We start from the raw sequence: 44795 nt of genomic DNA on the forward strand, positions 1-44795 counted from the left end.
CCTTTCCCATAGAGCACCTCCTGCTCACAGAGAATCAAACCGAACATCAAATGGGAACCCGTCGATTCAAATTATTCGCCGGATGCTCTAGCCGTGGAGCAGCAGGACGCGGGCGGCCAAGGACCGGCGGATATGCTCGCGCGCGACCTGTTCGGCCGTATCCGCGTCGCGCACCGCGACCGCTTCCACGATCGCCGTGTGCTCCCGGCAAGCCTCGGCGTGGCGGCCTGGAACGGAGTAGGTCGTGGGGCCAAGCAAGGCGATGGCGTCCTGCATCTCCTGCAGCGCCGCATCGAGATAATGGTTACGGGCGGAGGCGTAGAGCGTATCGTGGAAGCGATGGTTGAGGTCGGCGGCCAGGTCGCTCGCTTCGGGGGCGACAGCGGCGAACCGCTGCCCGATGTCGGCCAGCACCTGGTGCTCGGCCGGTGCGCCATGCTGCGCCGACAGACGCGCGGCGGCGCCCTCGAGAATTTCCCGCATGGCGTAGAGTTCGAACACCTCCGCCGATCCGAGACGGCGCACGACCAGCCCTCGGCCGCTCGCAGGCTCGACCAGGCGCTTGGCCAAGAGGCGGCTGAACGCTTCCCTGACGGGCGTTCGGCTGACCTTGAGCCGATGCGCCACTTCCTCCTCGCGTAGCCGATCTCCGGGACGGTATTGGCCGGCACGGAGAGCGTCCCGCAAGGCGTCGAAGACATATTGCGACAGGCCCTGCCGATTGCCTTCGCGCGCGCCGGAACTTGGTGACGCTGCTCCTGTAACCATGACTACGCCTCTCTGAATGCGCCGCCGATGGTGCTGTGAATAGCACGCGGCTGTTGACCAGTGTAGCAACTTGTGTTTTTTCGTATACAAATAAATACGAAGCCAACTTTAACGGACTAGGGCAGCCATGGCGGACTGGGACAAGCGCTGGGACGTGCTCGTGGCGGGCGGCGGTAACGCCGCCCTCTGCGCGGCGATCGCCGCCCGGCGGGAGGGGCGTTCGGTGCTGGTGGTGGAGGCAGCGCCGAAATTCTACCGCGGCGGCAACACCCGGCACACCCGCAACATGCGCTGCGCCCACGATGCCGCGACCGAGACGTTGTCGGGTCCCTATGGCGAGGCGGAATTCTTCGACGATCTGATGCTGGTGACGGCGGGCAACACCGACGAGACGTTGGCGCGCCTGATGATCCGCGAGTCGAAGGCGATGCTGGACTGGATCCAGGAACAGGGAGTGCGGTTTCAACCCTCCCTGGGCGGCACGCTGAGCCTGGGGCGGACCAATTCGTTCTTTCTCGGTGGCGGTCGTTCGATGCTGAATTCGCTCTACCGGACGGCGGAACGGCTGGGCGTCGTGGTCGCCTACGATGCGGAGGTGACGGGGCTGGAAATCGAGGACGGCGCCTTCCGATCCGCGACTGTCACGACGCCGAAGGGAGCGCATCGCGTCGTCGCGGCGAATTTCGTTGCCGCCTCCGGCGGTTTCGAAGCCAATCTCGAATGGCTGAAGGAAGGCTGGGGCGACAAGGCGGACAACTTTCTCATCCGCGGCACGCCCTACAACAAGGGAACGATCATCCGCATGCTGCTTGAAGCGGGCGTCGAACAGATCGGCGATCCGACCCAGTGCCACGCCGTGGCGATCGACGCGCGGGCGCCAAAATTCGACGGCGGCATCATCACGCGGCTCGACTGCGTCGTCTTCGGCATCGTCGTCAACCGGGATGGCGCCCGCTTCTACGACGAGGGCGAGGATATCTGGCCGAAGCGCTATGCGATCTGGGGACGACTGGTCGCGGCGCAGCCCGATCAGATCGCCTACATCATCTTCGACGCCCCATCGCTGGAAAAGTTCATGCCGTCGCTGTATCCGCCGGTCACGGCCGGATCGGTCGGCGAACTGGCGGACAAGCTCGGCCTCGATCGGGAGGCGCTGCAAGACACCGTCACCAGGTTCAATGCGGCGGTCGAGGGCGGCCGTCCCTTCGACCATACGACGCTCGACGGCAACCGGACGCGCGGCCTTGAAATCGACAAGACCAATTGGGCCCAGCGCATTGAGACTGCGCCTTTCTATGCCTATCCGGTGCGGCCCGGCATCACCTTCACCTATCTGGGCGTGCGCGTGAACGAACAGGCGCGGATGATGATGGCCGACGGCCGGACGGCGCCGAACATGTTCGCGGCGGGAGAGATCATGGCGGGCAACGTCCTCCGACAAGGCTACGCGGCCGGTATCGGCATGACCATCGGCAGCGTCTTCGGGCGGATCGCCGGACAGGAGGCTGCCCGCAATGCATAGGACCGATGCCCTTGCCGAGGCCGACCGGCTGATGACGGTTTGCAACTCCTGCCGCTACTGCGAAGGCCTGTGCGCGGTATTCCCGGCGATGGAGATGCGGCGCGACTTCCAGGACGGCGATCTCAACTATCTGGCCAATCTCTGCCATTCCTGCGGCGCCTGCTATTACGATTGCCAGTTTTCTCCGCCGCATGAATTCGCGGTCAACGTGCCCAAGGTCCTCGCCGAAGTCCGCAACCAGTCCTACGAGCAATATGCTTGGCCACAGGCGTTTCGCGGGGTCTTTGCCCGCCATGGCCTGGTCGCGGCATTGCTGGTGGCGCTATCGGTCGCACTCTTCCTGATTGGATTCGTAGCCTGGAACGCGCCGGCAGCCCTGTTCACGGCGCATCTCACGGACGAGAATTTCTACGCGCTGATGCCGCACAACGCCATGGCGCTGCTCTTCGGCACGGTCTTCCTCTTCGCAATCTTTGCCCTGGGCATGGGCGCGCGCAACTTCTGGCGTGACATCGGCGAGCCGGCCGCGACGCTTGCCCAGCCGGCCGCGCTCGCTCGCGCGGCCCATGACGCCGGCACCTTGCGTTATCTCGACGGGGGCGGCGAGGGCTGCATGAACGAGGACGAGGCGCCAACCGATCGCCGCCGAATCTACCACCACCTGACCTTCTACGGGTTCATGCTCTGCTTCGCCGCAACATCGGTCGCGACGCTTTATCATTACGTCTTCGGGCGCGTGGCCCCTTATCCCTGGTGGGACGTGCCGGTCATCCTCGGCACGCTGGGCGGAATCGGGTTGTTGATCGGCCCCGCAGGTCTTCTCGCAGCGAAACTGCGCCGCGACGAGGCGCTGCAGGATGGTAGCCGGTTCGGCATGGATACGGCGTTCCTCGCCATGCTGTTCCTCACCGGCCTGACGGGGCTCATGCTGCTGTTCCTGCGCGCGACCCCGGCCATGGGGGTGCTCCTGGCTGTGCACCTCGGCTTTGTGCTGGCCCTGTTCCTGACCCTGCCCTATGGCAAGTTTGTGCACGGCATCTACCGGTATCTGGCGCTGGTTCGCTATGCCAAGGAGAGCAAGACAATCGAACAGGAAGCCGCCGGTGCCGGGGCATAAAAGCCCCACGCGGCTGCGCAAACAGTTGATCACGCTGATCATCGCCGCTGTTGGCGTCGTGCTGTTCTGGCTGGCGGATATGCCCCTGCCGTTCCTTCTGGGTCCGCTGTTTGCCTGTCTCGCTGCGGCGATGGTTGGGGCAACGCTGGCCGACTCCGGTCAGGTCGGCGTCATGATGCGCACGGTGCTCGGCGTGGCCGTCGGCTCGTCCATTACGCCGGATCTTCTGACCCGCCTCCCCGGCATGGCCTATTCCGTCGCCCTCGTGCCGCTGTTCGTCCTGATCATCGGACTGATCGGGTATCCGTTCTTCCGCCGCGTCTGCGGATTCGACGGGCCGACATCCTACTACGCCGCCATGCCCGGCGGATTTCAGGACATGGTGATCTTTGGCCAAGAGGCCGGCGCGGACATTCGGGCCCTGTCGCTCATCCACGCCACACGGGTTCTGCTGATCGTCACGCTCGTCCCGTTCCTGATGACGTCGATCTACGGTCAACCGCTCACCAACGCGCCGGGTGCTGCGCTGGCGGAAATTCCGGCACGAGAACTGCTCCTGATGGCGGTTGCCGCCCTGGTCGGCTGGAAGGGTGGCGAACGCATCGGATTGTTCGGCGCCTCGATCATCGGGCCGTTGGTCGTCACGGCCGTTTTCAGTCTGCTCGGCCTCATCGAACATCGCCCGCCGGCGCTGGCGATTCTCGCAGCGCAGTTCTTCATCGGTGCCTCGATCGGCGCGAAATACACCGGCGTCAGCTGGCGCGAATTGCGGGTCGACGTCCTGGCGGGCGCGGCTTTCTGCGTACTACTCGGCGTCGTTGCGACGATTTTCGCCGAAGCCGTGGCGCTGGCGGGCTTTGCTCCGGCCGTCGAGGCGCTCTTGTCCTTCGCGCCGGGCGGTCAGGCCGAAATGGCGATGCTGACGATCATCGCCGGCGCGGATCTCGCCTTCGTCGTCACCCACCACATCGCCCGCATCGTGGTGGTGATCGCCGGCGCGCCGATCGTGGCGCATTTCCTGAAATGGAAGGATCGTGAATGAGAATCGCCATTCTCGACGACTGGTCCGGCTCGGCGCTCGACTATGCCGACTGGGCCAGCCTCGGCGCCAGCATCGAGGTGTTTTCCGAGCCCTTTGCGTCCACCGAGGCGCTGGTCGCCGCTCTCCGTCCGTTCGACGTGCTCTGTCTGATGCGCGAGCGCACCCCCTTCCCTGCCCCTGTGATCAAAGCGTTGCCGGCGCTGACGCTGATCGTGACTACCGGCGCGCGCAACAATGCGATCGATCTCGAGGCGGCGCGGGCAGCCGGGATCACGGTCTGCGGCACCCGGGCGCGCAAGACCACGACGGCCGAACTGACGCTGCTTCTGATCCTGGCGCTGTCGCGCAACCTTTTCGGCGAAGCCGGGCGGCTACGCGAGGGCGGCTGGCAGGGGCCGCCGGGGCGCGACCTCGATGGCCTCCGGCTCGGCCTGATCGGCCTGGGGACCGTCGGCGCACAGGTCGCCCGGTTGGCACAGGGTCTGGGAATGCGCGTCAGCGCCTGGTCGCAAAACCTGACAGACGCGCGCTGCGCCGAATGCGGAGTGCCTCATGCGCCATCGCTTGCGGCTCTGATGGGCGAAAGCGACGTGGTTTCGGTCCACCTCGTGCATTCGCCGCGGACCGATCGCCTGATCGGATCGGACGCTTTCGCCGCGATGCGAGACGGCGCCGTCTTCGTCAACACATCCCGCGCCGGAATCGTCGATACGCCGGCGCTCCTTGCCGCAATGCGCGCCGGGCGACCGGCCAAGGCCGGGCTTGATGTCTTCGACGCCGAGCCACTTCCGCAGGACGATCCGCTTCGCGCGGCCTTCGCCGAGTTCGGCGACCGCCTGCTCGCCACGCCGCATCTTGGCTATGTCACCGACGAAACCTGGCGGCTGTTCTACGGTGACACCGTCGAGGCCGTCGCCGCCTGGCGCGACGGCACGCCGATCCGAGAGCTATAGCCACTTCGTCGGCTCAGCGGCTCCAGACCGCGCCGGGCACCATCAGTTGCCCCTTTGCCAATAGGCGCGCCGTACGCAGCAGCCCCGCCGAGCGCAGATCGAAACCGTCGGACCCATGGGTGAAATCGGCCGCGACCTCGATGTTTCCCGAGGCGTGCTCGATCGTGACCACGGCGGGTCCTTCGACCGGACGCTCGGCCAGGCCGTCGGCGACGGTCCCGGGGACCAAGGCGCACGAGGCGAGGCATTGGGCGCCGGTGACGGCCATCGACGGATGACAATTCCAGGGCATGAAGTAGCGGGCCGAGATCGTTCCACCGGAACGGGCGCTACTGAGCAGGCCGAATTTCGGCATCACCGATTTCGACACGTCGCCGAGCCCCATCCGGCGTCCGGCCTCCTGCCGGATCGGCTCCATACGGGCAAAGAAGTCGCGATTGGCGTCGAGTTCCTCGGCGCTCTCCTCGCCGGTCAGGCCGAACGCGTCGGCGCGCGCGATGACGATGGGCATCGCCACGTCCATGCAGGTGACCTCGACCCCGTCGATCACGTCGCGCAGATTGCCGGTCGGCAGCAGCGCCCCACAGGTCGACCCGACCACGTCCATGAAATTGAGCGTCACCGGCGCCGCCGTCCCCGGCACGCCGTCGATGCGCGCATCGCCATCATATTCGACGAATCCGTCCGGCGTCTGCACGATCGCTTCGATCCGCGCTTCGGTATTGACGGCCCGGATGCGCACCGGTGTCTGCGGACCCTTGATACCGACCAGCCCCATCTCGATCGCGGCGGGGCCGACACCGGAGAGGATGTTGCCGCAGGTCGGCTTGAAGTCGACCAGGCCGTCGAGCACCGAAACCTGGGCGAAGAAGTAATCTACCTCGGCCCAGTCGTCTTCGGACCGAGACAGCATGGCGACCTTGGTGGTCACCGCCGCGCCGCCCCCGATTCCGTCGATGTTGAGCTTGTGGCCGGAGCCCACGGCCGCGACCAGCACCCGCGCCAGTGACTCGCGGTCCTCGGGAAGATCCTGCCTCGCGATATAAGGGCCGCGAGAGGTCCCGCCGCGCATGAACAGGAAAGGGATTTCGGTCTGCCGCATTGATGCTACCTCAAAGGCCAAGGGAGATCGACGGCCGATTGCAGCCATCCGCTCGGGAAATTAAGCGACAGGGCGTTGGCCAGGAAGGTGAAGAAGACCATCGCCACCGCCGTCAGGAGCAGTGTGCGCGTCCAGCCGGCTTGCGCCCGCACCCGCAGAAACACCAGGAAGAAGACCAGCGCGCCCAACCAGAATCCGATCAGGGCGGTGATGGCGACCAACGCCGCGATCCAGAGCGCTCCGGCCCAAGGACTGCGAATATCGTCCGCGCCGACATGATCGCCGTGGACCTCGTGATCGAAGATCGCCGGATTGGCATTCTCGCCGAGCACGAGCACCCCGAGCAGCAGCAACGCGAACAGACCGGCGACAGCCGCGCTGCCCATCGGGAAGACCGCCCCGAGGAAGGATTGCCCGGCCGCATCCCAGATCGCATAGGCAAAGATCGCGACGACGAGGGCGGCAAACGCGATCTGCGGCCCGCGGTCGGCCAACGGCGCGCGCCCCGAAACCGAGACGGCGGTCTCGGAGGCACCTGCCGGAGCCGGGGCGCCGGTGTCGTCGACGCGGTTGCGCACGCCGAACCAGATCGACAGCGCCGTCAGCGCGCCGATGATCAAGACGCCGGGACGGCTCAGGAACTCCCAGCCGTAGAACTGCACTGCCTGGTAGAGGTAGGTCTCGGCCTGCGGCGCCAGCACGAAGCCGATCAGCATCGCCGGACGCGGCCAGCCGAACCGCTTCATCAGGACGCCAAGCACGCCGAGCACCAGTAGCGCCACCAGATCGGCCAGGTCGCGCGTCGCCTGAAAGGCGGCGAAGGAAATCACCGCGATCATGAACGGGGCGAGCAGCGGAAACGGAATCGTCGTCAGCCGCGAGATCGGCTGCGCCAGTGCGATACACAGCCCCGCGCCGATGACATTGGCAAGGGCAAGCGACCAGATAATCGAATAGGTGATGTTCAGATCGGAGGTGACCATCGAGGGGCCAGGCTCGATGCCGATCAGCACCATGCCGCCGAGAAACACCGCCATCGACCCGGATCCGGGAATACCGAAAAGCAGCGTAGGCAGCAGCGCACCGCCCTCCTTGGCGTTGTTGGCGCTTTCCGGAGCGATCACGCCGCGAATATCGCCGTGGCCAAATCGCGAGGTGTCCTTGGTCGTCTGCACCGCATGACCGTAGGCGATCCAGTCCACCACCGATCCGCCGAGGCCGGGGATCGCGCCGATGATGCAGCCGATGCCGGCGCAACGCAGGCTAAGGAACCAGTGGCGCATCCAATCGCGGACGCCCTCGAACCATCCAGCGCCGAGAGCGACCCCACCGGTGATCGATTGATTGCGGCGCAGCAATTCGGCGATCTCTGGAAAGGCGAAGAGCCCAAGGCCGACCACGACCAGCGGCACGCCGTCGTAGAGATAGTCGAAGTCCAGGATCATCCGGAATTCGCCGGTGGCGGGCGCGCCACCGACGGAGCCGAGCACCAGCCCGATCCCGCAGGCCGCCAGCCCCTTGGCAAGACTGCGGCCGGCGAGCACGCCGACCATGGAAAGGCCGAACAACGACAGCATGAACAGCTCGGCGGAGCCGAATGCGAGGATGATCGGCCGTGCGATCAAGACGAATCCGGTCAGGACGACAGCCCCGAACAGGCCGCCGAAGAGCGAGGAGACGAAGGCGGCCGAGAGCGCCCGTGCGGCCTGGCCCTGCTTGGCCAGCGGAAAGCCGTCGAGCACGGTGGCCTGGCTGGCGCTGGATCCGGGAATGCCCATGAGGACCGACGCGAAGGTGTCCGAGGTCGGGATGACCGCGATCAGGCCGATCAGCATGGCCAACGCGGTGACCGAGTCCATACCGTAGAGAAACGGGATCAGCAGCGACAACCCGGCGATGCCGCCGAGGCCGGGGAAGACGCCGATCGACAGGCCGAGCAACACCCCGAGCACCATGTAGAACATATGCTGCCACGTCAGGAGTTCGGCGAGTGCCGAAACGAAGACGTCGAACATGGCGGTGACCTCCCAGCGCCGCGTTAGAGCGCCGTGCGTCCATTCGAACGCACAAAGGACGCTCTAACACTTTGATTGAGCATCGAAATTATCCAAAAACCGGATTCCACTTTTTGGTCCGATGCTCCAGACTCGTAGCGGGCGGCCCCTGCGAGCCGCCCACCACATCACATCAGGGGGTCAGTCGTCGCTCAGCTTGACGTTGTATTCCGTGCCCAGCATGTCGACGACCNTCCGATGCTCCAGACTCGTAGCGGGCGGCCCCTGCGAGCCGCCCACCACATCACATCAGGGGGTCAGTCGTCGCTCAGCTTGACGTTGTATTCCGTGCCCAGCATGTCGACGACCTGGCTGCGCAACTCGGGCGAGATCGTCGTACCTTTGTCGTACAATGCCTGCGCCGGCTTGCCGGTGACCTGCTCGTAGGTGCCCAGGACCGGCTCCTTGGCCGACTGGTATTCGGGATCGGCCTTCATCTGGGTCACGGCGTCCTGATAGGCGGCGACGATGTCCTGCGGCGTATCCTTGGGCAGGAATACCATCTTCTGAGCCGGAAAACCGGCGGTGAAGAAGGCGAAATAGGCATCGAACTCCGGACCCGAAGGCGCTTTTCCGGTCAGCATTTCGTAGGCTTCACCGAAATGCGGCAGGTCGGGAAAGGTCGGATCGCGGACGAGATTGCCGTCCTCGTCCAGCGCGCCCCAGGAGAACAGCGGAACCGCCTTTCCCTCGTCGACCAGCGGCTGCACGTTCTTCAGATAGGCCGAGGACGTCTGGTAATCGATGTTGACCTCGCCGCGCTCGAAGGCGAGGCGTCCGTCGCCACGGCCCTTGAAGCCGAAGACATGCTGGACGTCGAGGCCCATCATCTTGAAACCGAGCAGCGGAACCAGATCGAGCGAGGTGGCGCCCTGGCTCGCATAAACCAGCTTCTGGTCCTTCAGATTGCCGATGTCATCCGCTGTCGGAACCAGTTCGGGAGAGGCATAGACGACGCCCCCGGTCGGCGCGGCCATGACGATCTTCCACTCCTTGTATTCATAGCGGACGCGCGGATCGCCCAGAAGATACGGGAACTGGGTCGAGCCCGACGTGCCGAGGATGGTCAGGCCGTCCGGCTTTGCGCGGCTGGCGAAGAGGTTGGTGCCCTTGGTCGAACCACCGCCCGGCTCGTTGACCACGACAACCGTGGGGTTGCCGGGCAGATATTTGGAGAAGAACGGCGCGTTGAACCGCGCCCAGGTGTCCGAACCGCCACCCGGCGAGAACGGGATGATCCATTCGATGGTCTTGCCCTCGAACGAAACCTCAGCCGAAGCCGGCCCCGCAACGGTGAGCGCGGCGAGTGAAGCCGCGATCGCCAGCGTCGCGCGGCGCGTGAAACTGTTAAGTGTCATTGGGTCCTCCCAGACCGTTGCATTGATCGTCGAGAGCAGATGACGGTATCCCGCGCTCCGCGTCTCCTCTCCCATAGATCTGCCGGCGTCGTCGAAATCGCGGGGCCAGCTTGATCCGGGCCTGTTTATCCGCGCAACCTGTCTGAACCCTGTCAAGGGCCGGAGGACCATGCGAATTGTATTGATCGAAGACAATGAGAGCCTGGCGCGCGGAATCGCCACGGCGCTGCGCGATCTCGGACATGCCGTGGACTGCCTTTTGGACGGCAGCGATGGTGCCACTTATCTCGCCACCCAAGGCGCCGACGTCGCGATCGTCGATGTCAACCTGCCGGGGCTGAGCGGCTTCGATCTGGTCCGGGCATTGCGGCAACGCGGGGATTCCACGCCGGTGCTGATGCTGACGGCGCGGGGCGAGACAAGCGATCGGATCACCGGGCTGGACGCCGGCGCCGACGACTATCTGGTCAAGCCATTCGACATGGCCGAGCTAATCGCCAGACTGCGTGCGCTTGCACGGCGGCTACCGGGCTTGCGGCCCGTCGAGGAAACGCTCGGCCGGCTCCGGTTCGACCACGGGGCGCGGCAGCTGTTCGGGCCGCAGAGCCCGATCGACCTCGCGCGGCGCGAACTCGCGCTGTTCGAGTATCTGCTGCAAAATCTGGGGCGTGTGATCGCGAAAGAGCAAATCGGCGAGGCGTTGTATGGCGTCGGTTCCGAGATCGAACCGAACGCGGTGGAACTGGCGGTGTCGCGGCTCCGACGCAAGCTGCGCGAGACCGGCGTCGAAATCCGCACGGCTCGCGGGGTGGGCTACATGCTTGATGCCGGCAATGACGGGCAGCAATGAACCGCTCGCTGCGCTCTCGGCTGTTCCTGCTGATCGTCTTGCCACTGGTCGTCGTCGCCGGCTTCGCCGCCGTGGCTCGCTATGTGATGGCCGAGCGGACGTCGCAGACCCTCTACGACAATACTCTCCTCGCCGTCGCATTGGCGATTTCCCGCGACGTCGTCCTCAGCGAAGGCGATCTCCTGTCCGAGCAACTGTTGGAATCGCTGACCCAAACGCTTGGCGACGCCATCTATTACGAAGTCACCGGCCCCGGCGGACGCTTCGTCACGGGATATACCAACTCGCCGCCGCAACCGGGAACCGAAGAAATCGCAAGCGGCGTTCCCGCCTTCTTCGACGCGGAATATTTCGACGCGCCCGTTCGGGCGGTCATTCTCCGCGAATTCATCTCCGAACCGCAATTCGGCGGTTGGGTGACGGTCAAGGTCTGGCAGACCGTCCGCCAGCGCGACGCGCTGAGCTTGCAACTGGCTATGGAGGCGTCGACCCTCATGGCAGTGGTAATCGTCGCTGCGGGCGCCTTCGTCTGGTTTGGCATCAATTTCGGCTTGCGGCCGTTGCTGCAATTGCGCGAAGCCGTCGAGCGCCGTTCGCAGGACGATCTGAGCCCGATCCGGCGAACTGTGCCGCGCGAGGTCAAGAGCCTCGTGCGGGCCATGAATGCGCTCTTCCGGCAGCTCTCCGACGCCTTCGCGGCGCGGGACGCCTTCATTTCCAACGCGGCGCACCAGCTGCGGAACCCAATTGCGGCGATCCTCGCCCAAGCCGAGGCGGCCGAGGCGGCACCGCCGGACGCGGATTTGCGCGGACGCGTCTCGGAGGTCGCCGAAGCGGCCCGGCGTACCGCACGCCTGACCCAGCAACTGCTATCCTTGGAACGGGCGCGCGGCCTCCCGCCCGGATCGAGCGAGGGAAAAATCGAACTCGCGAAACTGGCCGCCGACATATTGCGCGGACGAGCGGCTGCCGCATTGCTGCGTGGAATCGACGTGTCGCTGGACGTGGCGGGGGAACCGGTCCTGATACGAGGCGATCCGGTGTTGCTCGGCGAGGCCCTCGAGAACCTTCTCGATAACGCCATCCGATACGGATGCCGGGACGGCGGTGCTGTCCGGGTCGCGGTCCGATTCGAGCCGGGAATTGTTCGTCTGGCCGTCGAAGATGACGGGCCGGGCGTCCCAGCGGACCAACGAGACCGCGTCTTCGAGCGGTTCCAGCGCGGTGTCGACGACGGGGTGGAAGGCTGCGGACTCGGCCTCGCCATCGTGCGCGAAATCGTCGAGCGGCACGGCGGACACGTCTGGTTGGCCGACGCGCCAGGTGGCGCGCGGTTCGTCATCGAATTGCCTGTCGCGAGGGCCGCTGGGTAACGCATGGGTTCGACCCGACCGGTTTGGACCAACAACGGCGACGCGGCTACCTTGCGGCTACCCTTTCGCCACGGGCGCCGCCGTGCGCCGCGATGATGCGGTCGGCATCGCGACCGTAAACCTCCTCATAGTGGTCGAAGGCGCTTTCGAACCAGCCGATGCCCTGGGTCGCTGATCGGAGCGCCTGCCCCAGTTCCTCCAACGCGACGGCGGGAAGTCGCGTACGCAGCAGATCCCAGCCGCGTGCGTCCGGATTCGGTTCGAAGCCCAGCACGCGCCCCTTCAGCGACGAGATCATCGCGACGAGCGCGCCGGTATAAAGGGCGGGCGCGTGGATAGCGGCCTCATGGATCGGCTGCAGCAACATCGGGACCGCCTCCGTCAGCGCCTCGGCGACCGCCGCTCGCCCCGCCGCGCGAAAGGCGAAGTCCGAGCTGTCCACCGCATGGTATTGCCCATCGGTCAGCGTCACGGCGATGTCGACCACGGGAAAGCCGAGCGGCCCTGACGCCAGCGCGTCCCGTGCTCCCGCCTCGATCGAAGGGATGTAGTTTCGCGGCACGGCACCGCCCTTCACCGTTTCGTCGAAGCTGAAGCCGCCTCCCCGCCGGTTTGGCCGCACGGTCAATTTGACGTCGGCGAACTGCCCCGCGCCGCCGGTCTGCTTGCGATGGCGATGGTGGATGCTGGCCGGTCGGCTGATCGTTTCGCGCCAGACGCCGTCGGGCGCGTGGTCCGAGGCCTTCACGCCGAACTCCTCTGCCAGCATGCCGAGGACGCGGCGAAGGTGCATCGGCCCCTGGAGATGCACGACAAGCGCGCCCGTCGCCCCCTCCTGGCCCACCGCCAAGCCCGGATCGTCCTCGGCGATGCGGGTAAGGGCCAAGGAAAGCTTGGCCTGGTCGCGATCGTTCTCTGGCGCGAGGCTGCGCACGAACATCGGTTCCGGTGAGCAGGCCCAGCCGGGCGGATCGCCGCTCCGGTCGGCGAAGAGCAGCCGGCTAGCGGCAAGGTGATCCGACTTGAGCGCCAAGGCGATACCACCGACCGGCAGCGGCGACGGCGCCGGTTTGCCTATCCCCACCTGCATGAGCGCGCCCAGATTTCCGCCGGCGAGCGAGGCCCCGGCGCTCATCCCGTCGACAAGCGCCCGAAGAATTTTCTCCTTGCCGAGATGCTTTCGGTACTGGGCGTGAAACGTGACCGCCATCGGCCCCGCCTCCCCCGCTTCCGATCCGCCGACCAGCCGCTGCCGCAGTGCATCGACGGAAGGGGCCTCATGGCGCAGCAACTTCATCAGCCGAACGACACCTGCACCATGCAGCGCGGAGCCGATCAGCGCCGGGTTCGCGCGGCTCTCGGCCAGAGCCCGGCAGCAGATCGCATAGAGGGCGCCTGTCGCCGGTTCGCGGTCCTCAACGATCTCCTCGAGCAACCAATCGTCGAATTCGGATAGGTTCTCCAGCAGCTCCGCCCGCGCCTCATGCTCACGCGCCACGGCACTCTCGGGAACCTCGACCAGAGCGGACGGTCCTCCCTCCTGGTAGCGCCAGGCGCGCTCGGAGACGAGATCGACCGCGCCGACGACCTTCTCGCCGTCGCGGATCGGGATCTGGCGAAGCACGATCGGGTGGCTGCAATAATCCTGCAGCCCGGCCACGATGTCGCGCAGTCGGGCGCGAGTTTCATCGATCCGGTTGACGAAGACGAGACAGGGCGTGCCCGATGCCTCCACTGCCCGGAAGAACGGCGCCGTGAGCACGGCGGCCTCGGGATCGGGCGAAACGACGATCACCGCCGCATCGCTGGCCAGCAAGGCTGCGCGCGCTTGCGGCAGGGTCTCGATGTCCCCCGGGCAGTCGATGGCGCACCACGGCTCGTCCATGAAGGCGAAGGAAACGATGCCGAGACCGTCACGGGTCTCGAAGCGCTCGCCCACAGCTTGGGGCCCGGCGAGCCGATTGACGAGTGTGGTTTTCCCGGCACCTGCCGGACCGAGAACCGTGAAGCAGCGCATGATCGGCTCCTTTACGCGTCGCACTCGCGGCATTCGGGCGCCCCGCGCTAGGACGACCGCGACGAGTTCCAGGCAGAATGTCGCAAAACGGGCCCGCCGTCGATCTTGTCGGTGAAAAGGGCGCCCAAGGGCGTTCTTTCCCAAGACCTTCATTGATGCGAGATTGCAGGCGCCGACCGGATGGAATTCGACGCCGAACCAGGGAGCAACCCGTGGAAGCCACCGCCCCCTTCGATCTCGCGCGCTTCGTAAGGGCTCAGGCGCCGGTCTTCGACACTGTCGTCGACGAGCTGAGCGCGGGACAAAAGTGCGGCCACTGGATGTGGTTCATCTTCCCGCAATTGCGCGGCCTGGGGCGTTCGTCGATGGCTGAATTCTACGGCATCGGCTCGCTCGACGAGGCACGCGCCTATCTGGCCGATCCTATCCTCGGACCGCGGCTCATCCTTTGCACGCAAACGGTACTGGGAGTGCGGGACCGCACCCTCCGCGCCATCTTCGGCTCGCCCGACGACATGAAATTCCGCTCCTCCATGACCCTGTTCGCACAGGCCGTCGAAGCGGAGGGAAGTCCGTTCGCTCTGGCGCTCCAACACTATTGCAGTGGCAATATGGATGAAGCGACGCTGGCGCGGTTGGCTGCCGCCGGGACATAGATCGCGACGGCAGCCCACCAGTTCGGTGTATGCTTCACCGCTCCGCAAGGACTCACGGCCTCGCGGAGCGGTCCGGCATCCAACTTAGTCGTAGAGAACCGCGGCGATCTCCGGATCGTCGATGGTCGCCTTGTCATAGTAGAAGAAGCCGGTGTCGATATTCTTCTCGACGGTCTCGCCCTTGGCGGCTGCGACGGCCGCCTTCACCGTCTCGTAGCCGATGCCGACCGGATTCTGGGTAATAGCACCCGCCATCGATCCATCGCGCACGGCCTCTTTCTGAGCCGCGCCGGAATCGTACCCGATCACCACGACCTCGTCCCGGCCCATCTCGCGCTTGCCGTTGAGAACCCCGATGGCCGATCCCTCATTGGCGCCGAAGATACCGGCGAGGTCGGGGTTGGCCTGCAGGATCGACTTGGTGATCTCGGTCGACTCGAGCTGATCGCCACCACCGTATTGTACCGAGACGATCTCGATGTCGGGATGCGCCTCCTTGATCCGGTTGCTGAAGCCCTCGACGCGGTCGATGCCGGTGCGGCTGGTCTGGTCATGCGCGACGACCGCGACCTTGCCCTTGTCACCGATCAATTCCGCCATTTTGTCGGCCGCGAGCGCCGCGGCGGCGACGTTGTCGGTCGAAGCGGTCGCCATCGGAATATCGCTGTCGACGCCGGAGTCGAAGGCGATAACCGGGATACCAGCATCCTTCGCCTGTTGCAGAAGCGGAATCGCCGCCTGGCTATCGAGCGCCGCGAAGCCGATCGCGTCCGGCTTCTTCGCCAGCGCGGCCGACAGCATGTCGATCTGGCGGTCGACCATGGTTTCGTTGTCCGGACCCTCGAAGCTGACCTCGACGCCAAGCTCTTCGGCCGCCTTGACCGCCTGCCAGAACTGATGCTGGAAGCCCTTCGAGATCAGCGGTACATACATCTTTTCCTGCGCCGTGGCTGCTCCGCCTGCGGCCAAGAGGGCTGCGGCGCTGATCACGCCGAGAATGACTCGTCTGGTGAACATGATTTTTCCTCCGGGTTGCGTTTGCTTGCTGGGTGATGTCGTCGGGGCGCGGTTCGCCCTCTTGGTTGTTGTCGGCTTCGCTATATCCGGCGGCGACGCATCATGTCGGCATAGACCGCCAGGATGATGATCGCGCCGGTGACCACCGTCTGCCATTCCTGCGCCACCGACAGAATGCGCAGGCCGTTGGTGAGCACGGCCATGATCAGCGCGCCGATCAGCGTGCCGAGGATGGTGCCGCGCCCGCCCGACAGCGACGTGCCGCCGATCACGACGGCGGCGATCGCCTCCAGTTCGTAGCCGAGGCCGAGCGCCGGCTGGGCCGAGTTGAGACGCGAAGCGATGAGCAGTCCGGCGATGCCGCAGATCCCCCCGGACAGAGCATAGATCGCCATCTTCCAGGCGTCGGTGTTGACGCCCGACAGCCGGACCGACTCCTCGTTGGAGCCGAGCGCGAAGGTGTATCGGCCGAGAACCGTCCGCTCCAGAATGTAGCTGACGGAGAAGGCGGTCAGGAACAGGATCAGCACGCCGTTCGGGATCGGCAGAGCGGGAATAAGGTCGCCGATCAGCGAACCGCGGGAGATCTCGGTGAAGCCCGGCGTGTCGTTGAAATAGATCGGCCGCGTTCCCGAGATCACCAGGGAAAGCCCCTTCAACATCAGCATCATGCCGAGCGTGGCGATGAAGGGAGGAATCTTCATCTTGGCGACAAAGGTGCCGGAGAGGAGTCCGCTCAGCGCGCCGGCGCCGATTGCGGCGATGATGCCCAGCGGCAGCGGCAGCCCCCAATAGGTCAGCACCACGCCGGCGATGACTGCGCAAAACGTCATCAGCGTTCCGACCGAAAGGTCGATGCCGCCGGTGATGATGACCAGCGTGACACCGACCGCCAGCACGCCGTTGACCGAGGTCGCCTGCAGGATGGCGATGATATTGGTCATCTGCATGAAATTCGGCGAGGCGAGCGAAAAGCCGATGAGGAGAAGAACCAGACTGGCGAAGGCCAGCAGCTTTTGATGCGCGCCGGTATTCAGAAGGCGGGCGGCAAGGCCCGGCCGCGCAGCGTCGACCGTGGTCATGCATGTTCTCCCACTGGTTCCATCGCGCTCTCGCGCATCGTCGCGAGGCGCATGATGTCCTCCTGGCTGGTGCCGGAACCGCCGGGCAGAATGCCGGTCAGCCGCCCCTCGCACATCACCGCGATCCGGTGGCTAAGTCGCAGAATTTCCGGCAATTCGGACGAGATCACGATGATCGCGCGCCCTTGTTCGGCAAGGCTGTTCAGGAGCTTGTAGATCTCGCTCTTGGCGCCGACATCGATGCCGCGTGTCGGCTCGTCAAAAATCAGGATGTCGCAATCGCGCAGCAGCCATTTGGCGATGACCACCTTCTGCTGGTTGCCGCCGGACAGAAGCCGCACCTCCTGCCGGTCGGAGGGCGTGCGGATGCCGAGCCGGTCGATATAGCGGCGCGCGGCCTCCCCCATTCCGTTCTCGTCGAGCATTCCGGCGCGGCTGGTGAAACGATCGAGGCTCGCGATGGCGATATTGGCGCGCACGTCCATGGACACCGCCAGCCCGAAATGCTTGCGGTCCTCGGAGAGGTAACCGATCCCCGCCTTGACGGCGTCGGCCGGACTGCGAATGGAGCACGTCCGCCCATGCACCAGGATGTCGCCGCAATCGCGCGGATCGGCGCCGAAGATCGCCCGCGCCACCTCGGTGCGGCCGGCGCCCATCAGTCCGGCAAAACCGAGAATTTCCCCCTTCTTCACGGCAAAGCTGACGTCGCGAATCTCCCGGCCGCGGCTAAGCCCGCGCACTTCCAGCGCGATCTTGGCGGCGGACAAATCCGGCTGTGCCGCCGCCTCGTCGCTGAGGGCGCGGCCGACCATCATCGCGATGATACGGCTGACCGGTGTGTCGGCTGCGGAGACGGTTCCGACCGTCTCGCCGTCGCGCATCACCGTTACCCGGTCGGCGATCCGCTTCAACTCATCCATCTTGTGCGAGATGTAGACGATGCCGACCCCTTCGGCCTTCAACCGCCGGATGATGATGAACAGCTCCTCGATCTCGACATCGTTAAGCGCTGCCGTCGGCTCGTCCATGATCAGGATGCGCGAGCGAAACGACAGTGCCTTGGCGATTTCGACCATCTGCTGCTTGGCGATGGTGAGACGCTCGACCTTGGTGCGCGGGTCGAGCTTGAGGTTCATCCCGGCGAAGATGTCGGCGGCCTGCCGGTTCAGCGCTGCCTCGTCGAGTCGGCCGAAGCGGCGGCGCGGCTCGCGCCCGATGAAGATGTTCTGCGCGATCGTCAGATCGTTCATCAGGCTGAGTTCCTGATGGATGATGCCGATGCCGAGATCCTGCGCCGCGCGCGGACCGTCGATCTCGACCGCATTGCCCTCGACCTCGATCTCGCCGCCGTCCCTCGGGTAGATCCCGGAGAGGATCTTCATCAGCGTCGACTTGCCGGCGCCATTCTCGCCCATCACGGCGTGAACCTCGCCCGGCAGAATTTCGAGATGCACATCCTTCAGGGCATGCACGCCGGGGAAGCGCTTTTCGATTCCGGTCATCTGGACAAGCGCGGTCATGCGGCGGCCTCGCCCAGTCCGTAGAAGGTCACGGCGTTATCACCGAGAATGGCGGCCCGCTCGTCGGAAGAAAGCGGCTCCAGCAGCGCGTCAGTGATCCGAACCCATCCTTCGTGCGGTGCGGCCAAGGTCAGCACCGGCCAGTCAGAGCCCCAGATCAGGCGCTGGGGGCCAAACCAGCCAAGCAGCTTGTCGAGGACCGGGCGCAGAACGGCGAGCGCGACCGCTTCGCTTTCCCGCTGATCGGGGCGCATTTCGGTGAGCAGGCCCGACAGCTTGCAGACCGCGTCCGTCTCGCGCGCCATTCTTTCCATCCCCTCCTCCCAAAGCGCATGCCTTGGGTCGTCCGCAGCCGCGCCAAGGGCCGGTTTGGCCGCATGATCGATGATGATCGGCAAGTCGGGGCGGCGTTCGGCGAACCGCAGAAGCCGGTCGAGATGCACCGGCAGCACCAGAGCGTCAAAGCGAAGGCCGAGCCGGTCGAGCGCATCCAGAGCCCCGGTATCGGGCGCCGTCAGCAACCAGTCCGGATCGGCGATGTCCTGAAGCATCGGCCGGATGGATTTCAGCGTCGGGTTTTGCGCCAGCGTTTCGAGCCGCTTGGCGGCCTCGGGCGAAGCGAGATCGGCCCAGCCGACCACGCCCGCGATCTCGGCGTTGTCTGTGGCGAGCGCCAGCATGAAATCGGTCTCGGCGTCGCTCGGCGCGGCCTGCACCAGGACGACGCGTTCGATCCCCGCCGCCGTTGATAGCGGGCGCAGATCGGCGGGCGCGAAGTCGCGGCGGATCGAAGCGAGAGCCGGATCGCCCGACTGCAGCCAGCCATAGTCGCCGCGCGACAGGCGCCAGAAATGGCAATGGGCGTCGATGCGGGCGCTCATGCCGACATCCTCAAGCCGTCTTGTCGGGCGGCGATATCACACCCTTGCGGATGATGAAGTTGCCATAGAGCCGCCGCTCGGCGGTCTGGACGATGGCATAGGCCCGCTTGGCCTCGTCATAAAAGTCGAAGCGCGGGACGCCGGTGATGTCGGCGCCCTCGGCCGCGAAAAACACGGCGGCCTCCGCGATCACCTCGGGCACCGCCTGAGGATCGCCGACCACCTCCATACAGCGCACCGCCCCCGGCTCGAAATTATCGATCGGCAACAGGCTCAGCACCGCCTCGACCGCTCGCGGCACGGCGCAGTCGACACGGATCGCCAGCCCGTGAACGGTCTCGCGCGCCACCGATTCTGCCGGGAAATTGGCGTCCACCAAAACGATCTCGTCGCCATGCCCCATCGCCGCGAGCACCTGGAGAAGCTCCGGATTCAAGAACGGGTCGATCCCCTTCAGCATGATTTCATTCCCCCTCCGATGGCCTCTTCCCTTGGCGGTTTGAACTCCGTCGTCCCGTCAAGTCCCCTTCATCGCTGTTCATGTTCTCCCAGCCTCATGAGATTTGCGCGCCACATCGGGTCGTGTCCACTGCATAAATCGCACTGGTCGCGCAAATGAACAGCCGCGACCGACCCGGACCGCCGAAGGTCAGATTGGCGACGACCTCCGGCACCAGAATCCGGCCGAGCCGCGCGCCGGACGGCGTCAGACAATGGATTCCGTCGGCGGCCGAGACCCACAACAGCCCCTCTGTGTCGACGCGCAGCCCGTCGGGCACACGGTCGATGTCGGCGACAACGCGGCTGGCGCCAAGCCGGCATCCGTCGACGACCTCCAGCGCGCGCACATGATGCGGGCGTCTGTCGTCGGAACCGAAGCCATGCCCCATCGCCCGTCCGGAATCGGCGATATAAAGCGTCGTCTCGTCGGGCGAGAAGGCGAGGCCGTTGGGCCGGTCGAAATCGTCGGCGACACGCTCGACCGCGCCGCGCGCCGGGTCGATCCGGTAGACATGGTTGCCGCCGATCTCGCTCTCGGCGCGGATGCCCTCATGGTCGGAGACGATGCCGTAGGGCGGATCGGTGAACCAGATCGAGCCGTCGGATTTGACCACGACGTCGTTGGGCGAGTTCAGGCGTTTGCCCCGCCAATGGGTGGCCAGCACCTCATAGCCGCCATCCATCGTCGTGCGGCTGATGCAACGCCCGCCATGTTCGCAGGAAATCATCGCCCCGGTGCGATCGCGAGTATGACCGTTGGTCCACTGCGCCGGCTGGCGGAAGACCCGCAGCCCGGCCTGCTCGGACCACGCCATCATCCGGTTGTTGGGAATGTCCGAGAACCGCAGCTCCGCGATCTCGTCGAACCACACTGGGCCTTCGGCCCAGATGAAGCCCTCCGCAATCCGCTCCAGTGTCGCGCCCGCCAGAAAGAACGACGCAAAGCGCGCATCGTCTGAGGAAAGAAATGCCTGTTCCGTCGCCATTCCTTGTTCTTCCCCACACCGTCTTTGTTCGGTCCGGCCCCGTCTCCACCAAGTGCCATCGGGGCAACCGATTCCACGGCCGTTGACCCAATCCTGGCCCAGCGATAGCGTATCATCGCTGCACACGTGTGCAATGGCTTGGGTCGCATGCGCGGTCGCAAGACTTCGACCGACCCTCAACGATAACAAGTTGGGCGCACATGCTGGGAGGCAGGTGCGAGCCTGAGAGGGAGGACATCATGAAACTGTTTTGGTCGAAATCGCTGCTGGCGGGCGCCGTCGCGGCGTCGCTGCTAGGCGCCTTCGGGGCGGCGCACGCGCAGGAAAAGGTGACGATCGCCTCGTCGATGCCGGCGCTCGAATTTCCGTTCTTCGTGCATATGCAGGACGCCCTCACCAAGAAGGCCGCCGAGATCGGCGGCATCGAACTGATCGCGACCGACGGGCAGAACAAGACCACCAAGCAGACCGGCGACGTGGAAGCGGCGATCATTCGCGGGGTCGGCGGCATCATCATCAGCCCGCTCGACTCGGTGGCGATGGCTCCTGCGTTGCAGCAGGCCGTCGACGCCGGCATTCCGGTCGTCACCATCGACCGCCGGGTCGAGGGCGTGCCGGGCATTCTGGCTCATGTCGGCGCCGACAACGTCATCGGCGGCGAAGCCCAGGGCAAGCTGATCATGGAGCTGTTTCCGGACGGCGCCCGGATCGTGAACCTCCAGGGCCAGCCCGGATCAAGTCCCGCGATCGATCGCAACAAGGGTCTGCACAACGTGCTCGACCCGGTGTCCGATAAGTATGAATTCGTCGCCGAGCAGACCGCCAATTTTGCCCGCGAAGAGGGCGCGTCTGTCACCGAGGCGATCCTCGCCGGTCTCGACAGTCCGCCGGATGCGATCGTCGCGGCCAATGACGACATGGCGCTCGGGGCGCTTCAGGTGACCCAGGAACGGGGTTTGAGCGTCCCGATCCTCGGCTTCGACGCGCTGCCGGAAGCGCTGGCCTCGATCCGCGACGGGGGCCTTGCCGCCACGGTAGAGCAATTTCCGGGCGGACAGAGCAGCACGGCGCTTCAGGCGATGGTCGACTATATTCGGGACGACAAGAAACCGGAGAGCCTGATTCTGCTGCAGCCGATCGCGATCACCAAGGACAATCTCGACAAGGCCGAACGCCTCGGCGAGATCCAGTAGTCCTCACGGGTCGAGAGGGCCGGGCCCCTGCCCGGCCCTCTCGCCGCTTTCCGGGATGTGATCATGAGCAACGCGACTTCGCCTGCGGTCTCGAAACCGCCGGAGCGTCAGTTCGATGCGGTCGAATTCATAGCCACCTATGCCGCGCCCCTGTTCCTTCTGCTGTTGATCGCTGTTTTCGCGATCCTCGAGCCGCGTTTCCTGCATCCGCTGAACATCTTCAACGTGCTCAGGCAGGTTTCGATCTCCGGCCTCATCGCTGTCGGCATGACCTTCGTCATTCTCACGGCAGGGATCGACCTGTCGGTGGGCTCGCTCATGGCCCTGGCCGGCCTCGTCGGCGCCTATGTTTCGAAGGGCGGCCTTGAAGACCGGTTCGCTGTCGCCGCTGCCGACGCGGCGGGCAACCCGCTGATCTTCGCGGTCGCCGCGGCGCTGGCGGTCGGGATCGCCGGCGGCGCGCTCCAGGGGCTGGTCATAACGCGGCTCAAGGTGCCACCCTTCGTCGTCACCCTCGGCGGGCTCACCGCCTTTCGCGGCGCCGCGCTGCTGTTTTCCGGCGGCGGGCCGATCTCCGGCTTTTCACCGGCGTTCACCTGGTGGGGACAGGGGCGCATCGGCATGGTTCCCATCCCGGTGATCATCTTCCTCGTTGCCGCGATCCTGGCGCATCTGGTGCTGCGCTACACCGCCTTCGGCAAGCATGTGTACGCCACCGGCGGCAACGCCCGCGCGGCCGCACTCAACGGCGTTCCGACCAAGCGGATCGTCCTGTCGGTCTATGTCATCAGCGGGTTCTTCTGCGCCCTCGCGGCCTTCCTGCTCTCGGCGCGCCTCAACTCCGCCGAAGCCGTCGCCGGGCTCGGCCTCGAACTCACTGTCATCGCCGCGGTGGTGATCGGCGGCACCAGTCTGTTCGGCGGCGTCGGCGGCATTTTCGGCACCGTCGTCGGCGCGCTGTTGATCGGCGTCCTGACCAACGGGCTGGTGCTGCTCAATGTCTCGTCCTTTGTCCAGCAGATCGTCATCGGCGTCATCCTCGTCGCCGCCGTGGCGCTCGACCAGTATGCCGCCGGCCGGAGGCTGGCCCAGTGAACGCGCCCCTCTTCGAACTCGTAAACGTCTCCAAGCGGTTCGGCGCGATTCATGCGCTGGAGAATATCGATCTGTCGCTGGGCCGCGGCGAGGTCGTGGGGCTGATGGGGGACAATGGTGCCGGCAAGTCGACGCTGGTGCGGATCATCGCGGGCAACTTCCAGCCCTCGGAAGGCGAAATCCGGATGAATGGCGAGACCGTGCGGTTCGCCGACAGTGCCGCTGCCCGCGATCGAGGCATCGAAGTGGTCCATCAGGATCTCGCCCTTTGCGACAATCTGACGGCGGCCGACAACGTGTTTCTCGGCCGCGAACTCAAGCGGCGCATCGGCCCGTTCACGATCCTCGATTATCGCGCCATGGCCCGGCGTTCGGCCGAGATCTTCGCCGAATTGCAGTCGGAGACCCGGCCAGCCGATAAGGTGCGCATGATGTCGGGTGGTCAGCGCCAGGCGGTGGCCATCGCCCGGACACGGCTGTCGGACTCCCGCATCGTCATGATGGACGAACCCACCGCCGCGATCAGCGTGCGGCAGGTCGCGCAGGTGCTCGACCTGATCAAACGCCTCAGGGACAGCGGCGTGACCGTGGTGCTGATCAGCCACCGCATGCCCGACGTCTTCGCCGTGGCCGACCGTCTGGTGGTGCTGCGGCGCGGCCGCAAGGTCGCCGACAAACCCATCGCCGAAAGCTCTCCCGAGGAGGCGACCGCACTGATCACGGGTGCGATCGAGACGGCATGAGCGGCGACATTCGTTCCCCTGCCTCTCCGCGCCGCCGCGTGACCGCTCTCGATGTGGCCCGTCATGCGGGCGTCTCGCGATCGGCGGTGTCGCGCTCCTTGACCGAAGGGGCCAGCGTATCGCCCGAAACCCGGCGCAAGGTGCTGCGCGCGGCGAAGGAACTCGGCTACCATCGCAATGCGCTGGTGCGCGGCATGGTTCGTCGGCGCTCCGGCATCATGGGCATCGTCGCCGGGCGTCTGGACAATCCGTTCATCGCCATGGCGCTCGAATGCCTTTCCCGGCGATTGCAACAGGAAGGGCTCAAGTCGCTGATCTATACAGGCGACGCGGAAAACGATCTGAAGGTCGCCCTGCCGTCGATGATCGAATACCGGGTCGACGGCTGCTTCTTTCTCAGCAACGATCTTTCGCCCAGCGCGGCGGCAAAATATACCAAACTCGGCATTCCGCTGATCGTGGTGTTCAATTCCGACATGGAGGGGATTTCCGATCATGGCGACGAAGTGCCGGTCGGCGCCGTGAGCGTCGACAATGTCGAGATGTCCGCGCGCGTCGCCGATCTGCTGCTCGATTCCGGCTACACCCGCCTTGCCTACCTTGCCGGACTTCCCGCTGCCACGACGAGCCGCGAGCGCCGGCGCGGCTTCGAAGATCGCCTCGCGGTGCGCGGCGCGCAGCTCGCAGCCGTCGCGATCGGCAATTTCAACTATGCGGATGGACTCGACGCTGCGCGCGCGCTGTTGTCGGCCGCGGAAAGACCCGACGCCATCTATGCCGCGAACGACCTGATGGCGATGGCCGCCATGGACGTGGCGCGCCGCGAGTTCGGCCTCGCCGTGCCGGGCGACCTCGCCGTGGTCGGATTTGACGACATCCCGGTGACCGCCAACGCGGCTTACGAACTGACCACGATCCGTCAGCCGATTGGCGAGATGATCGACACGGCCACCGATATGATGCTGGGGTTCATCGAGGATCCCGCCAGGCGACCGCTGGAGATTCGCTTGAAGTCAGAACTCGTCCAACGCGGATCAACGGCGCGGCGGCCTGCCTCCCCGCGCCCGAATGGCAATGTCGCGCGCTGAGCGACGCGAGCCCAACCCCACCAGGAGGATAAAACCTTGCAATTTCCACTTCGCGAGATCGGACGCAGCGGCGTCCAGGTCACCGAATTCGGTTTCGGCGGGGCGCCGCTGGGAAATCTCTACGCTCCGGTGGCCGACGACGAGGCCCATGCGCTGATCCGCTCGGCGTGGGACGCCGGCCTGCGCTATTTCGACACCGCGCCCTATTACGGCTTCGGCCTTTCGGAGCGGCGCTTCGGCGACGCATTCCGTTCGCTGCCTTGGTGTGACGCCGTCGTCTCGACCAAGGTCGGTCGGTTGATCCGGCCGGACCCAGGCCCCAATCCGGACCGCGAGAAATTCATCGACGCCGCCCCGTTCCGCTCCGATTACGACTATTCCTACGACGGCGTCATGCGCTCGCACGAGGACAGTCTGCAAAGGCTGGGCATCGACCGGGTCGACATCCTCTATTTGCACGACATCGGCGCGATGACCCATGGCGCCGAGGCGCATCCGGCGCTGTTCCGCGAAGCGATGGAGGGCGGTTACCGCGCGCTCGACGAGTTGCGGCGCAATGGCGACATCAAGGCGATCGGGCTCGGCGTCAACGAATGGCAGGTCTGCGAGGAGGCGATGGACCACGGCCGCTGGGACGTCTTTTTGCTCGCCGGGCGTTACACGCTGCTGGAACAGACGGCGCTCGATACGTTCCTGCCGCGATGCCAGAGCGAGAATGTCTCCATCGTCATCGGGGGTCCGTTCAACTCGGGCATCCTGGCGACGGGACCGAAAGCCGGCGCCACCTACGATTACGAGCCCGCCCCGCCCGAAATCCTCGAACGGACGCGCCGGATCGAAACCGTCTGCAAGGCGCATGGCGTGCCACTGGCGGCCGCGGCGCTGCAGTTTCCGCTGACCCATCCGAGCGTTGCCGCCGTGATTCCGGGCGTTGCCGCTTGCGCGCATCTCGACCGCAACCTCGTGCTCATGCATCGCCCGATTCCCGCCGGGCTTTGGTCCGACCTGCGATCCGAGGGCCTCCTGCGGGCCGATGCGCCGGTTCCCTCCGGATGAGGCGCAGCGGAGACGCATCGGGAATGATCCGGACCATCGATCCCGTCGACGCAAAGACGCTCGTTCACGCGGAGGGCGAAATCGCCTTTCTCGACCTGCGGGAGGCCGGCCAGTTCGGCGAGGGGCATCCGCTCTTCGCGGTCCCCTGCCCCTATAGCCGCCTCGAAACGCTGGCCGCGTCGCTGATCCCCAACCGCGACGTTCCGGTGTTGCTGATCGATGCCGGCGATGGTGTTTCGGATCGCGCGGCCGGCCATCTCTCGGCGCTCGGCTTTCGCGATCTGGCGATCGTCGAGGGCGGCGCGCCCGGCTGGCAGGCGGCCGGATACACGCTCTTCAAGGGCATCAACGTTCCGTCCAAGACGCTCGGCGAATTGGCCGAGCACGAATGGCAGCCGCAACAGGTGGACGCCCTCACGCTCCAAAAATGGCAGGCGGCGGGAACAGCGACACTATTCGATGGCCGCCCACCCGCCGAATACGCCAATATGCATGTCCCCGGCGCCATCTGCATGCCGAATGGCGAGCTCGCCTATCGCGTCGATGCCCTCGCCGGGACGCACGACCGAAATGTCATCGTCGGCTGTGCCGGACGAACGCGCGGGATTATCGGGGCCATCGGTCTTGAGTTGATGGGCTGTCCGGCGCCGGTCTTCGCCATGCGGAACGGTACACAGGGATGGGCCCTGGCCGGGCTTGATCTGGAACGCGGCGTCGAGGCCGACCACTTACCGCCGCTCGATGGCGCGGCTCGCATCGCCGGACGCAAGCGCGCCGCGGCCTTCGCCGAGCGATGGGAGATCCCGGTCGCCTCCCCTGCGACGGTGCGGTCCTTCCTCGGCGACGCCTCCCGCACGACCGTCGTCTTCGACGTCCGCTCCGGGGTCGAGGCGGCGGCCGATCCCGTTCGATGCGCACGCCCTGCTCCCAGCGGCCATATCGTGCAGGCCACCGACCAATATGTTGGCGTCCGGCATGCGCGCATCGTCCTGTGCGATGATGTCGGTATCCGCGCCGGACTGGCGGCCTTCTGGCTGCGGCAACTCGGCTTCGAGCCCTTCATCGCTCTCCTCGACGGCGACCTGCGGGCCCTGCCCGCTCCGGACGCTCCGTCCGCGGCAGCATCGGGCGGTATATTCCGGATCGCGGCGGTCCCGGCACTCGAAAAGCTGCGGGCGAACGAAGCCCGTCTTTTCGATCTCAGATCCTCCCGCAGTTTTCGCCGCAATCATGTCAAAGGCGCTGTCTGGGCGACGCGGGCGCGGCTCGATCGGGTGGTATCGACGGCTGGACCGACGCCGATCTTGCTGGTCGCGGACGACGACGACATCGTCAGGGGTGTGGCGCGCGATCTGCGCGGCATGGGAGTTGAAGACGTCGCCGTCGTCGAGGGAGGACACGCGGCACTCGTCGACCAAGGCGGCCATCAAATCGCATCGCCCGACGACCCGAGCGATGCCGATGCGATCGACTTCCTGGATTTCGTCCACGACCGGCACGACGGCAATCTGGAATCCTCCCGCCGCTATCTGGATTGGGAGATCGGGCTGATCGCGCAACTTGACGCCGATGAACGCAGGGCGTTTCGCCTGGCCCGGAACCCGGACAGCGCCTGAGCCAGGAAACGGTCGCGCTTGCCGCCCATTCTGCCGCGCGAAATTGCCATCTGTTGACAATTTTTTCCATCGCCATTCTATAGCGACGAACGCCTGTCGCGGCAGTTCCAGCACCTGGCCGCATCCTTCGCCAGGCTCGCCGATGTCGCGATGGGAGTTGGATATCGTCCCACCGCATGGGCGCGAAGGATCGACCGCAGCCTGATTTCTGGAGTTTTCATGCCTGTTCCTCACGTCACCGCCCCCCTCGCCGAATGGATCGTCACCGTTAAAGACGATGACATTTCCCCAGAGGTCCGCCGTGAAGGCGTGCGCACTTTCGTCAATTGGGTCGGCTGCGCCGTCGGCGGGGCAACCCATCCGACTGTGGACGCCGCCATTCGGGCCGTCGATCCCTTTTCCGGCCCGCGCATTGCGACGATCCTGGGACGTGGCGAACAGCTGGACGTCCTGCATGCTGCGCTCGTCAACGGCATCTCGTCGCATGTTCTCGATTACGACGACACGCATCTGAAGACGATCATCCATCCGGCCGGACCGGTGGCGTCGGCCCTCTTGGCCTTGAGCGAAGCCCGGCCGATGAGCGGGCGCGCCTTGATCACGTCGATGCTGGTCGGGATCGAGGTCGAATGCCGGATCGGCAATTGTGTCTATCCCGAGCATTACGACCGCGGCTGGCACATCACCGGCACGACCGGGGTTTTCGGCGCGGCAGCCGCGGTCGGACACGCCATCGGCCTGAACAAGACCCAGATGCAGTGGGCGCTTGGCCTGGCGGCCACCCAGTCCTCTGGCCTGCGCGAGATGTTCGGCACCATGACGAAAAGCTTCCATCCCGGCCATGCTGCCCAGAACGGGGCCATGTCGGCCCTTCTGGCCGAGGCCGGGTTCGACAGTTCGCTGCAGGGCATCGAGGCGCCGCGCGGTTTCGCCAACGTCTTGTCGACCAAGCAGGACTATGGCGAAATTCTCGACGACCTCGGCACGCGATGGGAAGCCGCGCTGAACAGCTACAAGCCCTTCGCTTGCGGAATCGTCATCCATCCGACCATCGACGGTTGCCAGCAGATCCGAAGCGAGATCGGCGATAAGGTCAAGGACATTCGGTCCGTGCACCTGACGACACATCCGCTGGTTCTCGAACTGACCGGCAAGACCGCGCCGAGCACCGGCCTGGAAGGCAAATTTAGCGTCTATCACGCCGCCGCGAGCGCGCTGCTTGAAGGGGATGGATCGCCCACGGCCTTTACCGACGACATGGTCGGCCGGCCGGACATCGTCGCGCTTCGCGACCGGGTCAGCGCGACCGCCGACCCCGCCTGCCATGAAGCCTCGGTCGACATCGACATCGTGTTCGATGACGGCTCGAAGCTGCACAAGCGGATCGAGCGCGCGATCGGCAGCCGCGAACGCCCGCTCACCGACGACCAGCTCAACGTGAAATTCCTCAATCAGGCCGAGTTGGTTGTCGGCGCCGAGCAGTCGCGCCGAATCCTGGACATGTCCTGGGCGATCGATAGCATGAGCGAAGCAGCGGACTTGGCGGAGGAAGCAGCCGCTCAACGGATTTCCACGGCCGCCGAATGACGCCCTCGCCCCGGAAAGACGCGCTCAGGATCGGCATTCTGGAAGGCGACGACATCGGCCACGAGGTGGTACCGGCCGCGGTCGAAATCGCCAGGGCTGCCGCCGACACGGCCGGATTGACGATCGAATGGACCGAGGTTCCGATCGGGCGTCGCGCGCTCGACACGCACGGCCACACCATGCCGGAGGGAACGCTGGAGACGCTCGGCGCTCTCGATGGCTGGATTCTCGGGCCGATCGGCCATCGCGACTATCCCAAGGTCGCGGAGGCGATCAATCCGCATCCGATCCTGCGCAAGCATTTCGATCTGTTCGCGAATGTGCGTCCGACCCGTTCCTTTCCGGGCATCGGCTGCCTGCATGACGACATCGACCTCATCATCGTGCGCGAAAACAACGAGGGCTTCCAGCCCGACCGCAACGTGGTCATGGGTTCGGGAGAATTCCGCCCGACACACGACGTGACGATCTCGGTTCGGGTGATCACCAGCGAGGGGAGCCGCAAGGTCGCGCGCGCGGCCTTCGAGATCGCGCGCTCGCGCTTAAAGCGCCTGACCCTCGTTCACAAGAACACCGTCTTCAAGCTCGGCTGCGGCATGTTCGTGGACAGTTGCTACGAGGTGGCGGCAGACTTTCCCGACGTTGCCGTCGACGAAGTGATCGTCGACACGATGGCGATGCGCCTGATCCGCGATCCACAGAGCTTCGACGTCGTGGTGACGACCAACATGTTCGGCGACATCCTGACCGACGAGGCGGCGGGTCTCGTCGGCGGGCTCGGCATGGCGCCCGGCCTGTGCATCGGCCGCGGCGCGATCGCGATGGCGCAGGCCACACATGGTTCGGCGCCGGACATCGCCGGAAAGGGAATCGCCAATCCCTTCGCCATGATCGAATCGACACGGATGCTGTTCGACTGGCTCGGCCGTCGCCGCGACAACCCGGCAACCGTCGACGCCGCCGCGCTGATGAAACGCGGGATCGACCACGCGCTGTCGCGGGCCGAAACGCGGACGGCGGACATCCGCGGCACGGGAACCCAACGCGCCATGATCGACGCGGTCATCGCGGGTGTGCGAGAAAAGGGCGCTCTAGCACTTTGATTGCGCATCGGAACGATCTGAAAACCGGGTTCCGTCCTTCGTCCAAAGCTCCCGCTTGCCGCGGTTTTGGGTTGTTGGCGTCTGCGAACATGTGACCGGCGTTGCGTCACACCGATTTGCTCCGGCTGGATCAAGAGCTTTTGCGTATCGCATGACATTTCACGTAGAAGCTTCGGAACACTTTCGATCCAGGAAGGCTCGCTCAATGTCGGTGACGGACGCTTCGCAAGCCAGAGACGAACTCACCACGCTTCAGACCTCCTCGCTCGCCAGTGCGGTCGAGAAGCAGATCGAGCATCTGATTCTCGGCGGGGAGCTCCAGCCGGGTGAGCGCTTGAACGAGTTTCAACTGGCCAACCGTTTCGGCATGAGCCGGGGTCCCTTGCGCGAAGCGATGCGCAGCCTCCATGCGAAGGGCTTCGTCGACGTCGTGCGCAATCGTGGCGTATTCGTCCGCCAGATTCACGTCGAGGAAGCGCTGGAGATCTACGATCTGCGCTCGGCGATCTTCGGCCTCGCGGGGCGACTGCTCGCCGAGCGGGTGACCGACGACATGATGCGTCGGCTCCAGAGTTACCTCACGCGGATGGACGAGATCGCAGCCAAGAGCGACTTCGACGCATATTATCCGATGAATCTGGAGTTCCATTCCTACCTCGTGACGTCGGCCGGAAACCGGACCTTGGTCGGCGAATACCGCAGCCTGGTCAACCGGCTGCATCTGTGCCGCGCGCGAACCTTGGTTCAAGCCAAGGGGCTGTCGGTGTCGAACAAAGAACATCGCGAGATGGTCGAGGCTTTGGCTTCCGGCAACGCGGATCGGGCCCAGGAGACCTTCTTCCGCCATGTCCAAAAAGCCAAGCTGAGGTTTCTGTCGACCTTCGACGAGGCGACGATCGGCGCCACCGACAAGGGCGCCCGCGAACGATGATCGCCGCGGGCCTTCCGAAACTGCCCTGCCCGAGGTTCGATGCGCGCGCCGGCAACCGTATGTCTGACTGGAGACCGGCGTGAAAAAGCTGATTACTTTCGACGTTTACAGCGCGCTGTTCGACATTGCCGGCAGCATCGCGCCGCGTGTCGCATCCCGTCTGTCTCTGCCGGAGACGGACGCGCGTGCGTTTTTCGCCATCTGGCGGGACAAGCAGATGGAGCGGCTGCAGCTCAGCAACTCGCTCGACGGCGAGCGGGTCCCGTTTCGCGACGCGACGCGGCAGTCCTTCGACTATGCCGTCCGCCTGCACCGCCTCGAAGCATCACCCGACTTACGCGAGGAACTGGTCGCGGCGTGGGATGAAATCAATCCGTGGCCGGAGGCCGAATCCGTCGTGCGAGAGGTCAAGGATCGCGGCTATCAGACGGCCATCCTGTCCAACGGGGACGAGGCCATGCTCAAGGCCGTCGCCAGCCGCATTGGCGACCCCTTCGATCACGTCTTCTCGTCCGAGCATGCTGGCCGCTACAAGCCGCATCCGGCCGTCTATCGCCTGCCGCAGCAGCGGCTCGGCCTCTCACCCGCCGACATATTGCATGTCGCCGGCAGCCGGACCGACGCCCTCGGCGCGGCGGCGGCCGGTCTGGAGTGTTTTTGGTCGAACCGAGCCGACGATGCCGTCCTCGATCCACGCTACGCGCCGACCTACGACCGCCGCGATCTGACGGATCTAACGGCCATCCTTCAGGCTTCGTAGGCCTCCAGGCACATCAAGACAGTTGCGTCAAAGGCGAACGAATGTCCGGGCGCCCGCTCTCATCTGCCCCGGCCGGCATCACCCCAGCGCCTTGGCCTTTCGAAACGAGACCAGCCGGCGGCTGGTTTCGTCCCACAGGACGAGCGGCACGCTGCGAAGGCTATCGCGCAGGGTGATCCGGCCGACCTCGCTCAGTTCCGGATGATCCCTCAGGATTTCCGGAAGCCGATAATAGGGCACGCGGCTGGCAAGATGGTGCACGTGATGGATGCCGATATTGCCGGTGAACCACCGCAGGACACCCGGCAAATCATAATGTGACGAACCGTGCAGCGCCGCCTCCTGGAACTCCCAATCGGAGCCCTGCGACCAATGCGTTTCCTCGAATTGGTGCTGCACGTAAAAGAGCCAGACGCCGATCGAGGCCGCCAGGATGACGATCGGCAGATGGACAAAGAAGAACGGCCCGACACCGCCGAGCCAGATCATGGCGGTCGCCAATAAGACGACGCTCAGATTGGTCGCCATCGTCGAAATCCAGGGCTCGGCCCCCGCGCGCATCATCCCGATCGGCAATCGTTGCTCGAACAGAAACAACCAGATCGGCCCGATGCCGAACATCACGATCGGATGGCGATAGAGCCGATAGCGCAGCCGGCCCCAACGCGACAAAGCCTTATATTCCGCGACCGTCAGCGTCATGATGTCGCCGACGCCGCGTTCATCGAGATTGCCGGTCGAGGCGTGGTGCTTGGCGTGCATGCGCCGCCAATAGTCGTAGGGCGTCAGGGTCAGGACGCCGATCGCGCGGCCGGTCCAGTTATCGAAATGTCGATTGGCGAAGAAAGATCCGTGGCCGCAATCATGCTGGATGATGAACAGCCGCAGCAAAAAACCGGCCGCCGGGATGATCAGGAGCAGTCCCCACCAGATCCCGTAGGAGACAGCGGCGAACGCCAGTGCCCAGAGCAGGGCAAACGGGACCAGCGTGATCGCGAGCTCGATCGCACTACGGGTCCGTCGCGGCTTGCGGTAGTTGGACAGGACTTTCGGCCAGACGGGCTCGCGAACACCCGTCGTGGACGGTAGGTTATTGGTTTTCATCGACGTTTAGGTTCCCGGTTCTCGGCACGCACAAACAACGGCGCACCCGAGATGGTGTTCCAGATGATGGAGTAAAATCCTCGGCCGTGATTCATGGCCTGTATGTCCTGTAGCACTGAAACACGCTCTTTGCAGTCGTTTTCGGCGCGCCCCGTTCCGCGAGGTCTTCGACATTGCGGGCAGGCGCCGAGCATTGCCGCCCTTGGCGGTCAAGCGTTTCGGCCGGTTTGAACTCGAGCTATGACGCGAGCGCTCTCGGTAATGTGCTCGAAATGATCGCTTCGGTCGATCCCATCGAGGCGCGTCGCGACAATCGACAGGCGCCTCAAAAAGCTTCGCCATCCCTGCTCCTTCGCCATCGCCGCCGATCAGTCGAACGCCTCGGCGAGGTCGATCAGCCGAAAGCGCACATCCTCGCGGCCCCGGAACCGATCGAGCGACAAGGTGCCGGCAGCATGGACCGGGCGATCCCGCGCCGCCAGAAGCCGCTGCCCCACATCGGTTTCGGCAGCCTTGAAGGCGATAGCCTGGACGCTGGCTCCATCCGCGCCCCGCAGCGTTGCCCGAACATGCCCCTTGCCGACGATCGAGGACGACGCGATTCGGTGCCGGGCGAGGGCGAAGATCGGCACGGCGTGTCCCGATCCATAAGGCCCGGCCCGTTCGATTGTAGAGTAGAGATCCGGGGTCAGCCCCGCGGCGCTGACGGCGCCATCGATCTTCAGGGATTCCCCCTCGCGTAACGCCGCGACCGCGTTCGCTGCGCCGACTTCGAGGAAGGCTCGAAAATCACCGAGCCGATCCTTTTGAACGGTGATACCCGCGGCCATCGCGTGCCCGCCACCTTTTTCAAGCAGGCCAGCCGACACCGCCTCACGCACCAGCCGGCCGAGATCGAAGCCGCCGATCGAGCGACCCGACCCGGTTCCTCGCCCTGAGCCGTCGAAAGCGATGGCGAAAGCCGGACGGCGATGGCGCTCCTTCAGCCGCGCCGCGAGCAATCCGACGATCCCTGGGTGCCATTCACGCGATCCGGCGACCAGAATCGACGGTCCCTCCCCGCCACCGATTTCGGCCATGACCTCGGCTTCGGCTTGTTCGAGCATAACGTGCTCCATCGCCTGCCGCTCTTCGTTCAACACGCTCAGATGAGCAGCGAGATCGTCCGCCTCGCCGGCATCATCGAGGCAAAGCAGGCGGCTGCCGAGCGACGCATCGCCAATCCGCCCACCGGCATTGATCCGGGGGCCCAGAAGAAAGCCGAGGTGATGGCATTCGACCGGCCCCGACAAGCGGGCGACCCGCGCCAGCGCGGCGAGACCGAGATTGTGCTGGCCGTGCATCACCCGCAATCCCTGCACGACGAAAGCGCGGTTGAGGCCGACCAGCGGTACCACGTCGCAGACGGTCGCGAGCGCCACGAGGTCGAGCAGGCCGAAGACGTCCGGCAGACTCGCCTGCGCCCTTCCGCGACGGCGCAATTCCCGCGAAACAGCGACCAGCGTCATGAAGACGACGCCAGCGGCGGCGAGATGCCCAAGTCCCGACAAATCGTCCTGGCGGTTAGGATTGACCAGCACCGCGTCGGGAAGATCGGGGCCGGTCTGGTGGTGGTCGAGGACGACCACGTCGACACCCGCCTGTCGGGCAGATTCTATCGCCTCGAAACTGCCAGTGCCGCAGTCGACGGTGACGATCAGCGTCGCGCCCGCAGACGCCAGTTCCCGCATCGCGGCGGGGTTCGGGCCGTAGCCCTCGGTGATCCGGTCGGGGATGCGGATCGTCGCGTCAATGCCGAAATGGCTCAGATAGCGCCACAAGAGCGACGACGACGCGGCACCGTCGACGTCGTAATCGCCGAAAATCGCGACCGTTTCCTGTCCCTCGACGGCATCGGCAAGGCGCGATGCGGCGGCCTCCATGTCGGTCATGGTCGACGGATCGGGCATCAGATCGCGGATGCGCGGATCGAGAAAGGCGGTGGCGTCGGTCTCCGCCACGCCGCGCGCGGCTAGGACGCGGCAGACGATATCGGGCAGCGCCAGCGTCTGGGCCATCTTCAGCGCCGAAGCCTCGGCGCGTTCGTCGAGGGCGTTCAGCCAACGGCGACCACCGATCGAGTGGTCTACGGCAAGAAAGGTGCGGGCAGATGTGACCATGGAGCTTGTTCTGGCGAAGCGAGACCGGACGTGCAACCCGGCCCGCGGCTTTTGCTCAGAGGCCGAATTTCGATCGGCCGTGATGCTGTGCCCGCACCTCGCGAATGGTGCGCGAGTGCGACCGCATCACCAGCGTGTGGGTGGTGATGCGGTCGCGGTAGAAGCGAACACCGTCAAGAAGGTTGCCATCGGTCACGCCGGTCGCCGCGAAGATGACATCGCCAGCAGCCATCTCCTCGGCGCTATAGACCCGGTACGGATCGGAGATGCCCATCTTTTCGGCACGCGCGCGTTTCTCGTTGGTGTTGAGCTGCAAGCGCCCCTGCATCTGCCCACCGGTGCACCGCAGGGCCGCCGCCGCCAGCACGCCTTCCGGCGCGCCGCCGATGCCCATATAGATGTCGATGCCGGTTTCCTCTGGATCCGTCGTATGAATCACGCCGGCCACGTCGCCGTCGCCGATCAACCGGATCGCCGTGCCCACCTCGCGCACCGCTTCGATCAGCGCCGCATGCCGCGGGCGATCGAGTATGCAGGCGGTGATTTCCGAGACCGCAACGCCCTTGGCCTTCGCCAGGGCCTGCAGGTTTTCCTCCGGCGAACGGGACAGATCGACGATGCCGTCGTCGTACCCCGGACCGATCGCGATCTTCTCCATATAGACGTCGGGGGCGTTCAGGAGGCTGCCGCGCACCGCCATGGCGATCACCGCCAGCGAGTTCGGCAGGTTCTTGGCACATACCGTCGTGCCCTCGAGCGGATCGAGGGCAATATCGACCTTCGGGCCGTCTTTGGTGCCGACTTCCTCGCCGATGAACAGCATCGGCGCCTCGTCGCGTTCGCCTTCCCCAATGACGATGAGTCCGTCGATGGCGAGCCCATTCAGTTCGCTGCGCATGGCGTCGACCGCCGCCTGATCCGCGGCCTTTTCATCGCCGCGTCCGCGCAAATTCGCCGCGGCGACGGCCGCCATTTCGGTCACCCGGGCGATTTCGAGAGTGAGAACCCGATCCAGCGTTTCGCCGCCGCTGCTGCTGTCGGTCATGTCCGTTCCCTTCATGGCCAACCCCACACGATTCGATCCCGCGTCGGATTACAAGCCTGATATGCCCGGCGACGGTGAAAACGCAATGTCATCCGCCTGGCGCGGATGGCAACGCCGCCAGGCAGAGCCGCCCCTGTCAGTCCAGCGCCTCGATCCGGATCATCTTCGGCTCATCCTTGAGATGCCCGTCCTTGGAGACGAGCTCCAGCGCCTTGCGCACGGCGGCTTCCGTGGTTTCGTGGGTGACGAGAATGACCGGCGCGGTCGTCGCGTCGCCAGAGTCCTCGCGTCGCCGCTGGACGATCGATTCCAGTGAGATTTCGTTCTCGGCCATGCGCCGGGCGATCGACGCGAAGGCGCCGACCCGGTCATAGACCGACAAGCGAATGTAGTAGCCGCCTTCGTGAGCGCGCATCCGCGCCCGCTTGTAGGGAACGAGCTTTGCCGGCGGCAGCCCGAGGGTCGGCGGAAGCACGCCACCGGCGACATCCATGATGTCGGAAAGAACCGCCGAGGCCGTCGCATCGCCGCCGGCGCCGGGGCCGGCGAGCAGGATCGAACCAAGGAGATCGCTGTCGACGGCGACGGCGTTGGTCACGCCGTCCACCTGCGCGAGCGCCGAATGCGCCGGGATCATCGTCGGGTGCACCCGCTGCTCAATCCCCGTCTCGGTCAGTTGCGCCACCGCCAGAAGCTTGATGCGATAGCCGAGTTCCGCTGCCGCTTCGATGTCGTCATTGGTGACCGACGAAATACCCTCGATGAACACGCTGTCGAGATCGATCTCGCAACCGAAGGCGAGCGAGGTGAGGATCGCCAGCTTGTGGGCGGCGTCGAATCCGCCGATATCGAAGGTCGGGTCGGCTTCGGCATAACCGAGCCGCTGGGCGTCCTTCAGGCAATCGTCGAACGCGATGCCCTCGTTCTCCATGCGCGTCAGCATATAATTGCAGGTGCCGTTGAGAATGCCGTAGACGCGGCTGACGTCATTGCCCGACAGCGCCTCGCGCATCGTCTTGATGATCGGGATGCCGCCCGCGACGGCTGCCTCGAACAAGATCTCGGTCTCGTTTCGCGCCGCCAGCGTGGCGAGCGCCACGCCATGATGCGCCAGCAAGGCCTTGTTGGCGGTAACCACCGGCAAGCCGCGCCCCAGCGCGGCCGTCACCGCTTCCAATGCGGGCCCGGTATCTCCGCCGATCAATTCGACGAAAACGTCGATGTCGCCGTTTTTCGCCAATGCGACAGGATCATCGAACCAGGCGAGTTGCGATGTGTCGAAACCACGATCCTTCAATCGGTCGCGCGCCGAGATGCCGGCCAGTTCAATCGGCCGACCGACCCGGTTCGCCAAGGTTTCCGACTTGGTCTCGATGAGCCGCGCGAGGCTCGCGCCGACCGTTCCTAGCCCGGCAAGGCCGAGCCGCAATGGGCTTTTCATGAGCACCTTGTGACTGTTCGCGTCGTTTTGGCGCCGTTCACAAATGGGCGCCGAGGGAAACGACCTTCTGCCCGGCTTCGTCGCCGCTGGCAAGGAAGCGGCGGATGTTGCGCGCCGCCTGTCGGATGCGATGCTCGTTTTCGACCAATGCGATGCGCACATGCTCGTCGCCGTGTTCGCCGAAGCCGATGCCGGGCGCGACGGCCACGTCGGCCTTTTCGATCAAAAGCTTGGAGAATTCGAGCGAGCCGAGGTCGCGATACGCCGCCGGCAGCGGTGCCCAGGCGAACATCGTCGATGACGGCGCGGGAACCGGCCAGCCGGCCCGCGTGAACGATTCGACGAGCACATCGCGGCGCCGGTGGTAGATCTCGCGCACCTCCTGCGTGGCCTCCTCGCCGGCATTCAGGGCCGCGGTCGCGGCTACCTGGATCGGGGTGAAGGCGCCGTAATCGAGATAGGATTTGACCCGGGCCAATGCGGCCAGCAAGCGCTCGTTGCCGACGGCAAAGCCCATGCGCCATCCTGGCATCGAAAAGGTTTTCGACATCGAGGTGAATTCGACGGCGACGTCCATGGCTCCCTCAACCTGGAGGATCGAGGGCGGCGGCGGACCGTCGAAATAGATCTCGGCATAGGCAAGATCGGACAGGACGATGATCTCGTGCTTGCGGGCGAAGGCGACGATCTCGCGATAGAAATCGAGATCGGCCTCGAAGGCCGTGGGGTTGGACGGATAATTGAGAATGATCGCGATCGGTTTCGGGATCGAATGACGGACGGCTCGGTCGATGGCGACCATGAAATCCGCGTCCGGCTTGGCCGGAATCGCGCGAATCGTTCCGCCGGACATGATGAAGCCGAAGGCATGGATCGGATAGGTCGGATTGGGGCATAGCACCACGTCGCCAGGCGCAGTGATGGCCTGCGCCATGTTGGCGAAGCCTTCCTTCGAACCGAGCGTCGCGACAACCTGCGTGTTCGGATCGAGCGTCACGCCGAACCGGCGCGCGTAGTATTTCGCCTGCGCCTTGCGCAGCCCCCCGATGCCCTTGGACGCCGAATAGCGGTGCGTGCGCGGATCGCGAATGACCTCGCACAGCTTGTCGACGATGAATTTCGGCGTCGCGAGGTCGGGGTTGCCCATGCCGAGATCGATGATGTCGGCACCGTTGGCCCGCGCCGTCGCCTTGAGCCGGTTGACCTCCTCGAACACGTAGGGCGGCAGTCGGCGAACTTTGTGAAATTCTTCCATGGTTTTCGTCCCGCGGCGTGGCGCTGGTTGCGGGAAGGAAGCGGCGAACGACGCGGGTCTACTGCCCCGCCTCGATCTGCCGCAACACCTCTTCGGGACTCAGTGTTGGCTGAGCGTTCGGCGTCGGCTTGGCCGCGAGCGCCGCATCGACGTCGGCCGCCTGCTTGCGTCGAACGCCTTCCAGTCGAGCGATTTCGGAGGGATAGCTGCTCGACGTCGCGGCGGATGCGCGCTGGCTGGCCTGTGCATTGAGACGCGACTGCTGCGCCCGAACTTGCGCGTCGGTCAGTTGCGGCGCCGCCGTGTCGGGATAGGCGCCGAGAAGCGGATAGCCGTCGCTGTCGAACCGCTGCGAGGAGGCGACCGGCGCCGCCGCCTGCGCCCGCAGGGCGGCCAGCGATGGATCCTCCTCGTCCGGAAAGATCGACTGGCATGCGGCTGCCGGCAAAAGCACCGCAAGGACCGCAAGCGGCCGAAGAACTGAAAGCGTAATCATCGCAGGTCGGTATCAGGCCTTCTTGAAACGGCGCACTGTGTCATATCCTACAGGAACGGCATTTACAAAATCCCGCCGATCGATTGTTCATGGACCAAGGTGCGGTCACAATGCACCCGCGCGACGCAGCGTAGCGAGGCCCGGACGGAGAAAACGGCAGCCTCGACAGGAGGAAAGCACGATGACAACCAAGCGATCGGCAGAGCTCGGCGGCATCGACAAGACCGGCACCGGCGAGGAATACGTGGTGAAGGACCCACAAGCCTTTGCCCTGAATATGGCGCGGGTGCTGGAGCAGTTGGGCAAGGCGGCGGCAGCCTGGGTGGAGCCGCGCGAGAAGGGAGAATTCGACGCCGGTCCTGTCTCCATGGACGAAATGGTCCAGACCCTTTCGAAAATCTCCGACTATTGGCTAACTGATCCCGGTCGCGCGGTCGAGGCGCAGACCAGCCTGTTCACCGGCTACATGGACGTCTGGAACAATTCGATCCGCCGCATGTCCGGCGAGACGGCGTTGAGCCCGGTCGAGCCGCAGCCCGGCGACAAGCGCTTCGCCGACACGGAATGGAACAGCAATCTGTTCTTCGACTTCGTCAAGCAGGCCTATCTCCTGACCGCGCAATGGGCCGAGGATCTGGTCGACAAGACCGAAGGTCTGGACCCGCACACGCGCCACAAGGCCGCTTTCTACATGAAGCAGGTGTCGAACGCGCTGTCTCCATCCAATTTCATTGCCACCAATCCCGAGCTCTATCGCGAGACGGTCGCCTCGAACGGGGAAAACCTCGTGCGCGGCATGAAGATGTTCGCGGAGGACATGGCGGCAGGCGGCGGCAATCTGCGGCTGCGGCAGTCCGACGACTCCTCGTTCGAGGTCGGCCGCGACATGGCCCTGACGCCGGGCAAGGTAGTGGCGCAGAACGACGTCTGCCAGATCATTCAATATGCGCCGGAGACCGAGACGGTGTTCAAGCGGCCGCTTCTCATCGTGCCGCCTTGGATCAACAAGTTCTATATTCTCGATCTCAACCCTGAAAAATCCTTCATCAAATGGCTGGTCGAAAAGGGCCATACCGTTTTCGTCATCTCCTGGGTTAACCCGGACGACAAGCAGGCGGAGAAGGGCTGGAGCGATTACATCGAAGAAGGCATCGTCTTCGGCATCGACACAGCCGAGGCCGCCACCGGCGTCGGCGAGGTCAACACGATCGGCTATTGCGTCGGCGGCACGCTGCTCGCCGCCACCCTCGCCTATCTGAAAGCCAGCGGCGACGAGCGCATAGCCAGCGCGACATTTCTGACCACTCAGGTCGATTTCACCCACGCCGGTGACCTGAAGGTCTTTGTCGACGAGGCCCAGTTGCAGACGCTGGAACGCACGATGGGCAAGAAGGGCTATCTCGACGGCTCGCAGATGGCCACGGCGTTCAATCTGCTGCGGTCTGGCGATCTGATCTGGCCGTATTTCGTCAACAACTATCTTCGCGGCAAGAAGCCGATGCCATTCGACCTGCTCTACTGGAACGCCGATTCCACCCGCATGCCGAAGGCGAACCATCTGTTTTATCTGCGCAGTTGCTATCTGGAAAACCGGCTGTCGCGGGGCACGATGGAAATCGACGGCAAACGCCTCGACCTGTCGACGGTCAACGTCCCGATCTACAATCTGGCCACCAAGGAGGACCACATCGCGCCGGCCCGCAGCGTCTTCGTCGGCAGTCGCGCCTTTGGTTCGGATGTCACCTACGTCCTGTCCGGCTCTGGCCATATCGCCGGCGTCATCAATCCGCCCGCCAAGAAGAAATATCAGTACTGGACGGGTCCGACGCCGAAGAAGGTCGCGGCCTACGAAGATTGGCTGCTCGCGGCGAACGAAACAGCAGGTTCCTGGTGGCCGCACTGGCAGGAATGGATCACCGAAAAGTCTGGCAATCGCGTCAAGGCGCGCAAGCCTGGCGGTCGCAAGCTGAAACCGATCGAGGATGCGCCGGGAAGCTATGTGAAGGTCAGGGTTTAGCACAGGCGGGTGGGCCGAACGGATATTGGAGTTCCCGTCCGATCGCATTGGAGGAGGACGGTCGGCTGACAGCCGAGGCGGAAGGGTTGCGGCCGGCCCACCGATAGAACGGGAACGAAAACCGAAAATCACAAAGGGGAGGACGACATGAACAAATTCGCGAAAACCGGTCTTGTGGCCATGCTGGCAGCGGGAGTCTTGTCGGCGCCCGCCAGGGCACAACAGGACAACCAGACACCCGACCAGCCGGAAGCGCAGGCCGCGGCCCAGCCGGACGAATGGTGCCAATCCAAATGGGGACCTGACGACGAGATCGGGGCGGCCAATCTGCTGACCCCTGAGATGGCGCTTGAGGCCGCCAAGCTGGTGAAGACCGGTAAGGTCTATTCCCTCGGCGCGGAGACCAATTCCAAGACGCCGGCATTCGGTTCCCGCTCCTGGGCGCTGGTGATCAACCAGCCGGGTCAGGTCGGCGGCATCGGCCTTGGCCCGACCAAGACCAACTACAATGACGACATCTACATGGGCTATGTCGGGACCGGCTCGCAGATCGACGGCCTGGGCCATATCGGCATCGATAACGTCTACTACAATTGCAACAAGAACAGCGACTTCGTCCAGGCCGACGGGCTGACCAAGCTTGGTGTGGAGACGATCCCGAATATCGTCACCCGCGGCATCGTTCTCGATATGACGGATCACTTCGGCATGGACGTGCTCGAAGCGGGCACGGCCTTCAATCGCGAGGAGATCGAGGCCCAGGCCGAAAAGCAGGGCGTCGAGATTCGCGAGGGCGACGTCGTTCTCTTCCATACCGGCTGGTTGTCGCTCGTGGGCAATGACGACGCGCGCTACATCAAGGGCGAGCCGGGGCTGGGCAAGGACGGCGCCGAGTATCTCGTTGGAAAGAACGTGGTCGCCGTCGGAGCCGACAGCTGGGGGCTCGAAGCGGTGCCCTTCGAGGAAGGCGTCGGCATCTTCGAGGTGCATCAGATCCTGATCCCGCGCAACGGCGTCTTCATTCTGGAGAACATGGACACTGCCGAACTCGTCGCGGACGACGCCTGGGAGTTCATGTTCGTGCTCGGCCAGTCAAAATTCACCGGCGGCGTGCAGGCCATCATCAACCCGACGGCGGTGCGCTGATCGGCGCGGGAGGCGATCACGACAGTTCGCGGCCCAAGACGGGCTGCGGACACGGGCATTGACGGGAGTGTCCCGCCGCCGCTATCGGCGGGCCTATGGTCGCCTTCCCCTCCCCGCTCATACCGGCCCGCCTTCTGCGCCGCTACAAGCGCTTTCTCGCCGACGTCCAGATCGACGGCGAGAGCGATCCGGTCACCGTCCACTGCCCGAACCCCGGCGCGATGCTGGGGCTCAAGGCGGAAGGATCGCGGGTCTGGCTGTCGCGGTCGGCCAATCCCGCCCGCAAGCTTCCCCTGACGCTGGAGATCATCGAAGCGGACGGAACCCTCGTCGGCCTCAATACCGCCCTGCCGAACCGACTCGCCGAAGAAGCGATCGCGTCGGGGCTCGTGCCGCCGCTGGCAGCATTCGGAGCGGCGCGGCGCGAAGTCAAATACGGCCGCAACTCCCGCGTCGACCTTCTCTATACCGATCCTGAGGGACAGCCGGTCTATGTCGAGGTCAAGAATGTCCACCTGATGCGCCAACCGGGCCTCGCCGAATTTCCCGACTGCGTGACCACGCGCGGCGCCAAGCATCTCGTCGAACTCGGCGACCGCGTCACGGCCGGCGAGCGGGCAATCATGCTCTACGTGGTACAAAGGGCGGACTGCGACCGCGTGGCCTTCGCCGCCGATCTGGACCCGGCCTACGCCGCCGCATTCGCCCTCGCGCGTGCACGAGGGGTTGAAGCCCATGCCGTTCGATGCGACATCAGCTTGACAGCCATCCGTCCCGTGACCGCCCTTCCGATCGTCGATACCGCGTCCCGACCATGACCACTTATCTCGAAGCCGAACTGAACCCGACCCGCAATACGGGTGCCATCCGCCTGTACGACGCCGCGGCGTTCGAGGGGATGCGGCGGGCCTGCCAGATCACCGCGCGCTGTCTCGACGGCCTCGCCGCCATCGTCGAGCCGGGCGTGACCACCGAGACGATCGACCGCTATGTCGTGGACTTCGCGCTGGCCAACGACGCGTTTCCGGCGACGCTGAACTATCGCGGCTACGGCAAGAGCGTCTGCACCTCGATCAATCATGTGGTCTGCCACGGCATACCCAACGACAAGCCGCTAAAGGAAGGCGACATCGTCAATATCGACGTGACCTTCATTCACGATGAATACCACGGCGATTCCTCGCGCATGTACCCGGTCGGCCGCGTCAAGCGCGCCGCCGAACGGCTGTGCGACATCACCTATCGTTCGCTCCTGCTCGGCATCGAGGCCGTGCGCCCGGGCGGCCATACCGGCGATATCGGCGAGGCGATCCAGACCTACGCGGAATCCGAGCGTTGCTCGGTCGTGCGCGATTTCTGCGGTCATGGCGTCGGCAAGCTGTTCCACGACGCGCCGAACATCTTGCACTACGGCCGGCGAGGCGAAGGACCGGAAATGCGCCCCGGCATGGTCTTCACCATCGAGCCGATGATCAATATCGGCCGGCCGCATGTGAAGATCCTTTCCGACGGCTGGACCGCCGTCACCCGCGACCGCTCGCTGTCGGCCCAGTACGAACACACGGTCGGCGTGACCGAGACCGGCTGCGAGGTCTTCACCCTGTCGCCCGCCGGGCTCGACACGCCGGGGCTGACGGTCGAGCCCTTAGCCGGCGCGGCGGAATAGCCGCCCGGCGATGACGCATTCCGGCTCCGACGACGAACCGGATTTTCCCGGCCTCGGCGAGGCTCCTTCACCGCGAACGACGGCTGCCGCCGGCCACGCCAAGCCTGCGCCCAAGCACCACGACGGCCACCGCGATCGCCTGCGCCACGGCGCTGGCCGATTACGAACTGCTCGAACTGATCCTCTTTCGCACCATCCCTCGCCGTGACGTCAAGCCGATCGCCAAGGCGCTGATCGCCCGGTTCGGTTCGCTGGCGGAGGTGCTGAACGCGCCGCCGCGCCGGCTGATGGAGGTGCCAGGGGTCAAGGACGCTGTGGCGCTCGATATCGCCATCGTCGCGGCGGTCAACCAGCGGGCGATGCGATCGGCGGTGAAAAGCCGCGAGGTGCTGTCGTCCTGGGCTGTGTAGGGCGGTGACAAATTAGGCCACGAAGCGGCGGCGAGAGGGTCGGCCGCGCCGGAGTAAAACCCGGCCAGTGGATAGGCTGTTT

The 44795-nt window shown here is 65.0% G+C and carries 39 protein-coding genes; 22 read left to right on the top strand and 17 right to left on the bottom strand.

Annotation, left to right across the window (positions count from 1 at the left end):
- Positions 1-87 precede the first annotated feature (87 nt).
- Complete coding sequence (locus tag VQ044_RS14235) at positions 88-768, bottom strand: GntR family transcriptional regulator (RefSeq protein ID WP_327623266.1); 681 nt, start codon at positions 766-768, stop codon at positions 88-90.
- A gap of 127 nt (positions 769-895) precedes the next feature.
- On the opposite strand from VQ044_RS14235, the gene tcuA reads away from it, so the two are divergent.
- From tcuA to VQ044_RS14255, 4 genes are read left to right on the top strand one after another with little or no spacing between them, the layout of a single operon-like run.
- A complete protein-coding gene (gene tcuA / locus VQ044_RS14240) occupies positions 896-2290 on the top strand; it encodes an FAD-dependent tricarballylate dehydrogenase TcuA (protein WP_327651033.1) in 1395 nt (464 codons plus the stop codon).
- The gene (gene tcuB, locus VQ044_RS14245) at positions 2283-3407 is read left to right on the top strand and encodes a tricarballylate utilization 4Fe-4S protein TcuB (protein WP_327623268.1); all 1125 of its coding nucleotides are present in this window, start codon (positions 2283-2285) and stop codon (positions 3405-3407) included. The genes tcuA and tcuB overlap by 8 nt, the downstream gene beginning before the upstream one ends.
- On the top strand, positions 3394-4449 hold the full coding sequence (locus VQ044_RS14250) for an AbrB family transcriptional regulator (RefSeq protein WP_327623269.1): 1056 nt from the start codon (positions 3394-3396) through the stop codon (positions 4447-4449). The genes tcuB and VQ044_RS14250 overlap by 14 nt, the downstream gene beginning before the upstream one ends.
- On the top strand, positions 4446-5402 hold the full coding sequence (locus VQ044_RS14255) for a D-2-hydroxyacid dehydrogenase family protein (protein ID WP_327647821.1): 957 nt from the start codon (positions 4446-4448) through the stop codon (positions 5400-5402). Before VQ044_RS14250 ends, VQ044_RS14255 begins: the two co-directional genes overlap by 4 nt.
- 13 nt (positions 5403-5415) lie before the next feature.
- Here VQ044_RS14255 and VQ044_RS14260 read toward each other — a convergent pair whose 3' ends face one another.
- The 3 genes from VQ044_RS14260 to VQ044_RS14270 form a co-directional block, all read right to left on the bottom strand.
- Positions 5416-6504: a 4-oxalomesaconate tautomerase gene (locus VQ044_RS14260; protein ID WP_327647822.1), complete on the bottom strand. Its 1089-nt coding sequence runs from the start codon at positions 6502-6504 to the stop codon at positions 5416-5418.
- A gap of 5 nt (positions 6505-6509) precedes the next feature.
- Positions 6510-8519 carry a tripartite tricarboxylate transporter permease gene (locus tag VQ044_RS14265; protein ID WP_327647823.1) on the bottom strand — a complete coding sequence of 670 codons (2010 nt, stop codon included), beginning with the start codon at positions 8517-8519 and terminating at the stop codon, positions 6510-6512.
- A 296-nt stretch (positions 8520-8815) separates the two neighbouring features.
- Positions 8816-9916, bottom strand: a complete 1101-nt coding sequence (locus VQ044_RS14270) for a Bug family tripartite tricarboxylate transporter substrate binding protein (RefSeq protein ID WP_327647824.1) — start codon at positions 9914-9916, stop codon at positions 8816-8818.
- A 169-nt stretch (positions 9917-10085) separates the two neighbouring features.
- Here VQ044_RS14270 and VQ044_RS14275 point away from each other — a divergent pair, with 169 nt between their 5' ends.
- Both VQ044_RS14275 and VQ044_RS14280 read left to right on the top strand, forming a co-directional pair.
- Positions 10086-10766 carry a response regulator transcription factor gene (locus VQ044_RS14275; RefSeq protein ID WP_327647825.1) on the top strand — a complete coding sequence of 227 codons (681 nt, stop codon included), beginning with the start codon at positions 10086-10088 and terminating at the stop codon, positions 10764-10766.
- Complete coding sequence (locus VQ044_RS14280; RefSeq protein WP_327647827.1) at positions 10763-12139, top strand: sensor histidine kinase; 1377 nt, start codon at positions 10763-10765, stop codon at positions 12137-12139. The genes VQ044_RS14275 and VQ044_RS14280 overlap by 4 nt, the downstream gene beginning before the upstream one ends.
- 46 nt (positions 12140-12185) lie before the next feature.
- Here the strand turns inward: VQ044_RS14280 and VQ044_RS14285 are convergent, their stop codons facing one another.
- Positions 12186-14156, bottom strand: a complete 1971-nt coding sequence (locus tag VQ044_RS14285) for an elongation factor G (protein ID WP_327647829.1) — start codon at positions 14154-14156, stop codon at positions 12186-12188.
- A gap of 212 nt (positions 14157-14368) precedes the next feature.
- Here VQ044_RS14285 and VQ044_RS14290 point away from each other — a divergent pair, with 212 nt between their 5' ends.
- Entirely contained in the window at positions 14369-14812 is a 444-nt protein-coding gene (locus tag VQ044_RS14290) for a DUF1810 domain-containing protein (RefSeq protein ID WP_327647831.1), read from the top strand.
- 84 nt (positions 14813-14896) lie between these two features.
- Here the strand turns inward: VQ044_RS14290 and VQ044_RS14295 are convergent, their stop codons facing one another.
- From VQ044_RS14295 to VQ044_RS14320, 6 genes are all read right to left on the bottom strand, one after another.
- Positions 14897-15829 (bottom strand): ABC transporter substrate-binding protein, encoded by a 933-nt coding sequence (locus VQ044_RS14295; protein ID WP_327647833.1) that lies wholly within the window; start codon positions 15827-15829, stop codon positions 14897-14899.
- 80 nt (positions 15830-15909) lie between these two features.
- A complete protein-coding gene (locus tag VQ044_RS14300) occupies positions 15910-16911 on the bottom strand; it encodes an ABC transporter permease (RefSeq protein ID WP_327647835.1) in 1002 nt (333 codons plus the stop codon).
- Complete coding sequence (locus VQ044_RS14305; RefSeq protein WP_327647837.1) at positions 16908-18434, bottom strand: sugar ABC transporter ATP-binding protein; 1527 nt, start codon at positions 18432-18434, stop codon at positions 16908-16910. Before VQ044_RS14305 ends, VQ044_RS14300 begins: the two co-directional genes overlap by 4 nt.
- Positions 18431-19315, bottom strand: coding sequence for an amidohydrolase family protein (locus VQ044_RS14310; protein ID WP_327647838.1), 885 nt, complete (start codon positions 19313-19315; stop codon positions 18431-18433). The genes VQ044_RS14305 and VQ044_RS14310 overlap by 4 nt, the downstream gene beginning before the upstream one ends.
- A gap of 10 nt (positions 19316-19325) precedes the next feature.
- The gene (locus VQ044_RS14315) at positions 19326-19775 is read right to left on the bottom strand and encodes an RbsD/FucU family protein (RefSeq protein ID WP_327647839.1); all 450 of its coding nucleotides are present in this window, start codon (positions 19773-19775) and stop codon (positions 19326-19328) included.
- Between the two features lie 94 nt (positions 19776-19869).
- Positions 19870-20802 (bottom strand): SMP-30/gluconolactonase/LRE family protein, encoded by a 933-nt coding sequence (locus VQ044_RS14320; RefSeq protein ID WP_327647841.1) that lies wholly within the window; start codon positions 20800-20802, stop codon positions 19870-19872.
- A 239-nt stretch (positions 20803-21041) separates the two neighbouring features.
- Here VQ044_RS14320 and VQ044_RS14325 point away from each other — a divergent pair, with 239 nt between their 5' ends.
- The 10 genes from VQ044_RS14325 (at position 21042) to VQ044_RS14370 (ending at position 31974) form a co-directional block, all read left to right on the top strand.
- On the top strand, positions 21042-21995 hold the full coding sequence (locus VQ044_RS14325) for a substrate-binding domain-containing protein (protein ID WP_327623284.1): 954 nt from the start codon (positions 21042-21044) through the stop codon (positions 21993-21995).
- A gap of 63 nt (positions 21996-22058) precedes the next feature.
- Complete coding sequence (locus VQ044_RS14330; RefSeq protein ID WP_327647842.1) at positions 22059-23090, top strand: ABC transporter permease; 1032 nt, start codon at positions 22059-22061, stop codon at positions 23088-23090.
- Positions 23087-23833, top strand: coding sequence for an ATP-binding cassette domain-containing protein (locus VQ044_RS14335; RefSeq protein WP_327647844.1), 747 nt, complete (start codon positions 23087-23089; stop codon positions 23831-23833). The genes VQ044_RS14330 and VQ044_RS14335 overlap by 4 nt, the downstream gene beginning before the upstream one ends.
- Complete coding sequence (locus VQ044_RS14340; RefSeq protein WP_327647845.1) at positions 23830-24921, top strand: LacI family DNA-binding transcriptional regulator; 1092 nt, start codon at positions 23830-23832, stop codon at positions 24919-24921. Before VQ044_RS14335 ends, VQ044_RS14340 begins: the two co-directional genes overlap by 4 nt.
- Before the next feature lie 36 nt (positions 24922-24957).
- On the top strand, positions 24958-25977 hold the full coding sequence (locus tag VQ044_RS14345; RefSeq protein WP_327647847.1) for an aldo/keto reductase: 1020 nt from the start codon (positions 24958-24960) through the stop codon (positions 25975-25977).
- A 23-nt stretch (positions 25978-26000) separates the two neighbouring features.
- Positions 26001-27593, top strand: a complete 1593-nt coding sequence (locus tag VQ044_RS14350) for a rhodanese-like domain-containing protein (RefSeq protein ID WP_327647849.1) — start codon at positions 26001-26003, stop codon at positions 27591-27593.
- 219 nt (positions 27594-27812) lie between these two features.
- The gene (locus tag VQ044_RS14355) at positions 27813-29180 is read left to right on the top strand and encodes an MmgE/PrpD family protein (RefSeq protein ID WP_327647851.1); all 1368 of its coding nucleotides are present in this window, start codon (positions 27813-27815) and stop codon (positions 29178-29180) included.
- The gene (locus VQ044_RS14360; RefSeq protein WP_327647853.1) at positions 29177-30283 is read left to right on the top strand and encodes an isocitrate/isopropylmalate dehydrogenase family protein; all 1107 of its coding nucleotides are present in this window, start codon (positions 29177-29179) and stop codon (positions 30281-30283) included. The genes VQ044_RS14355 and VQ044_RS14360 overlap by 4 nt, the downstream gene beginning before the upstream one ends.
- 205 nt (positions 30284-30488) lie before the next feature.
- Positions 30489-31214 carry an FCD domain-containing protein gene (locus VQ044_RS14365; protein ID WP_327647854.1) on the top strand — a complete coding sequence of 242 codons (726 nt, stop codon included), beginning with the start codon at positions 30489-30491 and terminating at the stop codon, positions 31212-31214.
- 79 nt (positions 31215-31293) lie between these two features.
- Positions 31294-31974, top strand: a complete 681-nt coding sequence (locus tag VQ044_RS14370; protein WP_327647855.1) for a haloacid dehalogenase type II — start codon at positions 31294-31296, stop codon at positions 31972-31974.
- 78 nt (positions 31975-32052) lie between these two features.
- Here VQ044_RS14370 and VQ044_RS14375 read toward each other — a convergent pair whose 3' ends face one another.
- The 6 genes from VQ044_RS14375 to VQ044_RS14400 form a co-directional block, all read right to left on the bottom strand.
- Entirely contained in the window at positions 32053-33078 is a 1026-nt protein-coding gene (locus tag VQ044_RS14375) for a fatty acid desaturase (RefSeq protein ID WP_327647857.1), read from the bottom strand.
- Between the two features lie 368 nt (positions 33079-33446).
- The gene (gene recJ, locus VQ044_RS14380; protein WP_327647859.1) at positions 33447-35237 is read right to left on the bottom strand and encodes a single-stranded-DNA-specific exonuclease RecJ; all 1791 of its coding nucleotides are present in this window, start codon (positions 35235-35237) and stop codon (positions 33447-33449) included.
- Between the two features lie 55 nt (positions 35238-35292).
- The gene (glpX, locus tag VQ044_RS14385; RefSeq protein ID WP_327651031.1) at positions 35293-36282 is read right to left on the bottom strand and encodes a class II fructose-bisphosphatase; all 990 of its coding nucleotides are present in this window, start codon (positions 36280-36282) and stop codon (positions 35293-35295) included.
- Between the two features lie 136 nt (positions 36283-36418).
- Positions 36419-37723, bottom strand: coding sequence for a homoserine dehydrogenase (locus VQ044_RS14390; RefSeq protein WP_327623297.1), 1305 nt, complete (start codon positions 37721-37723; stop codon positions 36419-36421).
- 37 nt (positions 37724-37760) lie between these two features.
- The gene (locus VQ044_RS14395; RefSeq protein WP_327647860.1) at positions 37761-38978 is read right to left on the bottom strand and encodes an LL-diaminopimelate aminotransferase; all 1218 of its coding nucleotides are present in this window, start codon (positions 38976-38978) and stop codon (positions 37761-37763) included.
- A gap of 58 nt (positions 38979-39036) precedes the next feature.
- Positions 39037-39474 (bottom strand): hypothetical protein, encoded by a 438-nt coding sequence (locus VQ044_RS14400; RefSeq protein WP_327647862.1) that lies wholly within the window; start codon positions 39472-39474, stop codon positions 39037-39039.
- Positions 39475-39655: 181 nt separating this feature from the next.
- Between VQ044_RS14400 and phaC the strand changes: the two genes are divergently transcribed.
- The 5 genes from phaC to VQ044_RS25695 all read left to right on the top strand — a co-directional run bounded on the left by phaC (position 39656) and on the right by VQ044_RS25695 (position 44713).
- Positions 39656-41491, top strand: coding sequence for a class I poly(R)-hydroxyalkanoic acid synthase (gene phaC, locus VQ044_RS14405; protein ID WP_327647864.1), 1836 nt, complete (start codon positions 39656-39658; stop codon positions 41489-41491).
- Positions 41492-41638: 147 nt separating this feature from the next.
- Positions 41639-42637, top strand: a complete 999-nt coding sequence (locus VQ044_RS14410) for a cyclase family protein (RefSeq protein ID WP_327647866.1) — start codon at positions 41639-41641, stop codon at positions 42635-42637.
- A 95-nt stretch (positions 42638-42732) separates the two neighbouring features.
- Positions 42733-43455, top strand: coding sequence for a DNA/RNA nuclease SfsA (gene sfsA, locus VQ044_RS14415; protein WP_327647867.1), 723 nt, complete (start codon positions 42733-42735; stop codon positions 43453-43455).
- A complete protein-coding gene (map, locus tag VQ044_RS14420) occupies positions 43452-44303 on the top strand; it encodes a type I methionyl aminopeptidase (RefSeq protein ID WP_327647869.1) in 852 nt (283 codons plus the stop codon). The genes sfsA and map overlap by 4 nt, the downstream gene beginning before the upstream one ends.
- A gap of 260 nt (positions 44304-44563) precedes the next feature.
- A complete protein-coding gene (locus VQ044_RS25695) occupies positions 44564-44713 on the top strand; it encodes a hypothetical protein (RefSeq protein ID WP_442872927.1) in 150 nt (49 codons plus the stop codon).
- Positions 44714-44795: the final 82 nt, after the last annotated feature.

Origin of the sequence: Aurantimonas sp. C2-5-R2 (genome assembly GCF_036549495.1) — a bacterium.
Classification (GTDB): domain Bacteria; phylum Pseudomonadota; class Alphaproteobacteria; order Rhizobiales; family Rhizobiaceae; genus Aurantimonas; species Aurantimonas coralicida_A.

Coding starts and splice junctions, on each gene's coding strand:
- VQ044_RS14235 (WP_327623266.1), bottom strand. CDS start 768: ATGGTTACAGGAGCAGCGTCACCAAGTTCCGGCGCGCGCGAAGGCAAT.
- tcuA (WP_327651033.1), top strand. CDS start 896: ATGGCGGACTGGGACAAGCGCTGGGACGTGCTCGTGGCGGGCGGCGGT.
- tcuB (WP_327623268.1), top strand. CDS start 2,283: ATGCATAGGACCGATGCCCTTGCCGAGGCCGACCGGCTGATGACGGTT.
- VQ044_RS14255 (WP_327647821.1), top strand. CDS start 4,446: ATGAGAATCGCCATTCTCGACGACTGGTCCGGCTCGGCGCTCGACTAT.
- VQ044_RS14260 (WP_327647822.1), bottom strand. CDS start 6,504: ATGCGGCAGACCGAAATCCCTTTCCTGTTCATGCGCGGCGGGACCTCT.
- VQ044_RS14265 (WP_327647823.1), bottom strand. CDS start 8,519: ATGTTCGACGTCTTCGTTTCGGCACTCGCCGAACTCCTGACGTGGCAG.
- VQ044_RS14270 (WP_327647824.1), bottom strand. CDS start 9,916: ATGACACTTAACAGTTTCACGCGCCGCGCGACGCTGGCGATCGCGGCT.
- VQ044_RS14275 (WP_327647825.1), top strand. CDS start 10,086: ATGCGAATTGTATTGATCGAAGACAATGAGAGCCTGGCGCGCGGAATC.
- VQ044_RS14280 (WP_327647827.1), top strand. CDS start 10,763: ATGAACCGCTCGCTGCGCTCTCGGCTGTTCCTGCTGATCGTCTTGCCA.
- VQ044_RS14285 (WP_327647829.1), bottom strand. CDS start 14,156: ATGCGCTGCTTCACGGTTCTCGGTCCGGCAGGTGCCGGGAAAACCACA.
- VQ044_RS14295 (WP_327647833.1), bottom strand. CDS start 15,829: ATGTTCACCAGACGAGTCATTCTCGGCGTGATCAGCGCCGCAGCCCTC.
- VQ044_RS14300 (WP_327647835.1), bottom strand. CDS start 16,911: ATGACCACGGTCGACGCTGCGCGGCCGGGCCTTGCCGCCCGCCTTCTG.
- VQ044_RS14305 (WP_327647837.1), bottom strand. CDS start 18,434: ATGACCGCGCTTGTCCAGATGACCGGAATCGAAAAGCGCTTCCCCGGC.
- VQ044_RS14310 (WP_327647838.1), bottom strand. CDS start 19,315: ATGAGCGCCCGCATCGACGCCCATTGCCATTTCTGGCGCCTGTCGCGC.
- VQ044_RS14315 (WP_327647839.1), bottom strand. CDS start 19,775: ATGCTGAAGGGGATCGACCCGTTCTTGAATCCGGAGCTTCTCCAGGTG.
- VQ044_RS14320 (WP_327647841.1), bottom strand. CDS start 20,802: ATGGCGACGGAACAGGCATTTCTTTCCTCAGACGATGCGCGCTTTGCG.
- VQ044_RS14325 (WP_327623284.1), top strand. CDS start 21,042: ATGAAACTGTTTTGGTCGAAATCGCTGCTGGCGGGCGCCGTCGCGGCG.
- VQ044_RS14330 (WP_327647842.1), top strand. CDS start 22,059: ATGAGCAACGCGACTTCGCCTGCGGTCTCGAAACCGCCGGAGCGTCAG.
- VQ044_RS14340 (WP_327647845.1), top strand. CDS start 23,830: ATGAGCGGCGACATTCGTTCCCCTGCCTCTCCGCGCCGCCGCGTGACC.
- VQ044_RS14350 (WP_327647849.1), top strand. CDS start 26,001: ATGATCCGGACCATCGATCCCGTCGACGCAAAGACGCTCGTTCACGCG.
- VQ044_RS14355 (WP_327647851.1), top strand. CDS start 27,813: ATGCCTGTTCCTCACGTCACCGCCCCCCTCGCCGAATGGATCGTCACC.
- VQ044_RS14360 (WP_327647853.1), top strand. CDS start 29,177: ATGACGCCCTCGCCCCGGAAAGACGCGCTCAGGATCGGCATTCTGGAA.
- VQ044_RS14365 (WP_327647854.1), top strand. CDS start 30,489: ATGTCGGTGACGGACGCTTCGCAAGCCAGAGACGAACTCACCACGCTT.
- VQ044_RS14375 (WP_327647857.1), bottom strand. CDS start 33,078: ATGAAAACCAATAACCTACCGTCCACGACGGGTGTTCGCGAGCCCGTC.
- recJ (WP_327647859.1), bottom strand. CDS start 35,237: ATGGTCACATCTGCCCGCACCTTTCTTGCCGTAGACCACTCGATCGGT.
- glpX (WP_327651031.1), bottom strand. CDS start 36,282: ATGACCGACAGCAGCAGCGGCGGCGAAACGCTGGATCGGGTTCTCACT.
- VQ044_RS14390 (WP_327623297.1), bottom strand. CDS start 37,723: ATGAAAAGCCCATTGCGGCTCGGCCTTGCCGGGCTAGGAACGGTCGGC.
- VQ044_RS14395 (WP_327647860.1), bottom strand. CDS start 38,978: ATGGAAGAATTTCACAAAGTTCGCCGACTGCCGCCCTACGTGTTCGAG.
- VQ044_RS14400 (WP_327647862.1), bottom strand. CDS start 39,474: ATGATTACGCTTTCAGTTCTTCGGCCGCTTGCGGTCCTTGCGGTGCTT.
- phaC (WP_327647864.1), top strand. CDS start 39,656: ATGACAACCAAGCGATCGGCAGAGCTCGGCGGCATCGACAAGACCGGC.
- VQ044_RS14410 (WP_327647866.1), top strand. CDS start 41,639: ATGAACAAATTCGCGAAAACCGGTCTTGTGGCCATGCTGGCAGCGGGA.
- sfsA (WP_327647867.1), top strand. CDS start 42,733: ATGGTCGCCTTCCCCTCCCCGCTCATACCGGCCCGCCTTCTGCGCCGC.
- map (WP_327647869.1), top strand. CDS start 43,452: ATGACCACTTATCTCGAAGCCGAACTGAACCCGACCCGCAATACGGGT.